This is a genomic window from Micromonospora sp. BQ11 (assembly GCF_052068135.1).
GTDB lineage: Bacteria > Actinomycetota > Actinomycetes > Mycobacteriales > Micromonosporaceae > Micromonospora.
The window spans coordinates 56616-113973 of the sequence record NZ_JBQHDB010000013.1 but is presented as its reverse complement, the minus strand read 5'-3'; the positions used below and the strand labels follow the sequence as shown (position 1 = coordinate 113973).

Annotated in this window: 52 protein-coding genes and 1 pseudogene (2 of these 53 only partly in view); 31 read left to right on the top strand and 22 right to left on the bottom strand. The window is 72.1% G+C overall.

All coding sequences use genetic code 11. The features are described from left to right. Positions 1-1303 carry the 3' portion of a GH1 family beta-glucosidase gene (locus ACTMSW_RS24665; protein ID WP_441183059.1) on the top strand. The gene continues 233 nt to the left of window position 1, outside the view, so 1303 of the gene's 1536 nt are visible here — the last part of the coding sequence; the start codon falls outside the window, past its left edge; its stop codon occupies positions 1301-1303. A gap of 150 nt (positions 1304-1453) precedes the next feature. Here ACTMSW_RS24665 and ACTMSW_RS24660 read toward each other — a convergent pair whose 3' ends face one another. The 3 genes from ACTMSW_RS24660 to ACTMSW_RS24650 all read right to left on the bottom strand — a co-directional run bounded on the left by ACTMSW_RS24660 (position 1454) and on the right by ACTMSW_RS24650 (position 5870). After that, positions 1454-1876 (bottom strand): roadblock/LC7 domain-containing protein, encoded by a 423-nt coding sequence (locus tag ACTMSW_RS24660; RefSeq protein WP_441183058.1) that lies wholly within the window; start codon positions 1874-1876, stop codon positions 1454-1456. After that, positions 1873-4389, bottom strand: a complete 2517-nt coding sequence (locus tag ACTMSW_RS24655; protein ID WP_441183057.1) for a nitrate- and nitrite sensing domain-containing protein — start codon at positions 4387-4389, stop codon at positions 1873-1875. Before ACTMSW_RS24655 ends, ACTMSW_RS24660 begins: the two co-directional genes overlap by 4 nt. A 101-nt stretch (positions 4390-4490) precedes the next feature. Next, entirely contained in the window at positions 4491-5870 is a 1380-nt protein-coding gene (locus ACTMSW_RS24650) for an FGGY family carbohydrate kinase (RefSeq protein WP_441183056.1), read from the bottom strand. Positions 5871-6120: 250 nt separating this feature from the next. Here ACTMSW_RS24650 and ACTMSW_RS24645 point away from each other — a divergent pair, with 250 nt between their 5' ends. Then, entirely contained in the window at positions 6121-8043 is a 1923-nt protein-coding gene (locus tag ACTMSW_RS24645; protein ID WP_441183055.1) for a chorismate-binding protein, read from the top strand. Positions 8044-8129: 86 nt separating this feature from the next. Here ACTMSW_RS24645 and wrbA read toward each other — a convergent pair whose 3' ends face one another. After that, positions 8130-8747: an NAD(P)H:quinone oxidoreductase gene (wrbA, locus tag ACTMSW_RS24640; protein WP_441183054.1), complete on the bottom strand. Its 618-nt coding sequence runs from the start codon at positions 8745-8747 to the stop codon at positions 8130-8132. Positions 8748-8909: 162 nt separating this feature from the next. Here wrbA and ACTMSW_RS24635 point away from each other — a divergent pair, with 162 nt between their 5' ends. The 5 genes from ACTMSW_RS24635 to ACTMSW_RS24615 are packed head-to-tail and all read left to right on the top strand — an operon-like array spanning position 8910 to position 12902. Continuing rightward, positions 8910-9749, top strand: coding sequence for an ABC transporter ATP-binding protein (locus ACTMSW_RS24635; RefSeq protein WP_441183053.1), 840 nt, complete (start codon positions 8910-8912; stop codon positions 9747-9749). Continuing rightward, positions 9746-10564 carry an ABC transporter permease gene (locus tag ACTMSW_RS24630; RefSeq protein ID WP_441183052.1) on the top strand — a complete coding sequence of 273 codons (819 nt, stop codon included), beginning with the start codon at positions 9746-9748 and terminating at the stop codon, positions 10562-10564. The genes ACTMSW_RS24635 and ACTMSW_RS24630 overlap by 4 nt, the downstream gene beginning before the upstream one ends. Beyond that, the gene (locus tag ACTMSW_RS24625; protein WP_441183051.1) at positions 10561-11751 is read left to right on the top strand and encodes a sensor histidine kinase; all 1191 of its coding nucleotides are present in this window, start codon (positions 10561-10563) and stop codon (positions 11749-11751) included. The genes ACTMSW_RS24630 and ACTMSW_RS24625 overlap by 4 nt, the downstream gene beginning before the upstream one ends. Continuing rightward, positions 11748-12365, top strand: coding sequence for a response regulator (locus tag ACTMSW_RS24620; protein WP_441183050.1), 618 nt, complete (start codon positions 11748-11750; stop codon positions 12363-12365). Before ACTMSW_RS24625 ends, ACTMSW_RS24620 begins: the two co-directional genes overlap by 4 nt. 48 nt (positions 12366-12413) lie before the next feature. After that, complete coding sequence (locus ACTMSW_RS24615; protein ID WP_441183049.1) at positions 12414-12902, top strand: N-acetyltransferase family protein; 489 nt, start codon at positions 12414-12416, stop codon at positions 12900-12902. Between the two features lie 182 nt (positions 12903-13084). Here ACTMSW_RS24615 and ACTMSW_RS24610 read toward each other — a convergent pair whose 3' ends face one another. Beyond that, positions 13085-13483, bottom strand: a complete 399-nt coding sequence (locus tag ACTMSW_RS24610) for a DUF4190 domain-containing protein (RefSeq protein ID WP_441183048.1) — start codon at positions 13481-13483, stop codon at positions 13085-13087. 118 nt (positions 13484-13601) lie between these two features. Between ACTMSW_RS24610 and ACTMSW_RS24605 the strand changes: the two genes are divergently transcribed. After that, entirely contained in the window at positions 13602-14702 is a 1101-nt protein-coding gene (locus tag ACTMSW_RS24605; RefSeq protein WP_441183047.1) for a winged helix DNA-binding domain-containing protein, read from the top strand. Positions 14703-14708: 6 nt separating this feature from the next. Here ACTMSW_RS24605 and malQ read toward each other — a convergent pair whose 3' ends face one another. Further along, complete coding sequence (gene malQ / locus ACTMSW_RS24600) at positions 14709-16679, bottom strand: 4-alpha-glucanotransferase (RefSeq protein ID WP_441183046.1); 1971 nt, start codon at positions 16677-16679, stop codon at positions 14709-14711. Positions 16680-16825: 146 nt separating this feature from the next. On the opposite strand from malQ, the gene ACTMSW_RS24595 reads away from it, so the two are divergent. Beyond that, positions 16826-17584, top strand: coding sequence for a YsnF/AvaK domain-containing protein (locus ACTMSW_RS24595; RefSeq protein ID WP_441183045.1), 759 nt, complete (start codon positions 16826-16828; stop codon positions 17582-17584). A gap of 83 nt (positions 17585-17667) precedes the next feature. On the opposite strand, the gene ACTMSW_RS24590 is transcribed toward ACTMSW_RS24595, so the two are convergent. Beyond that, entirely contained in the window at positions 17668-18069 is a 402-nt protein-coding gene (locus ACTMSW_RS24590; protein WP_441183044.1) for a DUF805 domain-containing protein, read from the bottom strand. A 176-nt stretch (positions 18070-18245) separates the two neighbouring features. Then, positions 18246-18800 carry a hypothetical protein gene (locus ACTMSW_RS24585; protein ID WP_441183043.1) on the bottom strand — a complete coding sequence of 185 codons (555 nt, stop codon included), beginning with the start codon at positions 18798-18800 and terminating at the stop codon, positions 18246-18248. A 92-nt stretch (positions 18801-18892) separates the two neighbouring features. Between ACTMSW_RS24585 and ACTMSW_RS24580 the strand changes: the two genes are divergently transcribed. After that, on the top strand, positions 18893-19339 hold the full coding sequence (locus tag ACTMSW_RS24580; RefSeq protein ID WP_441183042.1) for a MarR family winged helix-turn-helix transcriptional regulator: 447 nt from the start codon (positions 18893-18895) through the stop codon (positions 19337-19339). 24 nt (positions 19340-19363) lie between these two features. Here ACTMSW_RS24580 and ACTMSW_RS24575 read toward each other — a convergent pair whose 3' ends face one another. Then, complete coding sequence (locus ACTMSW_RS24575) at positions 19364-19699, bottom strand: hypothetical protein (RefSeq protein WP_441183041.1); 336 nt, start codon at positions 19697-19699, stop codon at positions 19364-19366. Between the two features lie 154 nt (positions 19700-19853). Between ACTMSW_RS24575 and ACTMSW_RS24570 the strand changes: the two genes are divergently transcribed. Further along, positions 19854-20654 carry a helix-turn-helix domain-containing protein gene (locus ACTMSW_RS24570; protein WP_441183040.1) on the top strand — a complete coding sequence of 267 codons (801 nt, stop codon included), beginning with the start codon at positions 19854-19856 and terminating at the stop codon, positions 20652-20654. A 6-nt stretch (positions 20655-20660) separates the two neighbouring features. Continuing rightward, positions 20661-20843, top strand: a pseudogene (locus ACTMSW_RS24565) (DUF397 domain-containing protein); the annotation flags it as partial. Positions 20844-20872: 29 nt separating this feature from the next. On the opposite strand, the gene ACTMSW_RS24560 reads toward ACTMSW_RS24565, so the two are convergent. From ACTMSW_RS24560 to ACTMSW_RS24540, 5 genes are all read right to left on the bottom strand, one after another. Next, complete coding sequence (locus ACTMSW_RS24560; RefSeq protein WP_441183039.1) at positions 20873-21523, bottom strand: hypothetical protein; 651 nt, start codon at positions 21521-21523, stop codon at positions 20873-20875. A 97-nt stretch (positions 21524-21620) separates the two neighbouring features. Then, complete coding sequence (locus ACTMSW_RS24555) at positions 21621-22826, bottom strand: ABC transporter ATP-binding protein (RefSeq protein ID WP_441183038.1); 1206 nt, start codon at positions 22824-22826, stop codon at positions 21621-21623. Positions 22827-22835: 9 nt separating this feature from the next. Then, positions 22836-23669: a carbohydrate ABC transporter permease gene (locus ACTMSW_RS24550; RefSeq protein WP_441183037.1), complete on the bottom strand. Its 834-nt coding sequence runs from the start codon at positions 23667-23669 to the stop codon at positions 22836-22838. 1 nt (position 23670) lies between these two features. Next, a complete protein-coding gene (locus ACTMSW_RS24545; RefSeq protein ID WP_441183036.1) occupies positions 23671-24672 on the bottom strand; it encodes a carbohydrate ABC transporter permease in 1002 nt (333 codons plus the stop codon). A 76-nt stretch (positions 24673-24748) separates the two neighbouring features. Then, positions 24749-26029, bottom strand: coding sequence for an ABC transporter substrate-binding protein (locus ACTMSW_RS24540; protein WP_441183035.1), 1281 nt, complete (start codon positions 26027-26029; stop codon positions 24749-24751). 235 nt (positions 26030-26264) lie between these two features. Between ACTMSW_RS24540 and ACTMSW_RS24535 the strand changes: the two genes are divergently transcribed. Then, on the top strand, positions 26265-26843 hold the full coding sequence (locus tag ACTMSW_RS24535; RefSeq protein WP_441183034.1) for a DsbA family protein: 579 nt from the start codon (positions 26265-26267) through the stop codon (positions 26841-26843). Between the two features lie 71 nt (positions 26844-26914). Here ACTMSW_RS24535 and ACTMSW_RS24530 read toward each other — a convergent pair whose 3' ends face one another. Further along, a complete protein-coding gene (locus tag ACTMSW_RS24530; RefSeq protein ID WP_441183033.1) occupies positions 26915-27880 on the bottom strand; it encodes a helix-turn-helix transcriptional regulator in 966 nt (321 codons plus the stop codon). Between the two features lie 103 nt (positions 27881-27983). On the opposite strand from ACTMSW_RS24530, the gene ACTMSW_RS24525 reads away from it, so the two are divergent. The 5 genes from ACTMSW_RS24525 to ACTMSW_RS24505 all read left to right on the top strand — a co-directional run bounded on the left by ACTMSW_RS24525 (position 27984) and on the right by ACTMSW_RS24505 (position 31285). Further along, positions 27984-28457, top strand: coding sequence for a VOC family protein (locus tag ACTMSW_RS24525; protein WP_441183032.1), 474 nt, complete (start codon positions 27984-27986; stop codon positions 28455-28457). A 238-nt stretch (positions 28458-28695) separates the two neighbouring features. Beyond that, complete coding sequence (locus tag ACTMSW_RS24520) at positions 28696-29628, top strand: ion transporter (protein WP_441183031.1); 933 nt, start codon at positions 28696-28698, stop codon at positions 29626-29628. A gap of 26 nt (positions 29629-29654) precedes the next feature. Further along, positions 29655-30359, top strand: a complete 705-nt coding sequence (locus ACTMSW_RS24515; protein ID WP_441183030.1) for a VOC family protein — start codon at positions 29655-29657, stop codon at positions 30357-30359. Between the two features lie 171 nt (positions 30360-30530). Further along, positions 30531-30962: a hypothetical protein gene (locus ACTMSW_RS24510; protein ID WP_441183029.1), complete on the top strand. Its 432-nt coding sequence runs from the start codon at positions 30531-30533 to the stop codon at positions 30960-30962. A 47-nt stretch (positions 30963-31009) separates the two neighbouring features. Next, on the top strand, positions 31010-31285 hold the full coding sequence (locus ACTMSW_RS24505; RefSeq protein WP_441183028.1) for a hypothetical protein: 276 nt from the start codon (positions 31010-31012) through the stop codon (positions 31283-31285). A gap of 359 nt (positions 31286-31644) precedes the next feature. Here ACTMSW_RS24505 and ACTMSW_RS24500 read toward each other — a convergent pair whose 3' ends face one another. Beyond that, the gene (locus tag ACTMSW_RS24500) at positions 31645-32241 is read right to left on the bottom strand and encodes a TetR family transcriptional regulator (RefSeq protein ID WP_441183027.1); all 597 of its coding nucleotides are present in this window, start codon (positions 32239-32241) and stop codon (positions 31645-31647) included. 99 nt (positions 32242-32340) lie between these two features. Here ACTMSW_RS24500 and ACTMSW_RS24495 point away from each other — a divergent pair, with 99 nt between their 5' ends. Next, on the top strand, positions 32341-33498 hold the full coding sequence (locus ACTMSW_RS24495) for an FAD-dependent oxidoreductase (protein ID WP_441183026.1): 1158 nt from the start codon (positions 32341-32343) through the stop codon (positions 33496-33498). 430 nt (positions 33499-33928) lie between these two features. On the opposite strand, the gene ACTMSW_RS24490 is transcribed toward ACTMSW_RS24495, so the two are convergent. The 3 genes from ACTMSW_RS24490 to ACTMSW_RS24480 form a co-directional block, all read right to left on the bottom strand. Next, on the bottom strand, positions 33929-34873 hold the full coding sequence (locus tag ACTMSW_RS24490) for a rhomboid family intramembrane serine protease (protein WP_441183025.1): 945 nt from the start codon (positions 34871-34873) through the stop codon (positions 33929-33931). A gap of 104 nt (positions 34874-34977) precedes the next feature. Continuing rightward, positions 34978-35676, bottom strand: a complete 699-nt coding sequence (locus ACTMSW_RS24485) for an HAD family hydrolase (protein WP_441183024.1) — start codon at positions 35674-35676, stop codon at positions 34978-34980. Positions 35677-35737: 61 nt separating this feature from the next. Beyond that, a complete protein-coding gene (locus ACTMSW_RS24480) occupies positions 35738-38458 on the bottom strand; it encodes an MGH1-like glycoside hydrolase domain-containing protein (protein WP_441183023.1) in 2721 nt (906 codons plus the stop codon). 42 nt (positions 38459-38500) lie between these two features. Here ACTMSW_RS24480 and ACTMSW_RS24475 point away from each other — a divergent pair, with 42 nt between their 5' ends. The 3 genes from ACTMSW_RS24475 (at position 38501) to ACTMSW_RS24465 (ending at position 44119) form a co-directional block, all read left to right on the top strand. After that, complete coding sequence (locus ACTMSW_RS24475) at positions 38501-40444, top strand: amylo-alpha-1,6-glucosidase (RefSeq protein WP_441183022.1); 1944 nt, start codon at positions 38501-38503, stop codon at positions 40442-40444. 142 nt (positions 40445-40586) lie between these two features. Next, positions 40587-41918, top strand: a complete 1332-nt coding sequence (locus ACTMSW_RS24470; protein ID WP_441183021.1) for a glycosyltransferase family 4 protein — start codon at positions 40587-40589, stop codon at positions 41916-41918. A 389-nt stretch (positions 41919-42307) separates the two neighbouring features. Next, complete coding sequence (locus tag ACTMSW_RS24465; protein ID WP_441183020.1) at positions 42308-44119, top strand: protein kinase domain-containing protein; 1812 nt, start codon at positions 42308-42310, stop codon at positions 44117-44119. Between the two features lie 28 nt (positions 44120-44147). Here the strand turns inward: ACTMSW_RS24465 and ACTMSW_RS24460 are convergent, their stop codons facing one another. After that, positions 44148-44510, bottom strand: coding sequence for a YybH family protein (locus tag ACTMSW_RS24460; protein ID WP_441183019.1), 363 nt, complete (start codon positions 44508-44510; stop codon positions 44148-44150). Positions 44511-44707: 197 nt separating this feature from the next. Here ACTMSW_RS24460 and ACTMSW_RS24455 point away from each other — a divergent pair, with 197 nt between their 5' ends. From ACTMSW_RS24455 to ACTMSW_RS24445, 3 genes are all read left to right on the top strand, one after another. Continuing rightward, positions 44708-46429, top strand: coding sequence for a protein kinase domain-containing protein (locus ACTMSW_RS24455; RefSeq protein WP_441183018.1), 1722 nt, complete (start codon positions 44708-44710; stop codon positions 46427-46429). Between the two features lie 102 nt (positions 46430-46531). After that, positions 46532-47341, top strand: coding sequence for a metal-dependent hydrolase (locus tag ACTMSW_RS24450; RefSeq protein ID WP_441183017.1), 810 nt, complete (start codon positions 46532-46534; stop codon positions 47339-47341). 20 nt (positions 47342-47361) lie between these two features. Further along, complete coding sequence (locus ACTMSW_RS24445) at positions 47362-48252, top strand: amidohydrolase family protein (protein WP_441183124.1); 891 nt, start codon at positions 47362-47364, stop codon at positions 48250-48252. 1 nt (position 48253) lies between these two features. Here the strand turns inward: ACTMSW_RS24445 and ACTMSW_RS24440 are convergent, their stop codons facing one another. Continuing rightward, on the bottom strand, positions 48254-48847 hold the full coding sequence (locus ACTMSW_RS24440; RefSeq protein ID WP_441183016.1) for a nucleotidyltransferase family protein: 594 nt from the start codon (positions 48845-48847) through the stop codon (positions 48254-48256). A 401-nt stretch (positions 48848-49248) separates the two neighbouring features. Between ACTMSW_RS24440 and ACTMSW_RS24435 the strand changes: the two genes are divergently transcribed. Then, entirely contained in the window at positions 49249-50175 is a 927-nt protein-coding gene (locus ACTMSW_RS24435) for an alpha/beta hydrolase (protein WP_441183015.1), read from the top strand. A gap of 190 nt (positions 50176-50365) precedes the next feature. On the opposite strand, the gene ACTMSW_RS24430 is transcribed toward ACTMSW_RS24435, so the two are convergent. After that, positions 50366-53572, bottom strand: coding sequence for a BTAD domain-containing putative transcriptional regulator (locus tag ACTMSW_RS24430; protein WP_441183014.1), 3207 nt, complete (start codon positions 53570-53572; stop codon positions 50366-50368). A 614-nt stretch (positions 53573-54186) separates the two neighbouring features. Between ACTMSW_RS24430 and ACTMSW_RS24425 the strand changes: the two genes are divergently transcribed. The 5 genes from ACTMSW_RS24425 to ACTMSW_RS24405 form a co-directional block, all read left to right on the top strand. Beyond that, positions 54187-55239 (top strand): hypothetical protein, encoded by a 1053-nt coding sequence (locus tag ACTMSW_RS24425; protein ID WP_441183013.1) that lies wholly within the window; start codon positions 54187-54189, stop codon positions 55237-55239. 251 nt (positions 55240-55490) lie between these two features. Further along, entirely contained in the window at positions 55491-55988 is a 498-nt protein-coding gene (locus ACTMSW_RS24420; protein WP_441183012.1) for a hypothetical protein, read from the top strand. After that, complete coding sequence (locus tag ACTMSW_RS24415) at positions 55988-56215, top strand: helix-turn-helix transcriptional regulator (RefSeq protein ID WP_441183011.1); 228 nt, start codon at positions 55988-55990, stop codon at positions 56213-56215. Before ACTMSW_RS24420 ends, ACTMSW_RS24415 begins: the two co-directional genes overlap by 1 nt. A gap of 83 nt (positions 56216-56298) precedes the next feature. Continuing rightward, a complete protein-coding gene (locus tag ACTMSW_RS24410; RefSeq protein WP_441183010.1) occupies positions 56299-56967 on the top strand; it encodes a DUF4386 domain-containing protein in 669 nt (222 codons plus the stop codon). A 232-nt stretch (positions 56968-57199) separates the two neighbouring features. Continuing rightward, positions 57200-57358, top strand: partial view of an N-acetyltransferase family protein gene (locus ACTMSW_RS24405; protein ID WP_441183009.1) — the start only. It continues 360 nt past the right edge of the window; the window shows 159 of its 519 coding nt (coding positions 1-159); the start codon lies at positions 57200-57202; its stop codon lies off the right edge, out of view.

Here is a 57358-nt window from a genome sequence, read left to right as displayed (position 1 = left end):
GGCGGACTTCGGCTGGGGCGCGGCCACCTCCGCGTACCAGATCGAGGGTGCGGCCAAGGAGGACGGTCGCGGCGAGTCGGTGTGGGACACGTTCAGCCGTACACCGGGACGCACCCGCAACGGCGACACCGGCGACGTGGCCGCCGACCACTACCACCGGTACGCCGAGGACCTCGACCTGATGCGCGACCTCGGGCTCCGCAGTTACCGGTTCTCCGTCTCCTGGCCGCGCATCCAGGCCGACGGCACCGGGCCGGCGAACCAGCGGGGCCTGGACTTCTACCGGCGGTTGGTGGACGGCCTGCACGAGCGCGACATCGCGCCGATGGTGACCCTGTTCCACTGGGACCTGCCGCAGGCCCTCCAGGACGCCGGGGGCTGGGAGTCGCGGGACGTGGCCTACCGGTTCGCCGACTACGCCGACCTGGTCTTCCGCGCCCTCGGTGACCAGGTCCCGGTGTGGCTGACCGTCAACGAGCCGAAGACCGTGGTGCAGAACGGCTACCTCACCGGCCACCACGCCCCCGGCCGGCAGGACCCGGACGCCGCGTACCTGGTGGCGCACCACCTCCATCTGGCCCACGGTCTCGCGGTCCAGGCGCTGCGCGCCGGCGGAGGCAGCGGCCGGATCGGCCCGGCCTTCAACCTGCACCCGTGCTACCCCGCCGACTCCTCCCCCGAGGCGGCGTCGGCCACCCGCCTCTACGACGGCTACGAGAACCGTCTCTACCTCGACCCGGTGTTCACCGGCCGCTACCCCGAGGACGTGCTGGCCGACCTCGGCCCGGACAGCCGGATGGTCCGGGGCGTCCGCGACGGCGACCTCGACGTCATCGCCAGCCCGGTCGACCTGCTCGCCGTGCAGTACTACACGCCGATCTACGTCACCGCCGACGGCGGGACGGAGCGGCGCTGGCCGACCTCGCAGGCCGACTGGCAGCAGATCCACCCCGACGGGATGTACGACATCCTCACCCGGGTCACTCGCGAGTACGGGCCGGTCCCGCTGACCGTGACCGAGAACGGGCTGCCCACACCGGACGCCGTCGGCGCCGACGGCAGCGTCGACGATGCCGGGCGGATCGCCTTCCTGCGCGACCACCTGGCCGCCGCGCACCGGGCCGTGAACGCCGGTGTGCCGCTGGAGAGCTTCCACGTCTGGTCGCTGCTGGACAACTTCGAGTGGAACGAGGGGTACGACCAGCGCTGGGGCCTGGTGTACGTGGACTACCCCACCCAGCGCCGGATCCCGAAGAACAGCGCACACTGGTATCGCCGGGTCATCGCCCAGAACGGCTTCTGACGAGCCGGTCGTGCTCCCCACCCGACGCCGGTCGGCGGGCGTCGGGTGGGGCCGGAACCCCGGAGCGCAATTTCACGGAAAGAGGGGCTATTCCGCTCGGAATAGCCCCTCTTTCTCTGAAATTGCGCGCAGCGGAACGGGGGTGGGGGGTCAGCGGGGCAGGGCCTGCTGGAGTTCCGCGCGCAGCGCCGGGGTCAGCATCTCGCCCGCCTGCTTGGCCAGCCGCGCCATCTCGTAGCCGACGACGCCGATGTCGGCGTCCGCGCCGGCGAGGGTGGCCAGGATCGACCCGTCCCGCACCTGCATGACGAGGAAGTAGCCGCGGCCCATCTCGACCACGGTCTGCTTGACCACGTCGCCGTCGAACATCTGGGCCGCGCCGGCGGTGATGCTCATCAGACCGGAGGTCACCGCCGCGAGCTTGTCGGCGTTGTCGCGGGGCAGGTGGTCGGAGATCGCGACCAGCAGGCCGTCGGAGGAGACCACGACCGCGTGCGCCACCCCCGGCACGCGCTGCGCGAACGCGCTGACCAGCCAGCTCAGGTCCCGGGCCTCCTGGCTCAACGTCGTCATGGTGCTCCCCCTTCAGTGCGTCCGCCGGTCGGCGGCACAGGTATCTCGGTGGTGGTCTCGGCCTCGGCACGCCGGACGCCGCTGTAGAGGCGTGACAGCATGCCGCCGACCGCCTCCGGGTCCGGATCGTGCCGGCGCTCCGGCTGATCGGGCCGGGCCGACTGGGTGACGGCGGACAACTGCGCCATCGGCACCCGTACGGGCAGACCCCGGTCGTTGGTTCCGCCGGTGACCGGGACGGTCGGCGGGGCGGGACGCTCGGCGGCAATCGGTGCCGGCCCCTGGCGCGTCCACCAGCCGCTCCCGGTGGGCGCGGGCGGTGCGCCGGCCGGGGCGAGCGCGTCCTCGGCCCGGACCGGGACCCCGCGGCTCTGACGCGGCACACCGGGCGTCTCCGGGCGGCGCCCGGCCACCGGAAGCTCACCCGAGGCCGGCGGGAGGACCCAGTCCGGAACGCGCCGGGCACCGCCGCCGGCGGTCGCCGTCGGGGCCGTCCCCCGCTCGGGCGGCGCGACGGCGAGCAGCTTCCCGGGCAGCCGGATCCGGGCGACCAGGCCGGGCCGGCCGGCGGGGGCGGCGTGCAGCCGCACCTCGACGCCGAGCCGGGCGGCCAGATGGCTCACCACGAACAGACCCATCCGCTCCACGGTGGCCACGTCGGCCGCGGGTGGGGTGGTCAGGACGGCGTTCGCCTCGGCCAACCCCGTGGGACTCATCCCCAGACCCTGGTCGACGATCGCGACGTACGCCGCTTCGGCGTCCACGTCGGCCTGGACCTCGACCGTCGTGTCCGGCCGGGAGAACGCCGTGGCGTTCTCCAGCAGCTCGGCGAGCAGGTGGACCAGCTCACCCACGGCGTGTCCGACGACGTGCAGGTCGGCCACCGACCCGTGCCGGATCCGCTGGTACTGCTCGATCTCGGCGCTCGCGGCGAGGAGCACCGCGCCGAGGCTGACGGGTCGGTTCCACCGCCGGGTCGACTCGGTGCCGGCGAGGACCAGCAGGCTCTCGTCGTTGCGGCGCATGCGGGCGGCCAGGTGGTCGAGCTTGAACAGGTTCTCCAGCTGATCCGGGTCGCTCTCCTCGCGTTCCAGGTCGTCGAGCAGCTCGAGCTGCCGTTCCACCAGCACCTGGCTGCGCCGCGCGAGGTTGACGAACATCGCGTTGACGTTGCGCCGCATCGTGGCCTGCTCGACGGCGACGCTGACCGCGCTGCGGTGCACGGCGACGAACGCCTCGGCCAGCTCGCCGATCTCGTCGAGTGAGCGCACGACGGCCGGCGGGACGTCGATGGGGGGCACGCCGCCGGTGACGGTACGCAGCCGGTCCAGCGCGTCCGGCAGCTCGACCTGCGCGATCCGCAGGGCCTGCCCGCGCAGCATCTGCATCGACCGGGCGATGGACCGACCGACCAGCAGGGAGATGAGCAACGCGACGAGCAGCACCGCCACGATCACACCGACCACCAGCAGGGTGGTCCGCAGCTGCACGGTGCTGACGTCGTCGGCCTGGCGGACGGCGTCGTCGATGACGCCCGTCTCCACCTGGCGGAACAGCTCCTGACGCTGCTCGCTCGCGGTCCACCACTCCTCCGCGGGCAGCACCGCCGCGCGACCGCCACCGGCGGGCAGGCTCTTCTCCTCCAGCCGGGTCGCCGCCACGAACGCCGGGTCGACCGAGGTCTCGTCGTACCGGCGGACCTGGTCGTTGGTGGCGGCGATCCGGAACGCGCCCAGCGCGGTGAGCTGCTGGGCCCGCAGGTCGGTCAGCAGTACCTGGTCCTCGACGCCGTACCGCCCGGCCCGGCTCGCCTCGTAGAGCTGGGCGCGGATCCGGGACGCGAGTTCCTTGACCCGGGCGATCTGGACGTAGCGCAGCACCGCGTCGCTCAGCGCCGGCTGGTCCTCGCCGGGGGCCGGCTCGGCGAGCAGGTTGAGCAGCGCGTCCACGGCGCGGTTGTAGTTGCCGAGGATGGTGTCGCTGCCCAGCACGGCCGGGAGGATCGCCGCCCGGATGGACACCACCTGCTCGTACGCCTCCCGCACCTCGGAGTACGCGACCCGCCAGGAGGCGTCGGCACCGGCCAGCGGCTCGGCGGCCCGGTCCAACCGCCGAATGGCCTGGTCGGTCTCCTGGTACAACGGCGTGAGGGCGGCGGCGGACGCCTCCCGGTCGACGCCGGTCCCGCCGCGCCGCAGATCGGCCAGCTCACCGGCGGAGCGGTCCCGCTCCTGCTGGAGTTCGTGCACCGCGGCGGCGATCTCCCGGCCGATGCCGACCTGCTGGGCGAAGTCGCCGAGCGCCGTGGTCCGTCCGACCAGTCCGCTGGTCTGGATTCCGGCGAGCACCAGGAACGCCACCGACGGGATGACCAGCACGGTGGCGAGCTTCGTACGCATCCGCCAGTCCCGCATCCGGAACGGCGAGCGCCGCCGGTGGGCTACGACGCGGACGTCGAACCGGCGGCGGTGGTTCGACACCGTGCCCTGCGCCGCGTCCGGATCTACGCCCACCCGTGCCTCCTCGCACCCTCCCGCGTCCGCCGGGACCCGGGGAGCGGAATCCATCCAACCAGGCCCGCGAGCTGTGTCAACGACCCGGCCGGAGGTGCGACTCAGGAATACGAGTGCTTCTCATCCGTCCGGACGATGTCGGTGAGTCCCACGGCGTCGCGAAGGCGACCCAGCGCGACGAGCGCCCCTCCGGTCGCCCCGATCTCCGGGTTGCGCTCGTGCCACACCGGGCGGGGGGCGAGCGCCGCGCCGAACGCGTTGCGCCACCAGGGTGACGCGGCCACCGCTCCCCCGCCGAGCACCACCTCGACCGACCTGTCCACCGTGGACTCCAGCTCGGCCAGGTCCTCCGCGACCAGGTCGCAGAGCCCACGCATCAGCCCGGCGACGATCTCGGTGGCGGTGGTGCCGAAGCTCAGCTGGCGCAGCTCCCCCGACCCGGCCGGGGCCAGGCCCGGGGGCCGGTCGCCACCGAAGCGCACGTTCGCCGGTCGACCGCCGTCCGGGGGTACCCGTGCCAGCGCCGCCTCCAGCTCCGCCCCCCGGGGCAGCCGCAGCTCCCGGTTGGCCCAGGCGAACAGGTTGCCTCCGGAGGAGTACGCGGCGCCGGTCACCACGTGGTCGTGGTCGACCCGGTAGCGCCACAGGTCGTCCGGCAACCGGGGCAGGTTCCGACCCGCCTCCAGGTGCTGGACCAGCCGCACCGCCGCCGACGTACCGACGGTCACCGCGGCCCGGCTCTCGTCGACGCAGCCGGAGCCGACGTTGGAGGCGGCGCCGTCACCCACCGGGGCGGCCCATCCCACGTCGGCGAGGGCGGGCCACCGGCGGGCGTGGTCGGCGCGCAGCCGCCCGCGCCACGTGGCCGGGGCCAGCTCGGGCAGCTCCTCCGGGCGGGAGCCGGCCAACGTGCAGGCCTCGGCGTCCCAGCCCATCGTGCGCAGGTCGAGCAGCCCGGTGCCGGAGGCCTGGGAGACGGACATCGGGGCGGCGTCCAGCAGCGCACCCAGCACGTACTCGGACAGGCCGACGAACCGGCCGACCGTGGTGCCGGTGTGCGCGCGCAGCCAGGGCAGCCGCATCGACCAGTAGCAGCGGTGCCACCACGTACCGGTGCGCTGGTGGAACGCGTCGGGGTCGGCCGGACCGGTGGCGCCGGCGACCGGAACCGGGCGGGTGTCCAACCAGGTGAGGACCGGCCCGAGCGGTTCGCCCGCGGCGTCGAGGGGCACCACCGAGTGCCACTGCGCGGACGTGGTGACCAACCCGATGTCGTGCAGGTGACCGCCGGCCGCCAGCTCGTCCAGGCACGCGACCAGGCCGGCCAGGTAGGTGTCGGCGTCGAGGGTGCCGGCACCGTCGTCGTTGACGGTCAGGGTCATCTTGTGCCGGGCGAGGGCGCCGGGCAGCGGCCGGGCGTCGCCGTCCAGCACGAGTCCGCGGACCGAGGAGGTTCCCAGGTCGAGGGCGAGAATGTTCATCGCCGGTCACGTTATCCGGCCGGCAGCCCTCCCGCCGGACGACTCCTGGGCCGACCCGCTTCCCGGCACCGCGCACACCGCGTAGGGTGAACGCATGCTCGCGCACCCGACCTGCTGGTGGCCCGCCGACCCGGCGGCCACCCCCCGCGCGTAGCTTTCCCCACGCGGCCGCCCGACGAGGCGGCCGCCGGTCTTCCCTTCCGGCCCACCGGTCGCCCCGAGCGGGCGGCTACCGGCCCGAGGAGACCTGATGACCCACCTGTCCGAGCTGATCGCCGCCGCCCTGCGCGGCGCCGACGTCGGCCCGTTCGCGCTCGTCCGGCGTGAGGGCGCCGACCACGTCGACCTGTTCACCGGTGCCGTGCGCGCGGTGGACCGGCTCGCCGACGTCCCGCTGGCGACCGGCGCCACCGGCCCCCGCACCCTGGCGCTGGTGCCGTTCCGGCAGGTCGCCGAGCGCGGCTTCGCCTGTGTGGACGACGGGGTGCCGCTGGAGTGCCTGGAGATCGACCGGCAGGAGCGGGTCGACCTGGCCGACGTGCTCGCCGCGCTGCCCGACGTCCCGGTGGTCACCTCGGGTGCGGCCTTCGACGTGACCGACGAGGAGTACGCGGCGACGGTGGGCCGGGTGCTGGCCGAGGAGATCGGTCGCGGGGAGGGCGCCAACTTCGTCGTCCACCGCACGCTGCGCGCCACCGTGCAGGGGTCGCCGCTGGTCGCGGCGTTGGCCGCGCTGCGTCGGCTGCTGGTGCGGGAACGGGGGGCGTACTGGACGTTCCTCGTGCACACCGGCACCCGGATCCTCGTCGGCGCCAGCCCGGAACGGCACGTCAGCGTCGACGACGGCCTGGTCATGATGAACCCGATCAGCGGCACCTTCCGGCACGGTGGCGCGGGCGCCGACCGGGCGGCGCTGCTGCGCTTCCTCGCCGACCCCAAGGAGGTCGAGGAGCTGTACATGGTGCTCGACGAGGAGCTGAAGATGATGGCCACCGTCGCCGAGCACGGCGGCCAGGTGGTCGGCCCGTACCTGAAGGAGATGTCCCACCTGGCGCACACCGAGTACCTGCTCGCGGGCCGGGGCACGAAGGACGTGCGCGAGGTGCTGCGGGAGACGATGTTCGCCCCCACGGTCACGGGCAGTCCGATGGAGAACGCGTGCCGCGTGATCGCCCGCCACGAGCGCACCGGCCGGCGCTACTACGCGGGCGTGCTGGCCCTGCTCGGCCACGACGACACCGGCCGGCAGACACTGGACGCGCCGATCCTCATCCGTACCGCCGAAATCTCCCCCGACGGCGCCCTGCGGGTACCGGTCGGCGCGACGCTGGTCCGCCACTCGACCGCGGCCGGCGAGGTGGCCGAGACGCACGCCAAGGCCGCCGGCGTGCTCGCCGCGCTCGGTCTCGGGCCGCAGGCGCCCACGCCGGGCCCCGGGCCCGCACCCCGGCTCGCCGACGACCCGGAGGTACGCGCCGCGCTGGCCGCCCGCAACGCGCCGCTGGCCCGGTTCTGGCTGAACCAGCGGCCTGCGGACGCACCGGGGCGCCCCGGGCTGACCGGGCGGCGGGCGCTGATCGTGGACGGCGAGGACACGTTCACGGGCATGCTCGCGCACCAACTCGGCGCGCTCGGCCTCGCCGTCGAGGTGCGGCCGTGGCAGGTGACCGGGCCGGTGGACGCGTACGACCTCGTGGTGGTCGGCCCCGGCCCCGGCGACCCGGGCAGCCGGGACGACCCGAAGATGGTGGCGATGCGCGGACTGCTCACCGGCCTGCTGGCCGAGCGCCGGCCGACCCTGGCGGTGTGCCTGGGCCACCAACTGCTGTCCGGGCTGCTCGGGTTGCCGCTGCACCGCCGGGACGCGCCCTACCAGGGGCTCCAGCGGGAGGTGACGCTGTTCGGCACGCCCCGCCGGGTGGGCTTCTACTCCACGTTCACCGCCCGCGCCACGGCCGACGAGCTGGTCACCGCGTACGGGCCGGTGGAGGTGGCCCGCGACGGCGCCGACGGCGCGGTGCACGCGCTGCGCGGCGACGGCTTCGCCGGGGTGCAGTTCCACCCGGAGTCGGTGCTGAGCCCCGACGGGGTGGCCGTCCTGGCCGAGTTGCTGGACGCGCTGCTGCCGGCCCCGTCGAGCGGAGTGCGTTCCGCCGTGGCGGAATCGGCGTAGACCCCTCGGGCGCGGGTACCGGTGGAGGCGACCGGCGTTCCGGGCGGGCCGAGAGCCCCCGCCCGGAACGCCGGTCGCCTCCACGCTCAGCCGGCCATGCCTCTCTTCAGCGCGGAACTGATCTCGACGGCTCGCCGCGCCTGCAACGCACACGCACCCAGCGCGACGCTGTCCGGCGCGATCTCACCGTTGTTGCTGGTGTGCGACGCGCCGTACGGGTTGCCGGCGACGAACTGGCTCGGGTCGGTGTACCCGGGGCTGACCACGATGCCGCCCCAGTGGTGGATGACCGTGTACAGCGAGATCAGCGTGGTCTCCTGGCCACCGTTGGCGGTGGCGGTCGAGGTGAACCCCGAGTAGACCTTGTTGACCAGCGCACCCTGCGCCCACAGCGGTCCGGTGGTGTCGATGAACTGCTTGAGCTGGGCGGCGATCATGCCGTACCGGGTCGGGGACCCGAAGATGATCACGTCGGCCCAGGCGATGTCGTCGATCTGCGCCTCGGGTACGTCCTGGGTCTCCAGGTGGTGCGCCTGCCATCCGGAGTTGGAGCGGATCGCCTCCTCCGGCGCCAGCTCGCGCACCTTGCGCAACCGCACCTCGGCACCGGCCTCACCGGCGGCCTCGCACATTGCCTGCGCCATCTGGTACGTGATACCGGTCGCGCTGTAGTAGATCACCGCGACCTTCGTCTGGTCAGCCATCGAATGTTCCCCTCCTCAAATATCGGATCAGCCCCGGCGACTTCCCGTTACTTGCGGCGTCAAACGCCCGGTCCGTCGGCTTCGTGTCCACCGGTCGACGGACACCGGGGTTCCGTCCGACGGTCGTCCCGGACGGGGTGGGTACGGGCCGACGATCGAGGCATGACAGAAACCCCCGCCGTCCGGGTCCGCGGACTCCGCAAGACGTACGGCGCCCTGACCGCCCTGGACGGCATCGACCTGGACATCGGCACCGGCGAGGTGCTCGCCCTGCTCGGCCCGAACGGTGCCGGCAAGACCAGCACGGTGGAGATCCTGGAGGGACACCGCGACCGCGACGCCGGCGAGGTCGCCGTGCTGGGCCGGGATCCCCGCCGGGGTGACCTGGCGTGGCGGGCCGAACTCGGCATCGTCCTGCAGGACTGCGCCGACCTGGGCGAACTGACCGTCCGGGAGACCGTCCACCACTTCGCCCGCTACTTCCCCCGGCCGCGCGATCCGGAGGAGGTGATCGCGCTGGTGGGCCTCGCCGACAAGGCGGGTACCCGGATCCGGGCCCTCTCCGGCGGCCAGCGGCGCCGCCTCGACGTGGCCGTCGGCGTCATCGGCCGGCCCCGGCTGCTCTTCCTCGACGAGCCGACCACCGGGTTCGACCCGCAGGCGCGCCGGTTGTTCTGGAGCCTCATCCGGTCCCTCGTCGGGCGGCACGGGACCACCGTCCTGCTGACCACCCACTACCTCGACGAGGCCGAGGCGCTGGCCGACCGCCTGGTGGTGATCGCCGGCGGCCGGGTGGTGGCCGAGGGTGCACCGGCGACCCTCGGCGGCCGGGCCGCCGTCCGCACCACCGTCCGGTGGGCCGACGGACAACAGGACACCGAGGACCCCGCCGCCCTCGTCGCCGACCTCGCCCGCCGCTACGCCGGCACGGTGCCCGGGCTGACCGTGAGCCGCCCCAGCCTGGAGGACGTCTACCTCGACCTGATCGGAGAGCACTCGTGACCACCGCCACGTACCGACCGTCCGCCGCCCGGCTCGGCCTGCACCGCGCCGCCGTCGAACTGCGCGCGTTCGCCCGGGAGCGCGACGCCGTCGTCTTCACCTTCGCGCTGCCGATCGTGATCCTCGCCCTCCTGGGATCCATCTACGACGGCGTGTACGAAGGCAGCGACGTCACCACCGCCCAGTACCTCGCCCCCAGCATGGTCGCGGCCGGCATCGCCTCGACCACCTTCGTCAACATCGGCGCGGGGATCGCCGCCGACCGGGACGACGGCACGCTCAAGCGCCTACGCGGCGTGCCCATGCCGCCGGCCGCGTACTTCGTGGGAAAGGTCCTGATGGCGCTGCTCATCAGCGTCGGCGAGACCGTGCTGCTGCTGGCGATCGGGGTGTTCGCCTTCGACCTCGCACTGCCGGCCGACGCGGGCCGCTGGTTCACCTTCGGCTGGGTGTTCCTGCTCGGGGTGGTCGCCTGTTCCCTGCTCGGGGTGGCGGCGAGCAGTATGGCCGGGTCGGCGCGCAGCGCGGGGGCGGTGATGAACCTGCCGTACCTGGTGCTCGCGTTCATCTCCGGGATCTACTTCACCCCGATCGGTCACCTTCCGGAGCCCCTGGTCACGGCGGGATCGCTGTTTCCCCTCAAGTGGATGGCGCAGGGCTTCCGGTCGGCGTTCCTGCCGGACACCATCCTGGCTCAGGAGGTCGTACCCTCCTGGGAGCACGGCCGGATCGCGCTCGTGCTCGCCGCGTGGTGCATAGGAGGCCTGGTCCTGTGTCTGACCACCTTCCGCTGGCGAGGTCGGCGGGACCGGTGAGCGGGACGGAAGCCCAACCGGCGACCTCCGGGTGGACCAGCCGGTTCGTCCTCTGGGACGCCTACTTCGCGGTGACCGGGCTGGGGGTGGGCACCGCCGTCGTCGCCGAGCCGGGCCACCCCGGCCCCACCCGGCTCGGGGCGGCGCTTCTCTTCGTGGCACTCGGTGCGTGGTACGTCGCGTTCGGCCGGGCGTTGATGCGCGACGCGGTCGAGGACTGGCGGGGGTACGTCTACCTGGCGGGCGTCGTCATGCTGTACGTCCCGGCGGTGCTGCTGTCCGGGATCGCCTCCTTCGCGCTGTTCGCCCTGTGCCCGCAGGCGTTCATGGTGCTGCCCGCCGCACCGGCCGTCGGCGCGGTGGTGCTGCTCAACGCCGTGCACGTGGTCGTCCTCGCCGTCCGCGCCCGGGACCTGGCCGAGGTGACCGCCCCGCTGCTGATCGCGGCCCTGATCGTCGGCGTGGTGTCGATGATCGGCGTCTGGTCGCAGCGCACGGTCGCCGAGAGCGACCGGCGGGCCGAGCTGATCGCCGAACTGGACCGGTCCCGGGACGAGGTCGCCCGGCTGTCCCGGCAGGCGGGTGTCACCGCCGAACGGCAGCGGCTGGCCGCCGACATCCACGACACCGTCGCGCAGGGGCTGTCCAGCGTGGTGATGCTGATCCAGGCCGCGGACGCCGATCTGGACCGGGACCCGTCGTCGGCCCGCCGTCACCTCGGCCTGGCGGTGGACACCGCCCGGGACAGCCTGGCCGAGGTTCGCGCTCTGGTCGCGGCCCTCACCCCTGCCGCGCTCACCGACAGCCCGCTCTCCCAGGCCCTGCACCGACTGGTCGAGCGGTTCGGCCGGGAGACCGCTCTGACGGTCCACGTCACGGCGGGCGGGACGATCCGCCCCCTGGCCACCTCGGTCGAGGTGGTGCTGCTGCGCGCGGCACAGGAGGCGCTCGCCAACGTCCGCCGACACGCGGCGGCGACCACCGTGACCGTTCGGCTCGATGACCGCACCGACACCCTGGTCCTGGAGATCGCCGACGACGGCACCGGGTTCGACCTGGCGGACACCGGCGACGGCTACGGCCTGGCCGCCATGGCCGACCGCGTCGCACAGGTACAGGGCACGACCACCATACGGTCGGCGCGGGGCGAAGGCACGACGATACGGGTGGAGGTGCCGTACTCATGATCTCGGTGCTGCTGGTCGACGACCACGCCGTGGTTCGCGCCGGGGTGTCCGGCATGCTCGGTGGCGAGCCGGACATCACCGTGGTCGGCGAGGCGGCCTCCGGAACCGAGGCGGTGGCGGCCGTCCAGGCGCTGCGGCCGGACGTGGTCCTGATGGACCTGCGACTGCCCGGCCTCGACGGGGCCACGGCCACCGCTCAGGTGATGGCGGTCGCCCCGGCGACCCGGGTGGTGGTGCTGACGACGTACGAGACCGACGCCGACATCCTGCGCGCGGTCGAGGCCGGGGCGGCCGGCTATCTGCTCAAGGACGTCTCCCGGGCGGACCTGGTCCGGGCGGTCCGGGCCGCCGCGCGCGGCGGCACCGTCCTCGCGCCCTCGGTGGCGACCCGGCTGCTGCACCAGGTACGCCGCCCCGCACGGGAGTCGCCGTCCCCTCGCGAGATCGAGGTGCTCCGGCTCGTCGCGCGGGGACTGTCCAACGCCGAGATCGGGCGGGAGCTGCACATCAGCGAGGCCACCGTGAAGACGCATCTGCTGCGCAGCTTCGCCAAGCTCGGCGTCTCCGACCGGACCGCGGCGGTCACCACGGCCATGGCCGCCGGCCTGCTCTGACCTCGACGGCGCGACCCGCTCGGGGTGGCGTCACGGCATGATCGGTGGATGGAGATCAGGGAGGCGACCGCCGCGGACTGGCCCCGGATCTGGCCGTTCCTGCGGGAGATCGTGGCGGCCGGCGAGACGTACACGTGGCCGCGCGACGTGGGCGAGGAGCACGCCCGGGCGCTGTGGACGGTGCCCCCGCCAAGTCGCACCGTGGTGGCCGTCGACGCCGATGGCACGGTTCTGGGCTCGGCGAAGCTCACGCCGAACCAACTCGGGCCGGGCGACCACGTGGCCAACGCGAGCTTCATGGTGGATCCCGCCGCGGCCCGGCGCGGGGTGGGCCGCGCGCTCGGGGCGTACGTGCTCGAGCAGGCCCGCGCCGACGGCTACCGGGCCATGCAGTTCAACGCCGTGGTGGCCACCAACACCCGCGCGGTGGCCCTGTGGCACTCGCTCGGCTTCACGGTCGTCGGTCGGGTGCCCGAGGGCTTTCGGCACCCCACGCAGGGGTACGTCGACCTGCTGGTCATGCATCGACGACTGTGACCGCAGCTCAAGATTTCCGCAAGTTCGGGCCGGCGTCGACCCCGGCCGTGGCAGGGGCGGGCATCCTGATCGCACCGGCGCCGGCCGTACCATCGCCGCCCCTGCGCCGGTCGACCTGAACGGGGGATCGCGCTCCGCCGGCACTGTCGCCGGCGTAGCGCGATCAGGGGGTCGCCACCCCGTCACTGCTCGATGCGGTCCCGCAGGTCGTCGACCTGCTGCTGGAGCCGGTCCACCGCGCCCTCGTTGTTGAGGAACGTGGTGATGCCGGCGCCGAGCGCCAGCCCGATCAGCAGGGCGAGCACGCTGAGCACCAGACCGCCGATCGCGACTCCCCGGCCGGTCACGCCCGGACGGCCGGCCATCTTGAGGCCGACAATGCCCAGGATCACGCCGATGATGGCGAGCACCACGCCGATCCAGGCGAGGATCGCGGTGAGCACGCTGATCAGCGCGGAGACGCCGAACACCAGTGCGAAAGTGGCGGCGGCGCTGGTCTTCGCCGCCGTGCCCGATCCGCCCCGCCGCTCGGTGCGGGTCGGTGCGCCGGCACCTCGGGCCGGCTCGTTGTACGCAGTCATCTCGCTCCCTCCCGTGCGCTGGCGCGCATACCTCCGCGCGCCGCATCCCCCCTCCTGACCGGCCTATGCCTCGGTGTCGGTGGCGGGTCCTAGGCTGGCCGCGACCCGGAGGAGGACAGTGACCGTCGACCTGACCCCGCGCGCCGCACTCGCACTGCGGATGACGAGTCTGCTGCTGCGGCCCCACCCCACCACGCGCGCCGACGGCGTGGCCGAGGTGGTGGAGTGGCTCGGCGCCATGCAGGCACAGGATCTGGCGAGCGGCCTGTGGTCGCTGGGGGTCCGGCTGCCGGCCCTGTCCGAGGCGGACGTCCGGGCCGCGCTGGAGCGCCGGGAGGCGCTGCGCACCTGGCCGATGCGGGGCACCGTCCACCTGGTCGCGCCCGCCGACGCCCGGTGGATGCTGGAGCTGACCGGCGTACGCTCGCTGGCCGGCGCCGCGACCCGGCGGGCGGCGCTCGGGCTCACCGAGGCCGACGCGGACCGCGCGGTCGAGGTGCTCGGCGCCGCGCTGGCCGGCGGCGGCCGGCTGACCCGCGCGCAGTGCCTGGCCACGCTGGAGGCCGCCGGCATCGCCACCGGCGGGCAGCGCGGCTACCACCTGCTGTGGTACGCGAGCGTCCGCGGCGTCACCTGCCTCGCCGGCGCGGACCAGTCCTTCGCGCTGCTCGACGAGTGGGCACCCGCACCGCGCCGCCCCGAGCGGGACGAGGCGCTGGCCCTGCTCGCCCTGCGGTACGTGCGCGGCCACGGCCCGGTCACCGCGCGGGAGTTCGCCGGTTGGACCGGGCTCACCCTCACCGACGCGCGACGCGCCTTCGCCGCCGCCGGGGACGCGCTGGCGGAGGTGTCCGTCGACGGGGAGCCGGCGTCGGTGGACCGGGCCCTGCTCGACGCGCCGCCCCGGCCCGTCGACGACCTGCTGGTGCTCCCGGGCTTCGACGAGTACCTGCTGGGCTACCGCGACCGGACGCTGATGCTCGACCCGGCGCACGCCCGCGCGATCGTGCCCGGCGGCAACGGCGTCTTCCAGGCCACCGTGGTGCGTGCCGGTCGGGTGGTCGGCACGTGGAAGCGGACCATCGGCCCGGCCCGGGTGACGGTGACCGTCCACCCACTGGTCGACCTGGACGCCCGGCAGCGCGCCCGGGTGGAGCGTGCCCTGGGTCGCTACGCGGCCTTCCTCGACCGCACGCCGCGCATCGACTGGTCGACCTGAGCCTGCTCAGACGGTGTCGTCGTCGGCCGGGCGGGGACGGCCGGCGGTGAGCAGCTTCGCGACACGGGCGACCCGCGGGTCGTCGCGGATCTCGGCCAGCGACGCCGGCAGGGGCAGCCGCCAGTTCGGGTACTCGTCCACCGTGCCCGGCATGTTGGGTTGCCGCACCTCGCCCAGCACGTCGTAGAGGGAGGCGGCGAGCAGCCGCGTCGGGCTGGCCGCCAGGGCGGCGTGCAAGGCGGTCACGACGTCCTCGTCCGACGGCGTCTCAGCCCCCTCCAGCGGTTCCGGGAGCAGCTTCTCGGCCCGCAGCATCGCGATCAGCTCCCGCCGGTCGGCCTCGGCGCGCTCCCGCTCGGCCGTCACGTCGCGGGCGAGCAGCTTCAGCTCGGCACGGACCCGCACGTGCTCGCCGCTGAGGAAACCCGGCGCGGTGGGCAGGTCGTGGGTGGAGATGGTCGCCAGGGCGGTACGCGGCCAACGAGCCGGCGGCAGGAAGCCACCGTCGTCGTCGCGGGCGAACCAGAGCACGGTCGAGCCGAGCATGTTGCGCTCCCGCAGGCCGTGGGTGACGGCCTTCTCGACCGTGCCCAGGTCCTCACCGACCACCACCGCGCCCGCCCGGTGCGCCTCCAGGGCGAGGATGCCGAGCATGGCATCGGCGTCGTAGCGGACGTACGTGCCCTCGGCCGGACCGGCGCCCGGCGGCACCCACCACAGTCGCCAGAGCCCGGCGACGTGGTCCACCCGCAGCCCGCCCGCGTGCCGAAGGACGCGGCGCAGCATGTCGCGGTAGGCCGCGTACCCCGTGGCGGCGAGCCGGTCGGGACGCCAGGCGGCCAGCCCCCAGTCCTGCCCGAGCTGGTTGAATTCGTCCGGGGGCGCGCCGACGTGGACGCCCTCGGCCAGGACGTCGGCGAGCTGCCACCCGTCGGCGCCGCACGGGTCGACTCCGACCGCCAGGTCGTGCACGATGCCGACCGGCATGCCGGCGGCCCGGGCCGCCTCGGCGGCGGTTGCCAGCTGCGCGTCGCAGAGGTGCTGCACCCAGGCGTGGAAGGCCACCTGGTCGGCGAGTCGTTCCCGCTCGGCGGCCACCTCCGGCCCGTCCGGCCGGCGCAGACCCACCGGCCAGCGGCGCCAGTCGCGGCCGTGCCGCTCGGCCAGGGCGCACCACGTCGCGAAGGCCGTCAGGTCCTCGTCGGCGTCGAACGGCTCACCGAAGGGCCGCAGCAGTTCCAGGGCGTGCCGCTTCGCGGTCCAGACCGCGTCGTAGTCCACGAGGTCGCTGTGGTCCGGGCGCAGCGCGTCCACCACCGCCCGCGTCGCCGGGTCGGCCGCCCGGTACGCGGAGGTGTCGGCCACCCGCAGGTAGAGCGGGTTGGCGAAGCGCCGGCTGGACGGCGAGTACGGCGACGGGGCCACCGGGTGCGTCGGCGCGGGCGCGTGCAGCGGGTTCAGCAGCACCAGGCCGGCGCCGGTGCGCCCGGACCAGCTGGTGAACTCGGCCAGGTCGCCGAGGTCGCCCATGCCCCACGACCGTTCGGAGCAGAGCGCGTAGAGCTGGAGCATCCACCCCCAGGCCGCGGGCGGCTCGGGCAGCCGTGGTGGCACCACGACCAGCGGCACCTGCCGGCCCTGGTACTCCAACCGGTGCCAGCCCAACGGCAGGTCCCCCGGGAGCGCGCCGTCGGCGCGGCGGGTGCCGCCCTCCTCCAGCAGCACCGTGGCGGGGCCGGGCAGCGGGCGGGTGTCGCCGGCGGTGAGCACCACCGTCGGGGGCAGCGCGTGCGGGTCGCGCGCCTGCACCTCGGCCAGCGCGTCGGCGATCGCGGCCGGGCCGGTGGCGTCCACGCCGAGCAGCCCGAGCACGGCGACGACGGTCTCCGGCGCGACCTCCACCCGACGGTGCAGCCAGTCCTCGTACGAGGTCGCCACGCCGTGCGCCTGAGCCAGGGCGACCAGCCCTCGATCCATGTCCCATCCACCTCCGGAGCCCCAACGGCCTCACCATGCCATGTGGTGCGGGTCCCCGCAGCACTGCTCCTATCCGACGCGCCATCGACGTGACCCCTCGGGCCGGGCGGGTATCCAGGCCGTGACACGAGAGGGAGGTAACGTCCATGAGGCTCAACGCACAGCAGGCCAACTCGCTGTACGGGCAGGACGTCAAGGACCGCTCGGGTTCGAAGATCGGCAACGTGGGTCAGATCTGGGCCGACGCCGCCGGTGAGCCGACCTGGGTCAGCGTGAAGTCGGGTGGGATAAGCCGCAAGGAGACCATGGCACCGCTCGAGAAGGCCCGAATCGGTGACGGCGGGCTGACAGTCGGGTACGACAAGTCGACGGTGAAGAACGCTCCCGCCGTGGACTCCGGTGCCGAGGAGCCGTTGAGCGAGGCGCAGCTCCACCAGCTCTTCGCGCACTACAACCTGGTACCGCAGACCCCGCCGCAGACTCCGCCGCAGACTCCGCCGCCCGCCGCACGGGGGCGCGCGCCCTCCGCGGACGGTGACCTCATCCGGTCCGAGGAGCGGCTGCGGGTCGGCACCGAGAGCCAACCGGCCGGAACGGTACGACTGCGCAAGTACGTCGTGACCGAGGACGTCCACACCACCGTGCCCGTCGAGCACGACGAGGTGTACGTCGAGCGGGAGCCCATCGCCCCCGGCGACGCCCGGCGGACGCGGGCGGACATCGGCGAGGCCGAGCAGGAGATGATCCTGCGGGCCGAGCGGCCGGTGGTCGCGAAGGAGTCGGTGCCGGTCGAACGGGTCCACCTGGCCAAGGACGAGGTCGTCGAGCAGCAGCCCGTCGACGAGCAGATCCGGAAGGAGCGGGTCGAGGCGGACATCCCGGAGGCGAGCCGACGGCGTCGCTGACCACGGACGCACGACGGGCGGGTGGGCCGGTTCGGCCCACCCGCCCGCTGGTGCGCGTACGCGCGGTCATCGTCTCCGGATGGTCAGGCGATGCTGGGCGCCGCCTGTGCCCGGTCCCTGGGGTCGGGGCCGAAACGGTTCGCCCCGGGCGTGCCGTCCTTGACGAAGAACACCAGCAGGACGATGGCGCCCACGAGCGGCACCAGGCCGATCAGCAGCCACCACCCCGACCGGTCGGTGTCGTGCAGGCGGCGCACCCCGACCGCCAGGCTCGGCAGCAGCAGCGCCACGGTGACGATGAGGCCGATGACACCTGTGGACCCGGCGTCCCCGAGGTTCGTTCCGAACACGCCGTCCAGAATGGCAGCGACGATAGAGACAAGGAAGGAAAAGAGGGCGAACCACCAGTACTCGGATCGGCGGGCCCGGCCCGTGAAGCCGACGTACTGGGTGAGGACCGACCTGATGGCGTCGGCGAACGACATGACTATCTCCGAACTGTCGAGTGATGTAGCAAGGTCATCGCGGAGGCAGCCAAGCAGATCACTGCACCAAGGTCAACGGCCGATCAGTGCAAAGCTGTCGATACCTGTGGATGGGGTGTTGGTGCTGCCTCGGCGCGACGCCGACCTGGTCTCACTGTCCGTGTTCCGCGTTGAGGTCAGGCGACCGAGACTGCGTCGCTCGGCCGCGTCGCGCCGCTCGTACCGTGGTCGGCGACCCGGGCGCGCCAGGACAGCAGCAGCGTCAGCGCGACGGCCACCCCCAGGATCGCCACCCCGTTGACTCCGGCCCAGAGCACGGCCAGGTCCCGCAGTGTCGCCGCGTCCTCGGCCGGGTCGCGGAAGCGCGGGTTGACCGAGGAGATCAGCACCGCCTTCGCCGCGACCGCAATGGCCAGCGCGGCCAGGGCGAGCTGCAGCCGACGGACCACCCAGCCTGGTGCGACGCAGGCGGCCATCCGGTGGGCGAGCACCGCGACCAGGATCACCCCGAGCGGCGCCCAGGGCAGGTAGTAGTAGACCGGGCTCCCGGGGTCGAGGGCACCCACCGCCGCACCGGCCTGCGGCCGCGCGATGACCGCGACGTTGCTGACAAGTTCCTCGTACAGGTTGCCGAAGAGCTGGACGGCGAGGCAGAGCGCCGCCGCCAGGGTGAGCGGCCGGGTGGACCGGAGCAGCGCGGCTCCGGACGGATCTGAGGTGACGCGGAGCATGAGGGACCTCCCAGAATCAGGTGACTGAAACCGAGAGTATCAGGCAACTGATACTCACCACCCCTGCCGGGCACCCCCGGTACGGTGAACTCGTGACGAGCCGTACGACCGGGCGACGGCCCGACGAGTTCCTCGAGTACCGCCTGGTGCGGTTGGCCAGTCGGTTGGAGCGCCGTTTCGCCTCCGCACTCGCTCCGACCGGCCTCTCCCCCCGCCAGTTCAGCGTGCTGAGGGTCCTCACCGAAACGCCCGGGGTGACCTCCGCCGAACTCGCCCGGGCCGTGCTGACAACACCGCAGAGCATGGGCCCCCTGCTGGACCAGATGGAGTCCCGCGGGCTGGTCGAGCGGAGCGCGGAACGCGGCCGGGGCCGGGCCGCACCGATCCGGGTGACCGACGCCGGTACGGCGCTGCTCCGGGAGGCCGGCAGGCTGGTCGACGCGCTCGACTCCGCCACCCGGCAGCGGCTCGGCGCACGGGACCACCGGGAGCTGGACCGCCTGCTGACGGTCCTGGAGGACCACGTCGGCGACGGCTGAAGCGAGCCGCTGGCGGGCTCCGGGTCACGGTGCACTCGTCGGTGGCCTGCGGAACGGCCCCCACCCCACGAAGCGGCCGAACAGGTCGCGTGGGCTCGGGCCGTCATGCGGGTTCAGGTGGTACAGGTCGTGCATCGCCTCGTACAGCAGCCCGGCGAGGTAGATCGACAGGGTGGCGTACCGCCCGTCGAACTCGGCCTTGAGCATGAGTCGGGCCTCGGCGCACGGCCACGGCTGGCCGCAGGCACGGCAGGCCCACACGGGCCGCAGTGGCGTGTGCGGCGGCTCGCTCTCGGTGCGGTGGCGGGGGTACTCGGGATGCGGGCCGAGTCTCGGCTGCGGCAGTTGCGCGAAAATCATCGGCGCTTCTCCTCTTTGCGGGTCCAGCCTGGTGACAGTCTGCTGAGAACACCGCTACCGTCGATACGCGCTCGCGGCATCCGCGCAGGTCAGCGCGGCAGGTGAGCAGCCGTGGGGAGCACGTCGGCGAGGACGAGCAGGAGATGGGGAACCGATGGGGACCGCTGCCGGGTACATCATCAGCGAGCTGCGCCTGTTCCGGGCCGACCTGGGGCTCAGCCAGGACGACTTCGGCCGCGCCATCGGGTACTCGGGGTCGCACGTCAGCTCGGTCGAGACGAGCGGCCGGCCACCCACCAGGGAGTACATGGCGGCCGTCGACACCGCGTACCGGACCGGGGAGCGGTTCACGCGGATGCTGCGCGACCTGGGTCAGCTCGACACCGCGCCGCCGTGGCTGCGCGAGTGGATCGAGTTCGAGCGCGAGGCGGCCACGCTGCGCTGGTTCGAGGTGTCCTACCTCCCCGGCCTGCTCCAGACCGAACGGTACGCACGCGCCACCCTCAGCGGCGGGCGGTTCACCGCCGAGGAGGTCGACCGGAACGTGGCGTCCCGGCGGGACCGGCAGGCGATCCTGGAACGCGACCAGCCCCCGCAGCTCATCGCCGTCATCGACGAGGCGGTGCTCCGCCGGCCGGTGATCGACCAGCCGGGACTGATGCTGGAGCAGTGCGAGCGCCTGGTCGAGCTGGCGGCGTGGGAGCACGTCCAACTGCACGTGGTGCCGTCGGATGCCGGGATGTACCTGGGACTGGCCGGCCAGTTCATCATCGCCGAACTGCCGGACGGCGAGCGGGTGGCTTATGCCGACAACCAGCTCAAGGCGCAGATCGTCGACGCGCCGGCGGATGTCGCTAAGCTCTCGAAGACGTGGGAGATCGTGCGGAACGAGGCACTGCCCCGCCGGAAGTCGATCGAGCGAATCAAGGAGGCGGCGAAGTCATGGATGTACTGACCCCCCCGGTGGCGCAAGTCGAGCAGGTCCGGCGGGAACGGCGGCGCGTGCGTCGAGGTGGCCGACAACCTGCCGGGCGTCGTGCTGGTACGCGACACCAAGGACCGCGACGGCGGCACCCTCCACGTCAGCCCTTCGTCCTGGCGGTCCTTCGTGGATCTGGCCAAGCACATCGGCCCGGTGGGCTGATCCGGGTTCAGCGCCGATCCGCCCCGGCCTTACCGCACGATCCGGCCCAGCCCCGACCTGTGCGCGCGGAACTCTGGCGTGTCCAGTTGTTTCGGGATCCGGTCGCGCTTACGCGTAGCGGGTGGCTTCATCGGAACGCTCACGATCTTGAGCCGTTCCAGCACGGCATTGAGCGCCTTCTCCACCGCCGCGAGGCGGCTGCTGTACGCCGCGTCGTCGACCTTGTCGCGTAGGGCGGCGATAGGATGCAGCCCGAAAAGCTCGCCCTTCAACACCAACACGTCGAATCGGAGATCCTCCCAGTACAACGCCTCCGGCCGGACGAGCGCTATCCGCTCGACGAGCAGGCGCACCTTGGCCATGACGTCGTCGACGGCGCTCATCTCGTCGTAGGCCGCCTTCACGGCTTGCATGTACTGCTCGGAGTGCGCTCGATTCGGCGCGGTGAGGGCCTGCAGACGAGCCTCGACAGATTGCACCGCTCGGAAACTGGTGACGACGAAGTACAGGCGGCGTGCGGCCAGGGGCAACTCCTCCTCCAACACGACGAGTAGCTCGGTGACGTTCTTCTCCCACTGCTCACTGCGGCGCACCCGGTCCTGGACCCGGGGGACGACGAGGAACTGCACGACGCAGGTGACAGCAAGCGTGACGAGTCCTCCGACGAGTAGCGCGGTCACGCCGACACTGTAGTCGCGGACCTGGCGGAAAAGGACGGCTCGCTGTGTCCCTACAGTCGGGTACGCGACAGCGAGCCGTCCAGGTCCGGACCGTCCGTCAGTCGGCGAGTGCGCCCGCCGCCCGGCCCTCGTGCAGGGTCAGGTTGCGGCCGTTGGACGGGTCGAACAGGTGGATCTTCTCCAGGTTGAACCAGACCCGCCGGTTCTGCCCCTCGGCGACCGGGGACTCGGCCGACAGCCGGGTCACCAGGTTCGCCCCGCCGCCGGTGAAGTCGGCGCCCGCGTCGGCGGCCAGCTCCTCCAGCTCGGCGGCACTGGCCCGCTCCCCCTCGACGGTAAAGTAAACGTACTTGTCCGAGCCCATCGACTCGACGATCTCCACCGGCGCCTCGAACTCCATGCCGCGCCGGCGCGTGTCGTCGTCGACCAGCTCGGCGTCCTCGAAGTGCTCCGGCCGGATGCCGAGGATCAGCTCCCGCGGGGCGTTGCCGCCCTCCAGCTCCCGACGGACCCGGTCGCCGATCGGCACGTCGCCCAGGGCGGTGCGCAGCTTGCCGTCCACCACCGCCGCGTGCAGGAAGTTCATCGACGGCGAGCCGATGAACCCGGCGACGAACAGGTTGCGCGGGTGGTCGTACAGCTCCTGCGGTGGGCCGACCTGCTGGATCGCGCCACCCCGCATGATCACCACACGGTCGCCGAGGGTCATCGCCTCGGTCTGGTCGTGGGTGACGTACACGGTGGTGGTGCCGAGCTGCTTCTGCAGCCGGGAGACCACGGTACGCATCTGCACCCGCAGCTTGGCGTCCAGGTTGGACAGCGGTTCGTCCATGAGGAACGCCTTCGGCTGCCGGACGATCGCCCGTCCCATCGCGACCCGCTGGCGCTGGCCGCCGGAGAGGTTGGCCGGCTTGCGGTCCAGCAGCGCGGTCAACTCCAGGACCTTCGCCGCCTCGTCCACCTTCTGGTTGATCGTCTCCTTGTCCATCTTCGCCAGCCGCAGCGGGAACGCCATGTTCTCCCGGACCGTCATGTTCGGGTAGAGGGCGTACGACTGGAACACCATCGCGATGTCCCGGTCCCGGGGAGCCTTGTCGTTGACCTTCTCCCCGCCGATGCGCAGCTCACCGGAGCTGATGTCCTCCAGGCCCGCGATCATGTTCAGGGTGGTGGACTTCCCGCAGCCGGACGGGCCCACCAGGATGACGAACTCGCCGTCGGCGATCTCCAGGTCGACCTCGGCCACCGCGACGGTGCCGTCCGGGAAACTCTTGCTCACCTTGTCGAGCACGATGTCAGCCACGACTACCACCTATCCCTTGACTGCGCCGGACGTCAGGCCGGACACGATGCGCCGCTGGAAGAAGAGAACGAACAGGATGATCGGAACGGTGATCACCACGGCGGCGGCGCAGATCGCCCCGGTGGGGTCCTCGAACTGCGACTCGCCGGTGAAGAACGACAGCGCGACCGGCACCGTACGGGCCCGCTCGGTGGAGGTCAGCGTGATGGCGAACAGGAAGTCGTTCCAGCAGAAGATGAAGACCAGGATCGCCGTGGTGAACAGACCCGGCGCGGCCAGCGGCGCGATGACCCGGCGGAACGCCTGGCCCTGCGTCGCACCGTCCATCTTCGCCGCCTTCTCCAGGTCCCAGGGGATCTGCTTGAAGAACGCCGACAGCGTGTAGATCGCCAGCGGCAGGGCGAAGGTGATGTACGGCAGGATCAGGCCCGGCCAGGTGTCGAAGAGGCCGAGCTGCCGCTCGATCTCGAACAGCGGCGACACCAGGGAGACCTGCGGGAACATCGCGATCAGCAGCGAGACGCCGACCAGCAGCTTTTTGCCGGGAAAGTCCAGCCGGGAGATCGCGTACGCGGCCATCGCGCCGAGGACCACCGCGATCACGGTGGCGATCAACGCGATACCGATCGAGTTGACCAGGGCACGGACGAACTGGTCGGTCTGGAAGATCGTCCGGTAGTTGTCCAGCGTCCACTCGCGGGGCCAGAACTTGCCGTCGGTCAACGTCGCCGGCGTCTTGAACGACAGCGAGGCGATCCACAGCACCGGCACCAGCGCGAAGACGACCACGATCAGGTCCAGCAGACCCCAACGGGCCTTGGCCCGGGTGGTGGTGTCAGCCATGTCAGCGCCTCTCGGAGTCGTCGCTGCCCGGGGCAGCGGTACCGAACAGCTTCACGAAGATGAAGGCGATGATCGCCACGGTGAGGAAGATCAGCACCGACATCGTCGACCCGATGCCGAGGTTGAGACCCCGGATCAGGTTGTTGTAGGCGATCATCGAGACCGACGAGGTCTCGTTGGCGCCCGCGGTCAGCACGTAGATGTTGTCGAACACCCGGAACGCGTCCAGGGTGCGGAACAGCAGCGCGACCAGGATCGCCGGCTTCATCACCGGCAGCATCACCTTGGTGAACCGCTGCCACGCGGTGGCGCCGTCGGTGGAGGCGGCCTTCAGCAGGTCCTCCGGCACCAGCGCCAGGCCCGCCATCAGCAGCAGCGCCATGAACGGGGTGGTCTTCCAGATCTCCGCGAGCATGATGATCGCGAGCGAGCTGGCCCGCTCGGTCAACGGCGCGCCCTCGCTGAACAGGTTCGCGAGGTAGCCGGTGCCCGGCGTCCACGCGTACCGCCAGGAGAAGGCGGCGACGACCGTGACGATGCCGTACGGGATCAGCGCCGCGGTCCGCACGATGCCCCGCCCGACCAGCGTACGGTGCATGATCAACGCGAGGCCCATGCCGAGCACCAGCTCGACGGCGACGGTGACCACCGTGATCAGCATGGTCACGCCGAACGCCGTCCACCAGAACTCGTTGGTGAGCACCGTGACGTAGTTCTCCAGTCCGATGAACTCCCGCTCGGCCGGGAAGCGCAGGTCGAAGCGCTGCATCGACAGCCAGACCGAGTACAGGATCGGGTAGGCGGTGACCAGCAGCATGACCAGCGCGGCCGGGGCGCAGAGCAGCCAGCCGAGCTTGCGCTCGGCCCGCTTGTTCTCACTCAGCGCCGCCTTCGGGGCCTTGCCCGACCGCTGCGCCGGCACGGCGGCGTGCCCGCCGGTCGAGCGGGCGGCGGTCTCGTCGGCGGTCACGTCCGCGCCCGCCGGCGTGGCGTTGATGCTCATGCCGTCCCCTCCCTTCGGTCGGCGACGCCACGAGCCTCGGTGGCGCTGAGTCGGATGGTTCGCTCGCTGCGCTCGCTCACGGCAGCACCCCCTTCGACACGAGTGCGTCGGCGATGGCGGAGCGCAGCTCGTCGGCGGTGCTCTGCGGGTCGATGGCCGACGGCGGCGACAGGATCGCCGACATGACCGTCGAGATGCTCTGGTACGCCGGGGTCAGCGGACGGACCGCCGGTTCCTTGAGCTCATCGAGGATGGTCTCCTTCATCGGGTACGCCTCGGCCATCTCCGGGTCGTCGTAGACCTTCTCGATGGTCGGCGGCACGCCGTCGTTGATCGCGGAGAACTTCTGGTTCTTCTCGTTGCGGATGCACTTCGCAGCCTCGAAGGACTCCTCGGGGTGCTTCGAGTAGGCGCTGACGGCCATGTTCACCCCGCCGATCGTCACCTTGCTCGGGGTGCCCTCGTCGATGCCCGGGACGCGCGCCCAACCGACCTGCTTGGCCAGCTCCGGGTTCGCCTCCTGCATGGCCGGGTAGACGAACGGCCAGTTCACCTGGAACGCGCCGGCGCCGGACTGGAACTCCAACCGCACCGGGTCCTCGGTGGCGTTGCTGAACGACGGCGACGCCACGCCGGACGTGGCGAACGTCTTAAGCTGCTCCAGCGCCCGCACCGTGCCCTCGTCCATGACAGCCTGCTCGCCGTCCTCGCTGAGGATCCGGCCGCCGGCGCTCTCGGCGAGGGTGTTGTAGAGGACGACCAGGCCCTCGTACTGGGCGCCCATGGTGAGCACCTGGTACGGCTTGCCCTGCTGCTTCAGGTCCTGGGCGGTCTCGATCATCTGGTTCCAGGTCGTCGGCGGCTCCTGGACGAGGTCCTTGCGGTACCAGAGAAGCTGCACGTTGGTGTTCTTCGGCGCGGCGTAGAGCTTGTCCTCGTACCGGGCGGTGTCCAGCGGACCTTCGAGGGTGCCCGCCTCGGCCTCCGCCTTGTTCTCCCCGGTCCACTCCAGGATCCAGTCGGCGCTGGCGAACTCCTGGGTCCACGTCACGTCGAGGCCCAGCACGTCCATCCCGGTGTCCTGAGCGGCGAGCCGACGCACCATCTGCACCCGCTGCTCGTCGGCCTGCCGGGGCAGCACCCGGTAGGCGATCTTGTACCGTCCCTGCGCCTGCGCGTTGCAGTCGTCGACCACCTTCTGCAGGTTCTGCTCGGGTGGGTAGTACAGGTTGATCGTGGGTGTACCGCCGTCTTCACCGGAAGCGCACGCGGCCATGGGCGCCACCAACGTCAACGTCGCGGCCGCCGCCAGCGCGCGTACACGCCGCCGGCGACGGGTCTTGTCAGGGTCGCTCATCACCCCTCCCCTCTTTCTCGGCCAGGCCGGGGAGAGGCTTTCCGTGCCCCGGCGCACGGCGAGACGGTCGGGGCATTGACCAGAGCATGCCGTCGAGCCCCGGGCGTTTCGTGGCCCATCACTGCCCGACCTGCGTAGCCCCGAAACATTGCGCGATCGAGACGAGCCGGACAGTCACCTGTGTGGCGCGGATCACCAGGCTGCGCGCCGCCGTTCACGCCCGTAGGCTCGCCGAATGGACGCCACGTTCTTCTTCGACCCCGCCTGCCCGTGGACCTGGCGCACGTCGCGCTGGCTCGTCGCCGTCGCCGACGCCCGCAACCTGCGCATCGAGTGGCGGGCGTTCAGCCTGGCCATCCTCAACGAGGGCAGGATCGCGCCACAGTTCGCCGAGGCGCTGGAGACCTCGGGCCGGGCGCTGCGACTGGTGGAGGCGCTGCGCGCGCAGGGCCGCCACGACGACGCCGGCCGGTTCTACACCGAACTGGGTGCCCGCACCCACACCGCGGGCGACCCGCCGGGACCGAAGGTCCTGGACGCGGCCGTCGAGGCGGCCGGCCTCCGCGACGCGGCGGCGGCGCTCGACGACGACAGCTGGGACCAGGCGGTACGCGAGTCGCACGCCCTCGCGTACGCCTCCGCCGGCCCGGACATCGGCTCACCGGTGCTGATGGTCCCGGGCGCCGACCGCGGCATCCACGGCCCGATCCTCACCGAGATCCCCGGCACCGACGACGCCCTCACGATCTGGGACTCCCTGCTCCCCCTGATCCGCATGCCCGTCTTCCACGAGGTCAAGCGCGCCCGCCACTGACCACCCCACCGCCTTGCTGCTGCTGGCATCGGAAGGGGTCTGGTCAGTGCGGTGGGATTCCGGTGGCCCTCTCACGTGTGGGGTGTCACGGCGCGGGCGATGCGGGTGCCGAGCTGGCGCAGGTGGTCGATCAGTTCGACTGGCTGGTGGACGGTGAAGTCGCAGCCGAGCATGGTCAGGCGAACGGCGAGCCAGTCGATGGTGTCCTTTGGGCTGTGCCACCGACAGGATTCGTCGTCGACGGGCTGCAGTTCGCCGGCGTAGTCGCCCAGCCGGTTGGCTGCCTGCGACGCCGGCAAGGCGAGCGTCACCGTTGCCTGGAAGACCGGGGCCAGGTCGTAGAGCTGGGTGGTGACGAATGCGGCCGGGTCGTCGGCTGGTGGTTGGCGCGGTGGTACGCGTGTTCCGGTGCTGTGGGCGTTCTCGATGCGGTCGATGCGGAAGGTTCGCCAGTTGGCGCGTTCGTTGTCGTAGGCGAGCAGGTACCAGCGGCGGCCGACCACGACCAGCCGGTGTGGTTCGACGAGCCGCCGGGTGGTGACCGCGTCATGGTTGCGGTAGTCGAACCGGACTCGTTCGTTGGCCGAGGCGGCCGCGGCGAGGACGGTCAGCTGCGTGGGGTCGACCAACGAGGCCGTCACCGCTGGCGGCGGCAGCGCGGGCGCGGTGAGGGTGCTGACGCGGCGAGCCAGCCGTGGCGGCAGCACCTGCTGCAGCTTGGACAGGGCCCGCAGGGACGCCTCGGCGATGCCGGCGACCGGCTGCTGCGCCGCCGTGCGCAGGCCGACGGCGATGGCCACGGCCTCCTCGTCATCGAGCAGCAGCGGCGGCATCGCCTTGCCCGGTGCGAGCCGGTACCCGCCGTGGGCGCCCATGGTGGCCCGGACTGGATAGCCGAGCTCACGCAGCCGATCGATGTCGCGGCGCACGGTGCGTGGGGTGATCTGGAGCCGTTCGGCGAGTTCACTGCCCGGCCATTCCCGGGGCGTCTGGAGCAGGGACAGCAGTCGCAGCAGGCGGGCCGACGTGTCGTTCACCATTCCATCGTGCCGTGCCATGTAGGACCGCTATTGACCTATATCGCTTCTAGTGTGGCTTGTGGCGGTGCGCAGACGGTGCATCAGAACAAGGAGATGAGCGATGAATGTCGTGCCCGACGGCTATCACACCGTGACCCCATGGATGATCTCTCCGGGCACCACGGCACAGTTGATCGACTTCGTCGTGGGTGTCTTCGACGCCACCGAGTTGGGTCGCGTGGGCGACAGCGGGTCGATCGGCCACGCCGAGGTCCGCATCGGAGACTCGGTCGTGATGATGTTCGACAAGCCGGACTGGCCGCGGACACCGGCCTTTCTGCGCCTGTACGTCGCCGACGACGCCGAGGTCGTGCGCCGGGCCGTCGAACGCGGCGCGACCGTCGTCACCGAGCCGACCGAGTTGTTCTGGGGCGACCGGGTCAGCCGGTTCCGCGACCCCTTCGGCCACCTGTGGTGGATCCACCAGCGTGTGGCGGAGCCCACCGAGGAAGAGTTGACTCAGCGGCTCAACGACCCCGAGTTCGGCAAGGCGATGGAATACGTGCAAGGCGCCGAGTTCTTCCCCGGCCGCTGAGGTCCTCGCCGCGGTCGGTCCAGTCTTGGCGCACGGTGCTCCGTCGCCTCCCCTCGACCTCGCACACATGGGACCGTCCCGTGCGCCGATGCGGGGCGAACAGCACGGCAAGGCGCCGTCCTACCGGAGCCCGTGGCGGTACGTAGGGTGTCCGCATGGACGGCCGCCTCTTCCCCGACGCCCTGTCCCCGGCCAGCCCCGGCAGCGCCCGAACGGGGCCGTTGTGAGTGGTGGTCCGGTGCCGGCGCAGCGCAACGGCGGCACGCCACGTCGGGCGGAGGTCGGACCGGGTCTCGCCGCCTGGTCGGCCCGCATCGCCGGGTCGCGTCCGTTCGAGGTGGCCATCGTCGTGCTCATCATGGCCAACGGGATCGTGCTGGGCATCGAGACGTACCGTGATCTCGGCGCGGTGGGCCCGCTGCTGCGGTGGGCGGAGTGGATCTTCCGGGTGGTCTTCGTCGTGGAGATCGCGATTCGGGTCCTGGCGTACGGCCGCCGGCCGCAGGACTTCTTCCGGCACGGTTGGAACGTCTTCGACTTCCTCGTGACGGCAGCGATCTTCATTCCGGGGCTGCACGGGGATCCGGCCGTACTGCGGTTCGTGCGGGTGGCCCGGGTGCTGCGGTTGGTGCGGTTCTCGCCCGGGTTGCAGATCATCGTGGCGGCGCTGTGGCGGAGCCTGCCGGGTGTCGCCGGTTTCCTCGCGCTGGCCGCGGTCACCCTCTACGTCTACGGGATGGCGGGCTGGCTGATCTTCGGCGAGCGGTACCCCGAGCAGTACGGCGACATCGGCCGGTCCCTGCTGACGCTGTTCGTGCTGCTGTCGCTGGAGACCTTGCCGGACCTCATCGAGCAGGGCCTGGCGGTGTCGTCGTGGACGCTGCTCTACTACGTCAGCTACGTCATGATCACCGTCAACCTGCTGTTGAACATCCTGATCGCGGTCATCGTCAACTCGATGGAGGAAGCACGCCGGCTGGAGATGACCGAGCGGTTGTCGCCGGACTACGACGAGGACGGCGACGGGGTGCCGGACGAGGTGGACCGTATCGCGATCAGCCAGCGGTTGGACGACCTGCGGGCGGTCATCGCCGAACTGGAGCGCGAACTGCGGATCGACCGGGACGACGGGCACGGCATGACCGGCCAGCACCACCCGCCCCGGCGGTGAGCCGGAAAAGGGGAGAGAATGAGGGCGTGATCGCGCGGTTCAAGGATCTCTGTCTGGACGCTGCCGATGCCCCCGCGCTGGGAGCGTTCTGGGGGCGGATCCTCGACGGGGAGGTCGTGGACCTCGGCGACGGTGACGTGCGGGTCGACCCCGGGCAGGCCGGCGCGGGCGCGGAGTCGATCTGGGTGAACCGGGTGCCGGAGCCGCGTACCGTCAAGACCCGCGTACACCTGGACCTGAGGCTGGCCGCCGCGGACCCGGCGGCGCTGGTCGAGGCCGGCGCGCGGGTGGTCCGCGAGCCGGACGCGGAGATCAGCTGGTGGGTGCTGGCCGACCCGGAGGGCAACCTGTTCTGTGCGTTCGGCCCCCGCGAGGGCGAGCGGTCCGGCGCGTTCGAGCTGGTCGTCGACAGCGCCGACCCCGCCGCCCAGGCCACCTGGTGGTCCCGCGTCGTCGGCGGCACGGTCGACGTCAGCGGCGAGGGGTACGCCTCCATCGTGGGCGCGGCCGGGTTCCCGTGGCAGTACTGGGTCTTCGACCCGGTGCCGGAGCGCAAGACGGTGAAGAACCGCCTGCACTGGGACGTCGACCTCGTCGACGACGACCCGACGGCGCTGATCCGGGCCGGCGCGACCCTGCTGCGGGAGCCGGACGACCTCATCTCCTGGTGGATCCTCGCCGACCCGGAGGGCAACGAGTTCTGCGCGTTCCCGCCGCGTCCCACCGAGTGAGCGGGCGGTTACCCCCGGCCCATCGGGTGAACTAGCGTCTACCTGCGCGTTCGCCACCGACGTCGACACGCCTCGGCCGACCCCGGCCCCGCCCGATCGGTTGGTTCTCGCGGGAACTCCCCCCGCCACGGCACCGGTTGGGCAGGATCGACCCCACGAGGAGGTGCCGTCGTGCAGGACACCCGCGCTCTCGCCCTGACGTTCGAGGTGAGCGGCCTGCCACCGGTCAAGACCGAGGCGCTGTCCATCTTCGCTGCCGGCCACCGGCAGGCGACGAGGGTCCGCGCCCTGCTCCAGGCGGCCTGCGTCGCGGCCCAGCACACCGGCTGGACTCCGCTGACCGGGCCGGTCGAGGTGGACCTCGTGCTGCGCTGCCCGCCGGGGCACCGCACCTCCGACGCGAGCACCCTGCTCGGCGGGGTGTGCGCGGTGCTCCAGGACAAGAAGCGGGTCGCCAGCATCGGCCTGGCCCACCTCGGCGTCCTGGTGGACGTCGCCCTCTACGGCGACGACCGGCAGATCCGGAAGTTGTCGTACGCGGAGGAGCCGGCGGAGGACTTCTCCTACCAGGTGCGGGTGGCCGCCGTCCCGCACCGGGTTTGACCGACGTCCGTGGTGGGGTACCGCGGACGCCGACGAAGGGAGCACCGATGTCGGAGCCACATGTCACGCTGGACCCTCGCGGGCTCGATGCGGTGCAGGAGAAGCTGCGCGGCCCGCTGGAGGACCAGCTGACCTCGGCGTTGCAGGCCGCCACCGAACGGGTGCGGGCCAGCTACGCCGGCGAGCCGATCGAGCAGGTCTGCCAGCGGCTGCTGGACGAGACCCGCGCCGGCCTGCACCCCGACATCGCGGCCGGCTTCAACCCGGACATGGACGAGTTCTGTCGGGTGGCGGTGGCCGTCGTGCGCGGCGCGGGCACCTGACGACCTCAGCCTGTTCGGACAATTCGCCGGGTCCTGGGTGCTGGACTGTACCGAGTACGGCCCCGACGGGTCCTCGACGGTTCGCCGAGGCGAATGGCACTTCGGGTACGCATTGGGCGGCCGGGCGACCACCGATGTCTGGATCCTGCCCGGCGTCGAACACGGCGTCAGGGTGCGATTTCCCGATCCCGCGGCCGGTGCGGGGGTGGCGCAACGAGGCACGGCAGCCCGATGGCACGTGGCGGCTCCAGCAGACGTTCCGGGTGTGGCGGCAGAGCGGGCCCTCCCACCTGATCGCCCCTCCGTGACGGTGCGTGACGCGCGGCCAGCGGTGGGGGCCCGGTCGGGTAGGGGTCGAGTCAGGAAGCGACGGCTGGGGAGCCGTCGGTCAGTGCGGTCATGGCGCGACGAATGCGGCCGTCTGCCACCGGGTTGGTTCCGTCGGTGATGGCGACGTGGTGCAGCACGCCGACCACGGCCAGAGCCAGCGCCTCCGTGTCGGCGCCTGCGGGTATGCGTCCGAGTTGTTGCTCGGCGACCAGGTATTCGACGGTTGCGCGTTCGAGTGCCTGCAGTGCGGCGCTGCCGTTGCCCAATATCGCTTCGACGTCTGCTGCCAGTGCCGGCCGGGAGGCCAGGAGTCGGGTGACGGCCAGCAGCGTGGGCAACGGGGTCGTGAGAACGGCATCGCTGAGATTACCGGCGACCGTGCCGGTGCCAGCGCGCCGTGGAAGGCCGGCTGCGGCGCTGGAGATCTGGAAGCTCCGGTCGACCGCGTAGCCGACGAGGAAGTCGTCGAAGTTCGGGAAGTGGGCGAACAGCAGCCCCGTGGCGACGCCGGCCTCGCGGGTCACGGCTCGGCTGGTGAGTCGGCCGGGGCCTTCGGCGGCGATCACGCGTTCCAGGGCGGCGAAGAGCTGCTGCCGAGGTTCGGGGGTGGCGACTCCGCGTGGCATACCCGGATTCTAGGCGCTGGCCACCGCCGCGTTGCGCCGGGAATGAACATATGCTCATACTAGTTTGAGCATACGCTCATTTTGGCGTTGGGAGAACAGATGAAACGAGCGGTGATCGTTGGCGCCGGCATCGCCGGTCTTGCCACGGCCCTACGACTGGGACAGGACGGGTGGCGCACGCTCGTCGTGGAGCGCGCCCCGGCCCGGCGAAGCGGTGGCTACCTGGTGAACCTGCTCGGGGCGGGCTACGACGCCGCCGAGCGACTCGCGCTGATCCCCGCCCTGTCCGACCGCGCGTTGGGCCTGTTCACCACGGTGCTGGTACGGGCGGACGGGCGGCCGAAGCTCACGGTGCCAGCAGCCGTCGCCGAGGCCGCTCTGGGCGCCCGCACCATGTCGGTGTTTCGAGGAGACCTGGAGACCGCGCTGTACGAGGCGGTACGCGACCGCGTCGAGTTCCGCTTCGGCGCCACCGTCACGTCCATTGACCAGGACGCCGGCCAGGTGCGGATCGTGCTCAGCGACGGCACCACCGAGGAAGCCGACTTGCTCATCGGCGCCGACGGCGTTCACTCCACGACCCGCACGGCAGCGTTCGGCCCTGATCATCGAGTGGACCTGCCGTACGTGGTGGCGGCGTTCCCGCTCGCCCATCCGGTAGCGGACGTGCCCGAGTCGTCCGCCACGACCTTCATCGGCCCCGGGCGCACGGCGGCGATCGTCAACCTGGGCCCGCAACGGTCCTCGGCGTTCTTCACGTACCGCTGCGCGAACCCGGGTCTGGAGCTGGAACAGGGACCGGTGGCCGCGCTTCGTGCGGCCTTCGGGGACCTGGCGGCAGGCGTGCCTGAGGCGCTCCGGCACTTGGAGACGGATCCTGCCGGCGCCTACTTCGACCGAGTCAGCCAGGTGGTGATGCCACGATGGAGTACCGGTCGGATCGTGCTCCTCGGAGACGCGGCCTGGTGCGTCACACTCTTCGCCGGGCACGGCGCGGCCTTGGCGCTCGCCGGCGCCGACCAGCTCGGCACCGCCCTGCGGCGGCACGGTCACGACATCCCGGCGGCTCTGGCCGACTGGGAAGCCGGCTTGCGACCCGAGGTCACCAAGCGGCAGGCACTCGCTCGCCGCGGCATGTACCAGTACGCGCCACCGAGCCGCTTCCACGTGTGGATCAACGACGTCACGATCCGGGCCATCACCCTCCCCGGCGTCCGCGGCCTCGTCCGGCGCGGCATCGAACGACAGAACCGCTGACGCCGGTGGACGCGGCCAGGGCCTCCCGGACAAGCCGGAGGGCTGGAAGAAGAAGGCTCCCGCGCGTCCACGAGAGGCCGGAACGGGTCAGGATCGGGTCCGCAACTCCCCGATCCTGACCCCGGCCCGTCCGGCGTGGTAGCGGACATCACCGTGTCGGTCGCGCGGGCGTGGCACGTGCACCCACGCCGACCTCTGCACGGCGAGCCGGCCCGCCTGCACTCAGCTCCACGGTGCCCAACTACCGGACTTGGGCGCGCTCCCGACTCACCCCGAAGAGCCGTGAGCGCCGGATCAGGTTAGGCGCGTTTCGCCAGCTCGGACAAGGTTCACCGGCTCCGGCGGGGAGTGATTGATGTCAAGGTGGAAAAGCGGCATGTCGGCGTAACACGGCCGGTTGCGTCAGCGCTGTTTCCCGACGAAGGCGGGTTCAGAGAGTGCCGGCGAACTGGAACGACTTCAGGACGACCAGCCCGGCCAGGATCACCGTCACCCCGGCGATCGTCAGCGCGTGCACCGGACCCCGCCGGTCGCGGGGCGCGAACACGAGACCGACGGCGGTGACGCCCCCGGCGAGCAGCCCGCCCAGGTGCCCCTCCCACGAGGTGAAGCTGGCCGACAGCACCAGCCACAGGATGAACCCCACCATGAGGTGGCGACCGTCGAGGGGATGGTGGTGCAGCTTGCGGGTGAGGACGACGTAGCAGGCCGCGAGGCCGAACACGGCCCCCGACGCGCCGAGCGCGGCCTGGCCCGGGTCGACCAGGACGGCCAGCACCGAGCCGCCGAGGGCAGACAGCAGGTAGACCGCCGCGAAGCGGGCGTGCCCAAGGTGCTCCTCCAGGATCCGACCGAGCATCCACACCCAGTACATGTTGAACGCGATGTGCGCGATGCCGAAGATCCCGTTGCCGGGAAGCTGGTGCAGGAACGCCGAGGTGACGAGCCGGTACCACTCGCCGTGCAGGACCCCGACGTGCTCGTAGCCCGGGTAGGCGGTGCCGTCGTCGACGTACTGCGCCCCGTCGGCGTCGACCAGCACGGCACCGACGTTGTAGAAGAGTTCGACGACGCCGGGCACGGCCAGCTGGACCAGGTACGCGAGGACGGTGAGGGTGATCAGCGCGTACGTCACCAGGGGCGCGGTGACCCGCCGGCCGCCCAAGACGGTGCGCGCCTCGCGTACCGTCCGGTTGTCCTCCTTGACGCAGACCGGGCAGCGGAAGCCGACCGGCGCCTCGCGCATGCAGTCCGGGCAGATGTACCGGTCGCAGCGGGAGCAGCGCAGGTACGTCTCGCGCTTGGGGTGCCGGAAGCAGGTGGTGGGGGTCCCGGCCGCCGTCGGGTCGGAGGGCGGGGTGCTCGTGGTGTCCAAGGCGGTTCTCCCGGTCCGGCGCGGTGCCGCGCCACCTGTACGCCGTCGGGCGCAGGACGGCGCCGGAAAGGCTAACCCAAGATCGGTTTCCCGGCCGTCCCGTGTCAGAAGTGCCGCAGCAGGTCTCCGAAGGCGGCGAGCCGCAGGACGCCCGTGTCGGTCGGGTCCAGCTCGTCGTGCTCCAGCACCCAGGTGTTGGCGTTGGGGATGAACACGGCGTTCATCCCGGCCGCGCGGGCAGGCAGGATGTCGGACTTCGGGGAGTTGCCGATCATCCAGGCGCGGGCCGGGTCGAAGTCGTGCTCCCGGGCCAGCCACCGGTAGGTGTCGACGTCCTTCTCCCGGACGATGTGCGCCGCCCCGAAGTGGTGCAGCAGGCCGCACGCGTCGAGCTTGCGCTGCTGCTCCTCGGGCGCGCCCTTGGTGAGCAGGAGCAGCTCGTGCCGGCCGGCCAGGTCGTCGAGGGCCTCGGCGACGCCGGGCATCAGCTCCACCTCGTGCTCCACCAGGGCCCGGGCGAGGTCGTCGATGTCCCGCCGCTCGGCGTCGGTGACCGGGCGCTCCCGCAGCCGCGCCAGGCACTCCCCGAGGCTGTGCAGGAAGACCTTGCTGCCGTAGCCGTGGGTGACCGCGTTGGCCCGCTCGATGTCGTCGAGGATGGCCCGGATCTCCGTCCGGTCGAGGGTCGGGTGGTCCAGCCACTTGAGGAAGTCGTCGATCACCCGCTCGAAGACGACGTTGTTCTCCCAGAGCGTGTCGTCGGCGTCGAACACGAGCACCTGCCCGGTGTACCGGTCCACCATCTCCCCCTCGTCGCATCGGTCCCGGCCGCACGGTAACCCCGGGACGCCGTGTCGATCATCCTCATTTCCGCGGGGGCCGGCGCAGGGTGAGGATGAGGTCGGCGACCAGCGCGGTCCAGCCGGTCTGGTGCCACGCGCCGAGGCCGGCCCCGTTGTCGCCGTGGAAGTACTCCGGGAACGAGATGAGGTCCCGCCAGTCGGGGTGGGTCTGGAAGAGCTGCGCGGCGCCGTAGATGGGTCGCCGCCCCCAGTCGTCCCGGGTGAACAGCGAGATGAGCCGTACCGACAGGTCGTCGGCGATCTCGTCGAGGCTCCGCTTCACCCCGGAGCGGGTCGGGTACTCGACCTGGAGGTCGTCACCGAAGAACGCCGCGTAGTCGCGCAGGGCGCTGACCAGCAGGAAGTTCGTCGGCATCCAGATCGGGCCGCGCCAGTTGGAGTTGCCGCCGAACAGGCCGCTGGTGGACTCCGCCGGCTCGTAGCCGACGCAGAACTCCTGCCCGCCGAGGTTGACCGAGAAGGGCTTGTCCAGGTGGGCCCGGGACAGCGTCCGCAGGCCGTAGTCGGAGAGGAACTCGTCGGTGTCGAGCATCCGGGCCAGCAGCCGGACGATCTGCTCCGGGCCGACCATGGACAGCAGGCGCTGCTGGCGGCCGTCCGGGCCGAGCCGGCGGGCGCCGATGACCGAGGCGTACTCGGGACGGTTGGTGAGGAACCAGCGCAGCCGGGCGCCCAGCTCGGGCAGCCGGTGCAGGGTCTGCGCGGTGAGCCGGGTGACCGCCGCCAGCGGGAGCAGCCCGACGACCGAGCGCACCTTCAGCGGCACCTTCGTGCCGTCGGTGAGGCGCAGCACGTCGTAGAAGAACGCGTCCTCGGGATCCCAGAGGCCCTGCTCGTACGCGGCGGCGGCGATGTAGGCGAAGTGCTCGAAGAACTTGGTGGCGGTGTCCACCCAGGTGCGGTCGTGCTCGGCGAGCACGATCGCGATGTCGAGCAGGTTGAGCGCGTACATGGCCATCCAGCCGGTGCCGTCGGACTGCTCCAGCACCCCGGCGACCGGCAGCGCGGCCGAACGGTCGAAGGGGCCGACGTTGTCCAGCCCGAGGAAGCCGCCCTCGAAGACGTTGTTGCCGCCGGTGTCCTTCCGGTTGACCCACCAGGTGAAGTTGAGCAGCAGCTTGTGCATCACCCGGGCGAGGAAGGCGTGGTCCCGCCCGCCGTCGATCTCGAACACCTTCAGCGCGGCCCACGCGTGCACCGGCGGGTTCACGTCACCGAACGCCCACTCGTACGCCGGGATCTGCCCGTTGGGGTGCAGGTACCACTCGCGCAGCAGGAGCAGGATCTGCTCCTTGGCGAAGCCGGGGTCGACGCGGGCGATGCTCACGCAGTGGAAGGCCAGGTCCCAGGCGGCGTACCAGGGGTATTCCCACGGGTCCGGCATGGAGATGACGTCGAAGCTGGTCATGTGCCACCAGGCGCTGTTGCGCCCGTGCCGCCGCCCCGGTGGCGGGGGCGCCGAGCCGGGATCGCCCTCCAGCCACCGTTTGACGTCGAAGTGGTAGAACTGCTTGCCCCACATCAGCCCGGCGATGGCCTGCCGCGCCACCAGGGCCTCGTCGGGGGTCGCGGCGGTCGGGATGACTCCGGCGAAGAAGCGGTTGGCCTCGGCCCTGCGGGCCCAGACGACCGCGTCGAAGCCGGCGCCGAGGTCGGCCGGCGGGGGCGCGGTGCCGCCGGGTGGCGGTGCGGTACGCGTCAGACGCAGCCGGATCTGCCGCTGCTCGCCCGCGGGCACGGTCAGCACGTAGTGCAGCGCGCCCTTGGTGCCCTCCCGGTCGGGGTTGACCGTGGCGGCGCCGTTGACCACGTGGTCGTTGATCCCGTCCTTCGGGTAGCGGGACCGGCCGCGCAGCCCCCAGAGCCGCTCGGCGTTGGTGTCGTTGTCACAGAGCAGCGGGATCGGGTCGCCGTCGCCTTCCAGCAGGAGCTGGCCGAGCACCCGGTGCTCGCCGACCAGCCGGGAGCCCTCGCCGACGAGGCGGGGTACCCGGTCGCCGCCGGGCAGCCCCCACGCCCAGGTGTTGCGGAACCAGAGGGTCGGCAGCACGTGCAGGGTCTCCGCGCGGTCGCCCCGGTTGGCGACGGTGACCGTGACGCACATGTCGGTCGGGGTCGCCTTGGCGTAGTCGACGGTCACCGCCCAGTACCGGTCGTCGTCGAAGATCCCGGTGTCGACCAGCTCGTACTCGGTGTCGTCCCGGCCGCGCAGCGCGTTGACCGCGACCAGCTCGTCGTACGGGAAGGGGGCCTGCGGGTAGTGGTAGCGCCACCGCATCCAGGAGTGGGTGGGGGTGGAGTCCTCGTACCACCAGTAGTCCTTGGCGTCCTCGCCGTGGTTGCCGCCGTCTCCGCCGAGGCCGAACATCCGCTCCTTGAGGATCGGATCCCGCCCGTTCCACAGCGCCAGGGCGAAGCAGAACGTCTGCCGGTCGTCGCACACGCCCGCCATGCCGTCCTCGCTCCAGCGGTAGGCTCTGGACCGCGCGTGGTCGTGGGGAAAGTAGTCCCACGCCGTGCCGTGTTCGCTGTAGTCCTCCCGTACCGTCCCCCACGCCCGCTCGGACAGATAGGGACCCCATGCGCGCCAGTCCTGCTCCCCCGCGTCAGCCTGGGCGAGCCGGATGCGCTCCGGGTCGGGCGCGGAGGTGAACGGGTTCGAGGGGTCGGTGATCACCTGCACATCTTCGACGCCGCCGGGGTACTTGACCACAGCGGCCATTCTCGTCGTGGCGTGTGGCACCACGCCGCCGGTGGAGGAAAGTTGATCGACATTCACTTCGGTCCGCAGGTCTGCGGTGACCTGACCAGCGGCGGAACCCGGGAATGGGTCGTCCCGGACGGCCTCGGCGGGTACGCCATGGGCACCGTGAGCGGGCTGCGCACCCGCCGCTACCACGGCCTGCTGGTGGTGGCCGGCGACACGCCGGCCTCCCGCAACATGGGACTGGCCAGCCTCGACCCGGCGGTGGTCCTGCCCTCCGGCGCCCGGGTGCGCCTCGGCGCGCACGAGTGGTCCTCCGGCGACCTCGACCCGCGCGGCTTCGAGCTGCTGGAACGGTTCGACCTCACCGACGGCCTGCCCCGCTGGCGGTGGCGGATCGGCGACGTGGTCATCGAGCGGGAGATCGCCATGGCGTACGGCCGGTCGTGCGTGGCGGTGGTGCACCGGCTGGTGGCCGGCGGCCCGGTGCACCTGGAGCTGAGCGCCGCGTGCACCTGGCGGGACGCCCACGGCGAGCGGCGCGCCGACGGGCCGACGCCCCGGGTGGAGCAGGTCGCCGGCGGGGCGGTCGTGGAGGGGGCGTTCCGACTGGCCGGGCCGGGCTGGTCCCCGGAGGGCCAGTGGTGGGTGGGCGCGCACCACCGCGAGGAGGCCGCGCGCGGCCTGCACCCCGACGAGGACCTGTGGTACGCCGGCCGGTTCTCCGGCGCGCTGGAGCGGCCCGGCGACACCCTGTCGGTGCTCGCCTGGGCGGGTGACCTGGCCGAGGAGCCGCCGGAGGCGACCGCGGTGGTGGCGGCGGCCCGGGCCCGCAACCGGGCCGTGGTGACCGCGGCGAAGCCGGCCGACCCGGTGGAGGCGACGCTCGCCCTGGCCGCCGACGCGTTCGTGGTCGGCACGGCGAACGGACCCGACGTGGTGGCCGGCTACCCCTGGTTCGGCGCCTGGTCGCGGGACACGATGATCTCCTACGAGGGCCTGTTCCTCTGCACCGGCCGCGCCGACGAGGGGCGGGAGCTGCTGCGGTCGTACGCGGCGACGCTGTCCGAGGGCATGCTGGCCAACACCGCCGACACCGGGCGGGTGGAGTACAACACGGTCGACGCGACGCTGTGGTTCCTGCACGCGGTGAGCCGGCACGTCACCGCCACCGGCGACACCGACCTCGGCGACGAGCTGCTGCCGGCGCTGCGGGGTGTGGTGGACGCGCACGTGGCCGGCACCCGGTTCGGCATCGCCGTCGACGCGACCGACGGGCTGCTCACCCAGGGCGGCACCCCGGGCACCGCGTTGACCTGGATGGACGCCCGGGTGTACGGCGTGCCGGTGACCCCCCGTACCGGCAAGCCGGTCGAGGTCAACGCGCTGTGGATCAACGGGCTGGCGGGCCTGGCCGAGCTGACCGAGCTGGCCGGGCAGGACGCCGAGGACCTGCACCGGCTGCACGAGCGGGCGGCGAAGACGTTCCGCGACCGGTTCCCGTCGCCGACCGGCTGGCTGCACGACGTGGTGGACGCACCGGCACCGGCGTACCCGCTGGGCGGGGCCGCCCACCACGACGACGACGCGTTGCGCCCCAACCAGCTGCTGGCCTGGTCGCTGCCGTACGCCCCGCTGGAGCCCGACGAGCCGACCCTGCGTCGGGTGGCCGCCGGACTGCTCACCCCGCTCGGTCCGCGCAGCCTCTCCCCCGACTCGCCGGAGTTCCTGGGGCGGCACCGGGGCGGACCGGCCGAGCGGGACGGCGCCTACCACCAGGGCACTGTGTGGCCGTGGCTGCTCGGCCCCTACGCCGACGCCGCCCGCCGGGCGCGGATCACCGTCGACGACCTGTTCGTGGGCATCGAGGCGCACCTGACGGAGTACGGCCTCGGTTCGGTCAGCGAGACCGCCGACGGCCTGCCCCCGCACCAGGCGACCGGCTGCCCCTTCCAGGCCTGGTCGGTGGCGGAGCTGCTCCGGGCGCGACGCGACCGCCGGTAGCGATTTACACGACCGCAACGGTTGCGTCTCCGCTGGTTAGCCGGATACCAGCAGGATGGGTTCCGATCCAGTTGCACGCCCGACGGGCACCGACGCCGGTGCCGGTCGGCGCGTGCGCGGAAGACAACTGCAAGGGGGCCGCATGTCACCGAACGCCGACGTGATCGACATCAACCCCGCCCGGCACCAGCGCGTGCTGATCCTCTCCTGGGAGTACCCGCCCGTGCTGGTCGGGGGCCTCGGCCGGCACGTGCACGCCCTGTCGGTGGCGCTGGCCGCCGCCGGGCACGAGGTCACCGTCGTCACGCGGCACACCGAGGGCGCGCCCCTGGAGGAGTACGCCGACGGCGTGCGCATCCTGCGGGCCGCCGAGGACCCGGTGGCGTTCCCGCTGGCGACGTCGTCGTTGCTGGCCTGGACGATGGCGTTCAACCACACGCTGACCCGGGCGGCACTGCGGGCCACCGAGTCCGGCGCGTACGACGTCATCCACGCCCACGACTGGCTGGTCGCGCACACCGCCGTCACGCTGGCCGAGCACCTGGACCTGCCGCTGGTCACCACGATCCACGCCACCGAGGCGGGCCGGCACCAGGGCTGGCTGCCCGAGGACATGAACCGCACGATCCACGGCGTGGAGCACTGGTTGAGCAACGCCTCGGCCCGGGTCATCGCCTGCTCCGGCTACATGCGGGACCAGGTCGTCCGGCTGTTCGACGTGCCCGACGACCTGGTCGACGTGGTGCCCAACGGGGTCGACGACCGCGCCTGGCGCGCCCGGCCCCGGGCGGTCGCCGCCGCCCGCGCCCGGTTCGCCGGGGACGGCCCACTCGTCGGGTACGCGGGCCGCCTGGTCTACGAGAAGGGCGTGCAGCACCTGGTCGACGCGGTGCCGCACCTGCTCCGACGGCACCCCGGCCTGCGGGTGGTGATCGCGGGCGACGGCCCGTACCGCGACGAACTGGTCGAGCGGGCTCGGCGCCTGGACCTCGACGGGTCCGTCCACTTCGCCGGTTTCCTCGACGCCACCCAGCTGCCGGCGGTGCTGGCCGCCACCGACGCGACGGTGGTGCCCAGTCTCTACGAGCCGTTCGGCATGGTGGCGCTGGAGGCGGCGGCGGCCGGAGCGCCCCTGGCCGTGGCGCGCACCGGCGGCCTGGCCGAGATCGTGGAGCCCGGCGTCACCGGCGTGACGTTCCCGCACAGCGACCCGGACGCGCTCGCCGGGGCGGTCGGCCGCCTGCTCGGCGACGAGGTGTTCGCCCGGCGGGTGGCGCGGCGGGCCCGGACGATGGTCGGCGAACGGTACGGCTGGGCGACCATCGCGGCCCGGACCGCCGCCACGTACGCCACCGCACGCCGCGAGCACGGGCCGGTGCAGGTCCGTCGCGTCGCCGCCCGGCTGGGCGGCGGCCGGCAGACGATCGTCATCCCGGAGGGCAACCTGCTCGCCGTCGGCTGCGCCACCGGCTAGGTCTTTTCGGTCCATGGTCGGCGAGCCCCCGGACCGCGCGGTGCAGGACTCCGGCGGCTGCCGCTGTCAGCGGGAACGGAGGCGGAGTAGCCGCCGTTCCCGAGTGCCCCAACCGCCGTCCCGCACCGCCCCGGCATCGCCTAGCGCCGACGGCGTAGCACCCCCGTGGCATACAGGACACCGAAGGCGCCGGCGAAGACAGCCAACAGGACTCCTACCCACGCGGCAGCATTCATGGGCTCCCTGCTTCCCCACCCCGGCCCGGTCCATGCCGCCGTGACGCACCAGTTCCCCGCCGGGCCCCGCCCGGTCGGGCACCGGCAGGTCGATAGGCGACTTCCGATCCGCTGACTAAGGTGTACGCCGGGCCGGGCGGGGGTGAGATCACTGTGGAGCAGCGGCTGGTCGCCGAGCGGTACCGGCTGCTCGACCTGGTCGGGCGCGGCGGCATGGGTCGGGTCTGGCGGGCCCGGGACGAGGTGCTGCACCGCGAGGTCGCGGTCAAGCAGGTGGTCCCGCCGAGCTGGCTCACCGACGAGGAACGCGACGAACTGCGCTCCCGGGCGCTGCGCGAGGCGCGGACGGCCGCCCGGATCGACCACCCGAACGTGGTCCGCGTCTACGACGTGGTCCGGTGCGGCGACAGCCCGTGGATCGTGATGGAGTTCGTCCCGTCCCGGACCCTCCAGGACGTCCTGGACACCGAGGGCCGGCTACCGCCGGACCGGGCGGCGGCGGTCGGGCTGGCGCTGCTCGCCGGTCTGCGCGCCGCGCACACCGCGGGTGTCCTGCACCGCGACGTCAAGCCGCAGAACGTGCTCGTCGCCCACGACGGGCGGGTGTTGCTCACCGACTTCGGGCTCGCCGTGTTCGACGGCGGCGACGGCGCGATGACCCGGCCCGGCATGGTCCTCGGCTCCCCGCAGTACGTCGCCCCGGAGCGCGCCGCCGAGGGCGTGTCCAGTGTGGCGGCGGACCTGTGGTCGCTGGGCGCGACGCTGCACGCCGTGGTCGAGGGCCGCTCCCCGTACGCCCGCAGCACCGCCATGGCGACGCTCAGCGCCCTCGCCGCCGGTCCGCCCGACCCGGCGCCGCACGCCGGTCCGCTGGCCCCGGTCCTGGCCGGCCTGCTGCGGCGCGACCCACGACGGCGGACCGACCACGAGGAGACCCACCGCCGGCTCACCACGGCGGCCGGGCAGCCCGGCTCCGACCGGACGGAGGCCGACGCCGCGGGCGAGACCGTGCCGCTGTCCCGCCCCACGGGCCGGCCCGGCGTCGACGGGTCCCCGGCCGAGGGCGGGCGGCTTCCGGTGACGCCCGCCGGCCCGGGCGGGGACACGGGCGCACCCGACCCGGTGGATCCCGGCAGGCGCGGCGGCAGCGACGCGGTCCCCGCCCCCCGCGCGGCGCTGCGGCGCTGGGGGGTGGTCGTGGTCGGGGTCGCGGTCGTGGTCGCCACGGCGGCCGGCGTGGGCACCGCGCTGGTTGTCGCCGATCGTCCCGACAACGGCCCGGACGCGACGTGGTCGGTGGGCGACCCGGGCGGGCACCCGCCGCCGAAGGGCCACGACCGTCCGGGTGGTCCGCGCGGTCCCGCACCGGGCGACCCCCGGGTCACCACGGCGGCCCGGCGGGACGCCCCGCACCCCGGACGTCGGCCACCGCCGGGAAACCGGCCTCCGCCGCCCTTCCCCTGCGTCCGGCCGTACGCCGACGGCACCCCCGTGGTCGCCGCGCCCGCGCCGCCCGAGGTGTCCTTCCACCCGCCGTCGGGCTGGGTCTGGCACGCCGACCACGGTCTCCGCGTGGCCGTGCCGGCCGGCTGGCGTCACTCCCGCGACGGCGACGTCGCCTGCTACCAGGACCCGCAGACCGGCCGGACGCTCAGCGTGGCCACCTCCTCCGACGCCACGGCCGATGCCCTCGACCGGCTCCGGGCCGCCCGTGATCGCGCGCGGGCGGCGGGTACCCTGCCCGGGTACGCGGAGATTCGGCTCGGCACGACCGCCGACTCGGCGGAGTGGGAGTGCGAGTGGGACACACCGCACGGCGACCGGCTGCGCGCCGTGCAGGTCGTGTCGACCGGCCCCACCGAGGCGACCTCCCACACGTTGGGCTGGATCACCCGGGACGGCGACCGGGCCGGGGCGGCGGAGCAGTTCCAGACCATTCGCGCAAGCCTGCGGCCGGCCGCGTGAGCCGATCACGACACGGCGGACGGCCGACCTATTGCAGCAGGCTGGGCTGGTCGATCACCCACAACCACGTGCCGTCGGACTGACGGCGAGCCACCTCGACAGTGACACCGCCGTCGGCCAGGCGTACCGACGTGAGGGCCAGGTCGCCGTTTCGCAGCGTGGGCTGCTGCTGCCCAGGAGTGAAGGTGGGCTTGTCGGCGACCAGATGCTCATACGCCTGGCGGATCTCCCTGCTGCCCGTGGCGACCTGGCCGCTCGGCAACGCGAGCACCGCGTCCGGTTCATACAGAGCCACCAGACCGTCGACGTCGCCCGCATTGAGCCGCTCCACGACGAACCGGCTGAGATCTTCTGGCTGCTCAGCTCGCTTCCGGACATCATCGCTGGTCATCGCCTGCATCTCCCACGGGTGGCGGCGCGGGCCGTCCTGCGCTGGTTCATCCGGTCATTGTGCGAGACCGGAGCAACGGTGCGACTGCCAGACCGGGAGCGTCCCCGCGTGAGCAGGCGACGACACGATGGACGGCGGATGAGATATTCCGGAATGCTGACTATCGTGTGACTCGGGGTGACCGAGGGGGAGCGCGCGTGCGCGATGGGCTGATCGCGGGCCGGTACCGGCTGCTCGACCTGGTCGGCACCGGCGGAATGGGCCGGGTCTGGCTGGCCCGGGACGAGATGCTGCACCGGGACGTCGCGGTCAAGGAGATCGTCCCGCCGACCTGGCTCGCCGAATCCGAGCGCGCGGAGCTGCGGCTGCGGACCCTGCGCGAGGCGCGCACGGCCGCCCGACTCACCCATCCGAACGTGGTGCGGGTGTACGACGTCGTCCACGACGGAGGCAGCCCGTGGATCGTCATGGAGTACGTCCGGTCCCGCTCCGTCCAGCAGATCCTCACCACCGAAGGCCCCCTGGATCCCCGGCGTACCGCACGGATCGGCCTGGCGGTACTGGCCGCGCTGCGGGCCGCGCACGCCGCCGGAGTGCTGCACCGCGACGTGAAGCCGCACAACGTGCTGGTCGCCGACGACGGACGGGTGGTGCTCACCGACTTCGGGCTGGCCGCCTTCGAAAGCGGCGACGGCGCGATGACCGGTCCCGGCATGGTGCTCGGCTCACCGCAGTACGTCGCCCCGGAACGGGCCCGCGACGGCGTCTCGGACCCCCGCACCGACCTGTGGTCGCTGGGCGCCACGCTCTACGCCGCCGTCGAGGGGCAGTCCCCGTACGCCCGGGCGAACACGATGGCCACGCTCAGCGCGCTGGCCACCGAACCGCCCGACCTCATGCGCCGGGCCGGGCCGCTGCGTCCGGTGCTGGCCGGGCTGCTGCAACGCGACCCGTGGCGGCGCCTGACCGCGGCTGAGGCCGAGCCTCTGCTGCTCGCGGCGGCGGCCGACCACGACCGCCCGGTCGGTCCGGACCTGCCCCCCACGGGTCCGGGCGCGGCGCCCCCGGTGGCCCGTCCCGCCACCCGCGTCCCGGCGCCGGCCGGCCACGACCGTCGGACCGGGCGCGACGACACGACCGGGCGCGACGAGCCCACCGAGCGCGACGCCATCGGGTACGACGAGCCGACCGCCCCCGGCCCTCCGGCCGCCCGGGACGAGCCGACCGGAGCGGCCGGCACCGGACCGGCACGGCGGCGACGGCGGTGGCTCGTGGCCGGCAGCGCCGCCGCCACGCTGCTCGTCGCGGCGGGGATCGGCGTCGCGCTGGCTCGGCCGGACGACCCGAGGACGCCCTCCCCCGGGTCGGGCGCGGGCTCGTCGGCACCCCGGCCCGCCGCGTTCGCCTGCTCCACCCCGCCACCGCCCGAGGCGACGCCCGTCCCGTCGAGGCCGCCGCCGCCCGGAGCGCTGCGGCTGGTCGACAACTGGACGTGGCACGAGGACCCGGCCGGCTGGCGGATCGCCGCGCCGGTGGCCTGGCTGCGCTGGACGGAGGGGTCGGCGACCTGCTTCCGCGAACCGGGCGGCCCGCGCGTCCTCAGCGTGGAGGGCGGCCCGCGTCGCGCCGACCCGGTCGCGTGGTGGCGGTCGGAGGAGCGGCGGCTCACGGCGGGCGACAGCGCGCTGCGCGACTACCGGAAGGTGGACATCTCGGCCCTGGACATGTTCGGCGGGGCGGCCCTGTGGGAGTGCGCGTGGACCAACGCCGCCGGGGATCGCGTCCAGACCGCCCGGCTCCTGGCGAACACCTCCACCGATCGCGCGTACACCGTCTCCTGGCTGACGAGGGAGTTCGACTGGGGGATCAACCGGGAGTTCTTCCTGATGATCCGGCAGAGCTTCACACCGTTGCCCTGAGGGGTTCCCCAGTGGACCGACCGGGCGATGCCCCTGCGCCGACACGCCGAACTACAGTGACGTAGTTTTGGCGCTCAAGATCCCCGGGAAGGGTGAACCGACATGATGGGACCGTCCCACGCGCTGTCCGGCGCGGCGGTGTGGTTGTCCGGGTCGTGGGCGCTGGACCACTTCTACGACTACGAGCAGTCACCGCTGGCGATCGCCGTCGGCACGGCGGTGTGCGCCGGTGGGGCGCTCTTCCCGGACCTCGACCTGTCCGGCAAGGTGACCCGCAACCAGGGCGGGGCCACCGTGGCCCGCACGTTCGGCGTGTTCTCGCTGTTCATCGCCGAGGTGACGGAGAAGGTCTCGCTCGGCGTCTACTACGCGACGAAGCTGAGCAGGGATCCCCGCCGCAACAACGGCCACCGCACGCTGACCCACACACTGCCGTTCACCGCCCTGGTCGGCTGGGGCACCACCGCGCTCTGCGCCGCGTACGGCAAGTGGGCCGTGATCGGCATCCTGTTCTTCATGTTCGGCCTGGCCCTGCGCGGCCTGTTCGACGAGTGGGCGGAGCGGGCCGGCTGGGTCATCGTCACCCTCGCCTCGGCCGCCGCGGCCTGGTTCACCTTCGCCAACCTGCCCGGTGACCGTGGCTATCCGATGATCGGCCTGGCCGTCGGGGTGGGCTGTTTCGTGCACATCATCGGGGACATGATCACCCGGGCCGGGGTGCCGATCCTCTGGCCGATCCCGATCAAGCGACGCATGTGGACGATGATCAGCCTGCCCGACCGTATCGCCCTGCGGGCCGGTGGCAAGACCGAGGTGGTGGTGGTCCGCACCGCGCTGACGATCGTCTCCGTGCTCGCCACCCTCGGGCTGGTCGCTCCGTCGGTCCTGCAACGCTTCAACATCGACGTGTGATCCCGGTGACCGACGCCCACCTGCCGCCAGCGGCCGACGCCGAGGTGCCCGCGTTCTGGCGGGCTCTCGGCCTGCCCGGGCTCGCCGACGTGCACGTGCACTTCCTGCCGCCGCGACTGCTGCGGCGGGTCTGGGCGTACTTCGACGCGGCCGGGCCCCTGGTCGGCACCGAGTGGCCGATCCGGTACCGGTGGAGCGACGCCGAGCGGGTCGCCCACCTGGGCAGGCTCGGCGTACGGGCGTTCAGTGCCCTCGCGTACGCCCACCGGCCCGGCATGGCGGCGGAGCTGAACCGGTGGACGCTGGAGTTCGCCGCGGCCACGCCGGGATGTCTGCCCTCGGCGACGTTCTTCCCCGAGCCGGAGGCCGAGCGGTACGTCGCCGACGCCCTCGACGCCGGCGCCCGGGTGTTCAAGGTGCACGTGCAGGTGGGCAACTTCGCGCTGACCGACCCGGCGCTGGACCGGGTCTGGGGGATGCTCGCCGACGCGGGCGTCCCGGTGGTCACGCACGTCGGACACGCGCCGGTCGGCACCGACCACACCGGACCCGATCCGTTCGCCGCCCTGCTCGCCCGGCACCCGACGCTCACCGCGGTGGTGGCGCACATGGGCGCACCGGACTACGGCGCGTTCCTCGACCTCGCCGAGTCCCACGAGCGGGTGTGCCTGGACACGACGATGGCGTTCACCGCGTTCTTCGACCAGTTCGTGCCGTTCCCCGCCGACGAGCTGCCCCGGCTGCGCGCGCTGGGGCTGGCCGGCAAGGTGCTGCTGGGCAGCGACTTCCCGAACATCCCCTACCCGTACGCCGACCAGCTCACCGGGCTGGCCCGGCTCGACCTGGGCGACGACTGGCTGCGCGCGGTCTGCTGGCACAACGCCGCCGCCCTGTTCGACCTGGACGGGTAGCTCAGACGCCGACGCGCTGCGGCGGGACGGTCAGGCCGTACAACGCCATCAGCTCGGGACTGTCGACCCGGCTGCCGTCGGCCACGGAGTCGCAGGCGATGTCGACGATCTGGTCCTTGTGCGCCAACAGGTACGGCCGGGCGCCCACGTCGGCGCTGGCCAGGGTGGCGATGCCGGACCAGTGCCGGCGACCGAAGAGCATCGGGTAGCCGCGCAGCCCGGCGTAGGTGGCGCAGACCAGCACGTCCGGGTACGGCAGCGCGGCCACCCGGCGTACCGCGGCGGTGGTCAGGCCCGGCATGTCGACGGGGACCACCACCACCGCCTCGATCCCCTCGTCGTCGAGGGCGGACAGGCCGGCCCGGATGGACGAGCCGACCCCGGTGCCCCACGCGCGGTTGACCACGACCGTGGCCCGGGTCAGGTCCGCCGTCTCGCGGACCTGGTCGGCCGCGGCGCCCAGGACGACCACGATCCGCTCGCAGCCCGCCTCGGTCATCGTGTCGATCATCTGGTTCACCAGGGGCTTCTCCCCCTGGTGCAGCAGGGCCTCCGGTCCGCCGATGCGGCGTCCCCCGCCCGCGGCGATGATCATTCCTGCGATCCGGTTCAGCTGGGCCCCCTCCACAGTGGGACGGGCCGGCACTCTGGCGCCCGTCCGTCCCGTCCTACGCACACCGGTTGCAACGAACGCGGCGGGACGTGAGTAGCGGGGCAAATCGCATCGATTACGCATCTATGCCATCCGGTGCCCTCCGGTCAATTCGACGGTCAGAGCCGCCGGCGGCGCAGCCCTTTCCGCGTGAACGTTTCGCCGAGTAGCAGCGTGGCCGCGCTCCTGCCGACCGCCGGCTGACTCACGGAGCTGTTCGTGTCCCCTGCTTACCTCGCTCGAACGTTGCCGAGGTGGTGCGCTTACCGACCGGTCTTAGCCTCGCGTCCGACGCAGTGACGACCGGAGGGACGACGGGCACGCGACGGTATCGGGGCGCTGTGGTGGCGTTGGTGTTGGCGCTGGCCAGCGGTGGCGGGGTGGCGGTCGCCGCGGACCGGCGGTCCGGTCCGGTGCCACCGGTGAGCGGGCAGGGCAGCGTACAGGCCGCCCTGCCCGGACGTGCCGTGTGCCGTACCGTCACCTACACCCCGGTGGACACCGAGCCGCAGGTCGGTGACCTGTGCCGGCCGGCGGAGCAGCGGGACACGCTGGTCATCCTGGTGCACGGCGGGGGTGGGGTGCAGGGCAGCCGTACACACATGGCGGCCTGGTCGGCTCGGCTCGGCTCCGCCGGGTACCCGACCCTGTCGATCGACTACACGCTGTACGACCCGCAGACGGTGGAGCCGCCGGTGTTCCCCCGCCCGGAGCAGGACGTCAAGACGGCCATCCAGTGGGTCCGGATGAAGGCCCCCACGATCGGGGTGCACCCCGACCGAATCGTCATGCTCGGCACCTCCGCCGGGGCGCGGCTGGCCGGGCTGATGCTGGTGACCGCCGACACCCGTGCGTTCCCGGCTCAGGGCGCGTGGCCCGGCGTCTCGACCCGCCTTGCCGGGCTGGTCGGCTTCTACGGCGGCTACAACGGTGGCATGCTCAACCCCGAGCCCTACTACGGTGGTCCGCGCGACAGCACCGCCCCGGCGGTACGTCGACGCTGGACGCAGGCCGACGCGACCGCCCAGGCGGCGCGGGCGAGCGGGCCGGCGCTGTTGGTCCACGGCGACGCTGACACCGTGGCGCCGGTGGCGCAGACCCGCCGCTTCGGCGACGCACTGACCGCAGCCGGCAGGGATGCCGAGGTGGTCGTCGTCCAGGGTGTCGGACACTCCTTCGACCGGGCGAAGAAACCGGGCCGGCCGCTGACCGCCGAAGGCGAGCAGTCGGCCCAACGCGTCCTGGCCTGGCTGTCCCGAATCCGCCACTGACCCGACGGATCTCACCCGCGGCCGAACTCGGGCCGTCACGGCGGACCGGCGCGGGTGGGGGCCCTCACCCGACACCCCCTGTCGCGGAGCCGGAATCGCCGGCACCGCGAGGGGAAACAGAGTCGGTCCCGACGGCCCTCAGTGCGGAGCCCGCGCCGACCGCGATAGCTGGCAGCATCCTGCGCCGGGATCAGCCCGCGAAACGACCCGCCAGAGCGACGACGGCTGGGCGGGCGGCGAAGTCGGCGTCGGGCGTCGATCCGATGGCCAGGTAGTGGGAACGCGCTTGTTCCTGTCGGTCGTCCAGGTAGGCGGCGGCGGCTTGTACCCAGGGCGTGGATACGAAGCCGAACCGGTTGAGCGCGGTGCTGTCACCAGATCGCTTCAAGACTCTCGCCAGGTGAATGCCGGCTTCGGCGGGGTGGACGAAGGGTCGGGGCAGGGCGAGAAGCTCACCGACGGGATCGGTGGCCAGCTCGGGACGGATGGACAGTCGGCAGCAGTGGGCCGAGAAGATTTTGATGATCGCGCCGCCGCGCTCGGCGGCCTCGACGGCAGCGTCGCAGTCGGCGACAGCCGCCGCGTGGTCGCCGCACCGAGCGTGCAGCAGGGCCCGTACGCGCAGAAGGTCGGAGTCCAACTGGTGTCCTCGAGGAGCGAACGCGATCAACTCGTCCCTGAGCTCGGTGAGGTCGCCGGCCCAGTACCGGTGCATCAGCCGCAGCGCGGCGAGCCACGCGTCGTCGCTGTCCGTTCGACGGTCGCCGGCAACGCCAACCGTGTCGCGCAGGAGGTGCTGCGCTGCCAGGAGGTCACCGAAGACCCAGTGGTACGAGATGGCGTTGAACGTGAACGACAACGGTACGGCCAAGTCGTGGCGCCGGGCCAGGGCTTCGGCGTCCTGAAGGTCCTGGAGTGCCCGCCGCTCCCCCATCTGGATGCCCACGATGCCGCGGTGGGCCAGGACCGAGGGCTGAGGGTCGGCGCCCTGATCGTGTTGCTCGTACGCGAGTGCGGCTGCGGACGTGGCGAGTGGGATGTCGCCACCGATTGCCAGTAGCGCCGAGCCGACCGACAGGATCCGCAGCGTCGAAGCCGACGCGGGCTGGGCCATGGTCTGCCTGACGGCGTGCCGTATCTGGCGCAGGGCGGCGCGGCCGTCCCCCCTGGCCCAGGCGAGCCACCCCAGGACCAGTTCGGCCTTGGCCGCCGCGGCGAGGTCTCCAAGACGGACGAGCAGGTCGCAGGCCTCGCGCAGCACGGCATCTCCGCCGACGCCGTGGTGGTAGAGGGATTCCCCGAGATCCAGCAGGACACGGGCGCGCTCGGGACTGCTCTCCGGCACCAGTGTCGCGGCGCAGCGCAGGCGCTGCATGGCCGCGGCGTGGTCGCCGTGGGCCAGGGCGAACACCCCCGCCGCCCGGATCGCCTCGGTAGCCTGACGGCGGAGCAGATCGTCCATCTGGTCGCCGCAGGCCCGGACGGCCTGCTCGAAATGGTGGGCGATCTCGCCCAGCGTCACACCTCGGCCGTGTGGCAGTGCGTCCCACCACCGGGCGGCGGCGTGATGGCCGGCGGCACGGACCAGGTCGTCGAGAGCGAGGTAGCCGACCCGGCGCAGGGCGGCATGCGTGAAGGTGAACTGCTCCTCGCCGGTGATGGTCGAGTGCCAACTGCGCCGCAGGAAGCCGAGGCGGCACAGGAGACGCATCGCCCTCTGCAGGCGGGAGACATCACAAGAACCGGGCTCGATGGATTCGACCACAGCCTGAACCGCCCCTGTCCACACGGTGTCGCCCAGGATGGCGGCCGCGCGGAGCACCGTCGCCTCGGTGCCGGACAGTGTCGCCCAGCGGTTGCTGATGACGTCTTCGAGCGCGGACGGTAGTGCGGTGCCGTCATCGCCGTCACGGTCGATCGTCCGGGCCAACTGCTCCAGGAACAGCGGATTGCCAGCCGCTTGGCGGAGGACCCGGACCACCGCCTCCTCGGAGGCGACGGAAAGGAGTGGGGAGACGATCTGCCGGGCGGCGGACTCGTCGAGGCCGGCAAGTGTCATGGATGTCGCGTTCGCGCTGCCCGCGGCCCAGGTGGGTCGAACCGTGACAAGGTCGGGTCGGCTGGTGCACAGCAGCAGTAGCGGGCGGTCTCCGATGACGAACACCAGGTCTTCGAGGAAGTCGAGCAGCTCGGAACGAGCCCAATGGATGTCCTCGACAACGAGCACGGCGGGGCGTTCGGCGGTCGCGCGGAGGATCTGCAGCCAGGCGTGCCTCACGTCGCTGCCGTCGACGCGGTTGCTCTCATCGCCGATGTCCAACGCCGCGGTGAGAAGTGAGGACGATCCGATTCCCCGGGATCCGGCGAGGAATCGGCTGGCCTTGGCCGTCGCCTCCTGGGCAGCATCTGACACCAGGATCCCCGACTCCGCGGCGAACATCTCGGCCAGCGGAGCGAAGGCGCTCGGCGGAGGCTCGGGGCGGCACCTGGCCGTCCACACCGCCTCCACCCCCGCGGGCAGACCACCGAGCAACTCCTTGACCAAGCGCGACTTTCCTATGCCCGGTTCGCCCACGACGGTCACGAGGTGCCCGGCACCACCGTCGACCACCCGCCGTACCGTTCCGGTCAGGAGAGCGAGTTCGCTCTGCCGCCCGACGAAGCTCGACGCCCCGACGGTGCGCGGAGGAGCTGCACCGGCGAGGCGGCCTGGTTCGTCACCGTTCTCCAGCAGCGCCTGGTGGATCCCGCGCAACCACGTCCCGGGCTCGGTACCAAGTTCGTCCCGTACGACAGCCCGGAACCGGGCGTAGGATGCCAGCGCCTCGGCGTGGCGACCGCAGCGCCGGAGGGCCAGCAACAGCAGCCCCTGTGTGCGCTCGCGAAGCGGTTCCGCCCGGGCTGCGGCCTCCAACTCGGCGACGATCTCGGGATGGTGTCCCAACCGCAGGCTCCACTCCCACATCAGTTCCTGGGCCACCCGTCGCTGCTCCTCCAACACGCAGACCTCCGCGAGATCCTGGAGCGCGGGAATTCCGTCGAGGACAGGCCCGCGCCACAGGCGGATCGCCCGGCCCAGTGTGCTCACTGCTGCGGGGAGGTCAGCCCGGGTGGCATGCGCCCGGGCGGTCGACAGCAGAGACCCGAAGGTGTCGGCGTCGAGCCGGCCGGGTGGTAGAACGAGGCGGTATCCCGCCGACGCGCTGTCCCAGCGCAGGTCGATCTCCTGGCCGGGGTCGGCGCCCGTCGGCTCCCGTACCAGCCGCTTGCGTAGTTCGTGGATCCGCTGGTGCAGCGAGTGGCGGGCGCGCTCCGCCGGCACACCCGGCCACACCACCTCCATCAGCCGTTCAGCCGAGGCGGCACGGGGGTGGTGCAGAGCCAGGTAGCCGAGCACAGCCCGTTGGTGTCGACCACCGAGGGCCACGGGCTGGGGCCCACGAAGAACCTCCAGCGGGCCGAGAAGGCGGATCTCGACGTGATCAGCCTGCACTGCGGAGCCGAGGGGTGTCACGCCGGCCACAGGGCCATCTTGCCGGTTGTCGTATGCGTGCGCGAGGTGAGCGACCCGCAGATTCCACACAGCCTCCACACCCGGCCGCACGTCCGCCGGAGACCGTGATCGCGCACGCCGCATCGCCGGCGATGATCACCACAGCGACGCCTGTGAGTGATTCGTGAGTGGGCTGCGCGACGCTCATCGTGATCGCAGCGACAACCGGGTAGCACCTGCAGCCGGGTGACTCAAGCCAACGAGGCGGGCGTCGGAAACCCATGCACCGGACCAGCGGGACGACGGAGGGCTGCCTACGTCGCGGCGGCGGGCCAGCGCGGTGGCCGCGTCCGGCCACAGGGCACGACGGAGGCATCCGGCACTGCCGAATGCCGTCGCTCCGACCTGAACCATCAGCACCTCAGCCGTCCGACAACGCCGTCGGACTGCCGAACCCTCTGACCCTCCGCACGCAGCACGCGAGGTGGAGACAGACGTACCAGCGAAAGGTTCACATCATGCCACGAAGAAGGCTCCAGGCCGCGATAATCATCGCTGTGGTCGCGGCAGGCTCCAGCCTCGTTGCCACTCCGGCCGCCGCCGACCCCATCATCTACTGGCAGGTCCAGAAGGTGAGGACCGAGGTCGGTGTGCCGCAGGGGGCCGAGGAACTGCTCTACCGGGTCAGGCCGGTGGGAGAGGTGACCCAACCCCAGCCGGTGGTACGCACCATCGTCAGCGAGTGGCGAACCGAGGACTCCACGTCCGCCACGGGTGTCGTCGACTGGGCGGTCGGCGTCGACGGCGAGGCCGGCGCGTTGGCCGAGGTCGGCGTCTCCCGTACCGTCCGGGTCGAGGAGAACCAGGGCGTCGGCGGTCGGGCGGAACTGTCGGGATCCCTGTCGACCACCGTGTCGCGGTCGTCCAGCCGTGGAGCGACCTCCACCTTCTCCTTCTCGGTCAACGGCCCGAGACTCGAGCCACGACGAGGGTTCGACATCTTCGGCTACACCGTCGGTAACAGGCACCACCTGAAGGCGCGGCGCTGTACCGCCGTACCCGGTGGAGGCAACGGTAACGACCTCTGCGGCGGGTGGCGCACGACAACCCTCTACCAGCCCACCGGCATCGGCCTGCGCTTTCAGGGACTGGGATGGAGCGATACCCACTTCTCGGCGATCAAGTGTTGCCAGGGCGACCCCCAGCCGAAATGGATCACCAACAGCAAGCCCGAGCTGGTCGGCGCACAGGTCTGCCCGACGGTGACCGGCGTCGCCCTTGACGCGAAGACCTCGCGGTACAGCTTCAGCTGCGCCTTCGTGAGTGGCACGATCGACGGCACGTTCTCGATGACCTCGGTCAAGGACAACACATACCCCTACGATGTCGACAGCTTCGTCGCCGAACTACGCGGTAACGTCACCGGCAAGATCCGGGTCGTACGCGAGCCGTACCGCGGCAACGCCACGGTCCGCCCCCTCACCATGACCTCCATCGGGCCCGTGACTGCGCGCTCCTGGTGGAGCGGCAACCGGGGCACCTTCAAGATCACTGGCTGGGAAGGAAGCTGATCCGCACCGGCTGCCGGACGTCGGTCCGGCAGCCGGGCTCCCGGCGTCACCGGCCCGTTCCCAACGGGCCGGTGACGCCGCTGACATGGCGCAGGCCCGGGCAGCCTGGACACCACGAGTCAACTTCACCACCCCGATCACCGACCCGGATCGAGGGCCCCCGGCGCACCGGACGATGTCAAAAATATTTGACTTGGCGCAGGGCCTGCCACACACTGGCAATGTCAAAACTTTTTGACATTGGAGGAATCGTGATCGCAGCAGAGCCGCGCCTCGACGACGACGAGCCGGTCCGGATGACCCTCAACGAGCGCGCCGTCTGGTGCTCCGTGGCCACCGTGGTCGTGTCCTCGGGCGCCTACGTCGCCCTCATGGTCTCCCGCCTGCTGTCGCGGCCGGCCGCGGAGATCTCCTGGGTGGGTCCCATGTTGTGGACCATGGGGCTGGCCGTCGCCGGCACGGTCCTGCTCACGATCGTGTCCACGATCGCCGCCGAAGCCAGCCGGCGCGGCGGGTGTTCGCCGGCGGGCCGTGGCGAGGTGACCTCCGACGTCCGCGACCGGGAGATCGGCCGGCTCGGCTGGCGGGCCTCGATGCGCGTGATCAGCGTCGGATTCGGCGGCGCCCTCGTCCTGGCGATGCTCGGGGCCGACACCTTCTGGATCGGCAACCTGCTCTTCCTCTTCGGCACCGTCGGCGCGGTCGTGGAGGCCATCACGAAGATCAGCCTGTACCGACGAGGCTTCTGATGCCTCCCAAGCCCACCCGGGTCACCAACCGGATCCGCGCACTGCGCTCGGACGCCAACGCGATGACCCAGGCCGACCTCGCCCGCCGCCTCGGCGTCACCCGCCAGACGGTGATCGCGATCGAACAGGGTCGCTACTCCCCCTCGCTGGAGTTGGCCTTTCAGATCGCGCGGGTCTTCGGCCTGCCGCTGGACGCGGTCTTCCAGTACGAGGCGCCGCAGGACTGACGCGTCACGCCATCTACCCACCCCTCACTGTTCCGGAGGCGATCTTGACGACCAACCTGAAACGCACGGCTCGACTCACCGGCTTGGCATACCTCGGTCTGGCGATCTCCGGCATGCTCAGCTTCCTCGTGTTCCGCGGGCATCTCCACGTGCCCGGCGACGCCACGCGGACCGCCGCGAACCTCGTCGCGCACGAGGGGCTCGCCCGTCTCGGCATCGTCACGGACATCGCCGTGGTGCTCACGCAGACCGTCACCGCGGTGGCGTTCTGGAAGCTGTTCCGGCCGGTCCACCCCGTCGCCGCCGGCTCGATCGCGGCATTCGGGCTCGTGAACGCCGTGGTGATCCTCGTGGCCACCGCCGGCTCGGCCACGGCACTAGACGTGGCCCTGCGTGCCGACACCACATCGGCCGGCGACGCGCTGCTGCTCTACGACCTCAACGCTGCCGCCCTCAGCCTCGCCGGCCTGTTCTTCGGGCTGTGGCTGATCCCGATGGGATGGCTCGCCGGCCGCTCCGGCTACATGCCCCGGCCACTCGGCTGGATCCTCATCGGCGGTGGCATCGGATACATCCTGAGTGTTCTCCTCGCCTCCCTCACCTCCGACGATCCCAGCGCCGTCTACGCGCTCACCGTGCCCGCCACGATCGGCGAGCTCTGGATGGTCGGCTACCTGCTCATCAAGGGCGTCGCGGACGATGCCGTCGCAGACGGTCGGCCACCGACCAGCCGCAAGATGGCGCTGACCTGAGCCGGTGCCCGGCGGTGCGGGGCACCAACGACGATGGCGGGGGCCGACCGGCGGGAGGGGGCCGCACGATGACGGCCAGGACGACAGAGCCCCGTGCCCCGGGGCGGCGGAGGAGGTCTCGGCGCGAGCGGCAGCAGCAGCAGCCGGCGAACGAGCGCATGAAGGCCAGAACAGCCAACGGTCACCCGACGGTTTCCGGAGCGAGAGGATCAGCACGAGTGGTTTGGCGATCATGACGGTCTGGAGGATTCGACCCGCATCGACGGCGGACGTCGAGGCGGTGGCCGAGTTGCGCGCCGTGGTGCTGCGGTCCGACCTGGAGCGGCTCGGACGATACGACGAGCAGCGGGTACGGCAGCGGCTGCGCGACGGATTCGTGGTGGCACACACC

Bases quoted from the DNA above. Each gene is read 5' to 3' on its own strand.
- ACTMSW_RS24660 (WP_441183058.1), bottom strand. From the start codon at position 1,876: ATGACGACGTTGAGCCAGGAGGCCCGGGACCTGAGCTGGCTGGTCAGC.
- ACTMSW_RS24650 (WP_441183056.1), bottom strand. From the start codon at position 5,870: ATGAACATTCTCGCCCTCGACCTGGGAACCTCCTCGGTCCGCGGACTC.
- ACTMSW_RS24645 (WP_441183055.1), top strand. From the start codon at position 6,121: ATGACCCACCTGTCCGAGCTGATCGCCGCCGCCCTGCGCGGCGCCGAC.
- wrbA (WP_441183054.1), bottom strand. From the start codon at position 8,747: ATGGCTGACCAGACGAAGGTCGCGGTGATCTACTACAGCGCGACCGGT.
- ACTMSW_RS24635 (WP_441183053.1), top strand. From the start codon at position 8,910: ATGACAGAAACCCCCGCCGTCCGGGTCCGCGGACTCCGCAAGACGTAC.
- ACTMSW_RS24620 (WP_441183050.1), top strand. From the start codon at position 11,748: ATGATCTCGGTGCTGCTGGTCGACGACCACGCCGTGGTTCGCGCCGGG.
- ACTMSW_RS24615 (WP_441183049.1), top strand. From the start codon at position 12,414: ATGGAGATCAGGGAGGCGACCGCCGCGGACTGGCCCCGGATCTGGCCG.
- ACTMSW_RS24610 (WP_441183048.1), bottom strand. From the start codon at position 13,483: ATGACTGCGTACAACGAGCCGGCCCGAGGTGCCGGCGCACCGACCCGC.
- malQ (WP_441183046.1), bottom strand. From the start codon at position 16,679: ATGGATCGAGGGCTGGTCGCCCTGGCTCAGGCGCACGGCGTGGCGACC.
- ACTMSW_RS24595 (WP_441183045.1), top strand. From the start codon at position 16,826: ATGAGGCTCAACGCACAGCAGGCCAACTCGCTGTACGGGCAGGACGTC.
- ACTMSW_RS24590 (WP_441183044.1), bottom strand. From the start codon at position 18,069: ATGTCGTTCGCCGACGCCATCAGGTCGGTCCTCACCCAGTACGTCGGC.
- ACTMSW_RS24585 (WP_441183043.1), bottom strand. From the start codon at position 18,800: ATGCTCCGCGTCACCTCAGATCCGTCCGGAGCCGCGCTGCTCCGGTCC.
- ACTMSW_RS24575 (WP_441183041.1), bottom strand. From the start codon at position 19,699: ATGATTTTCGCGCAACTGCCGCAGCCGAGACTCGGCCCGCATCCCGAG.
- ACTMSW_RS24570 (WP_441183040.1), top strand. From the start codon at position 19,854: ATGGGGACCGCTGCCGGGTACATCATCAGCGAGCTGCGCCTGTTCCGG.
- ACTMSW_RS24550 (WP_441183037.1), bottom strand. From the start codon at position 23,669: ATGGCTGACACCACCACCCGGGCCAAGGCCCGTTGGGGTCTGCTGGAC.
- ACTMSW_RS24545 (WP_441183036.1), bottom strand. From the start codon at position 24,672: ATGAGCATCAACGCCACGCCGGCGGGCGCGGACGTGACCGCCGACGAG.
- ACTMSW_RS24540 (WP_441183035.1), bottom strand. From the start codon at position 26,029: ATGAGCGACCCTGACAAGACCCGTCGCCGGCGGCGTGTACGCGCGCTG.
- ACTMSW_RS24535 (WP_441183034.1), top strand. From the start codon at position 26,265: ATGGACGCCACGTTCTTCTTCGACCCCGCCTGCCCGTGGACCTGGCGC.
- ACTMSW_RS24525 (WP_441183032.1), top strand. From the start codon at position 27,984: ATGAATGTCGTGCCCGACGGCTATCACACCGTGACCCCATGGATGATC.
- ACTMSW_RS24505 (WP_441183028.1), top strand. From the start codon at position 31,010: ATGTCGGAGCCACATGTCACGCTGGACCCTCGCGGGCTCGATGCGGTG.
- ACTMSW_RS24500 (WP_441183027.1), bottom strand. From the start codon at position 32,241: ATGCCACGCGGAGTCGCCACCCCCGAACCTCGGCAGCAGCTCTTCGCC.
- ACTMSW_RS24495 (WP_441183026.1), top strand. From the start codon at position 32,341: ATGAAACGAGCGGTGATCGTTGGCGCCGGCATCGCCGGTCTTGCCACG.
- ACTMSW_RS24485 (WP_441183024.1), bottom strand. From the start codon at position 35,676: ATGGTGGACCGGTACACCGGGCAGGTGCTCGTGTTCGACGCCGACGAC.
- ACTMSW_RS24480 (WP_441183023.1), bottom strand. From the start codon at position 38,458: ATGGCCGCTGTGGTCAAGTACCCCGGCGGCGTCGAAGATGTGCAGGTG.
- ACTMSW_RS24470 (WP_441183021.1), top strand. From the start codon at position 40,587: ATGTCACCGAACGCCGACGTGATCGACATCAACCCCGCCCGGCACCAG.
- ACTMSW_RS24460 (WP_441183019.1), bottom strand. From the start codon at position 44,510: ATGACCAGCGATGATGTCCGGAAGCGAGCTGAGCAGCCAGAAGATCTC.
- ACTMSW_RS24450 (WP_441183017.1), top strand. From the start codon at position 46,532: ATGATGGGACCGTCCCACGCGCTGTCCGGCGCGGCGGTGTGGTTGTCC.
- ACTMSW_RS24440 (WP_441183016.1), bottom strand. From the start codon at position 48,847: ATGATCATCGCCGCGGGCGGGGGACGCCGCATCGGCGGACCGGAGGCC.
- ACTMSW_RS24425 (WP_441183013.1), top strand. From the start codon at position 54,187: ATGCCACGAAGAAGGCTCCAGGCCGCGATAATCATCGCTGTGGTCGCG.
- ACTMSW_RS24415 (WP_441183011.1), top strand. From the start codon at position 55,988: ATGCCTCCCAAGCCCACCCGGGTCACCAACCGGATCCGCGCACTGCGC.